This is a genomic window from Micromonospora gifhornensis, from assembly GCF_016863515.1.
Taxonomy (GTDB): domain Bacteria; phylum Actinomycetota; class Actinomycetes; order Mycobacteriales; family Micromonosporaceae; genus Micromonospora; species Micromonospora gifhornensis.
On sequence record NZ_BOPA01000046.1, the window covers coordinates 1 to 49,874 of the forward strand.

Here is a 49,874-nt window from a genome sequence, read left to right on the forward strand (position 1 = left end):
AACAGGGGTGGCCCTCAAACGTATATCCACCCGGGCATTCTCTGGCTTCGAGCTGGGAGGGACGAAGGCAGCCAGGATTCGCGGGATCGCCACGCCGGTGTCGTCGCGTGCCAGAAGGCCGCTGGCCGCAGTCGTTACCTGGGAGGCGCCAGTCCAGTCCAGTCCTGCCCGCGGCCCGCCCAGGCCGCTGCGGTTTGCCGTGTGGTGTTCAGGGCGTCGTGTGGTGTGGTCAGGGTTCTAATGACCCCGGGCCGGGTCATGACGCCACGCCCCTTTGCTCTGCTTCAACCTACGCAACAGCCAGCGGCGGAAACCAGTGCGTGGGTTGAAGCAGAGCAAAGGGGAGTCCGAGCACAAGGGCGAGGGACCCGACCCGACCTGACCTGACCCGACCGTGGGTGTCAGGTGAGCCGGGGAATCTCCACGGACAAGGTTGGAGCGACGGTTCGCCGTTGAGGTTGAGACCAGGTGCGTCTCGGGGTTGTCGCCGCGAGGTCGTCGTCCGGTATCCGCCGAGGGTCAGGCAGGTTCCTTGGCGCAGATGAAGCGGGGCTCCGCGTCGTAGGTCCAGGTGAACTTCTCCCGCTTGACGACTTTGCCGTCCTTCTTGATGACGCGGAAGGCGTCCTGGGTGAAGCCCTGGCTGCCGTTGGCCGGGATGCAGGTGGGGCCCGGCTCCAGGTAGACGGTCCTCGGGGAGGTGATGTTGCGGCGGGGGCCGTACTCGGTTTTGACGCTGTCCCAGATCTTCGTGCTCCAGATCGAGACGGTGATCGAGTTGGCGGTGTACGAGGTGTCGATCAGTACGCCGTACTCGGTGTTGTTGCGGAATTTGAAGTCGAGGTTCGGCCAGAAGATCGTGGACTCGATGACGGCCGGGTAGCGACTGAAGTAGTACGAGTGCGGCTTGTGCTCGACGTCCTCAAGGCCGGCGTAGTACGTCGCGTTGAACAGGGTGGTGGTGAACTGCGAGGTGCCGCCGCCGACGCCGGGCACCAGCTTGCCGTCGAGGATCACCGGCGCGTCGCGGTAGCCCTGCGCGTATCCGCGCTCCCCGGTGTGGCCGTTGAGCGAGAACGTGTCGCCGGGCAGGACCACGGTGCCGTCGACGTGCTTGGCGATCGTCACGATGTTCTGGCTACGCGGCGACGACAGGCCGCCGGTGAAGTACGTGGTGAAGGAGGAGACCTTCTCCTTGATCCCCAGGCCGGAGATCTTCTCGGCGGTGACCTTCGGGGCGACCGGCTTGAGCTCGGCGGAGATCGTACGGTCGTCGGTGCGGGGTAGGACGGCCAGCAGATCGCCGCGGAGCTTGCCGATGTCCACCTGCTTGCCGGCGCGCCCGTCGACCACCTTCGGTTTGCCGCCGGAGATGGTCATCGTGGCGTTCTTCGGCGCCACCTCGACCTTGTCGAGACGGTCGCCGAGGGCCGACCTGAGCTTCTTGGCGTCCACGCTCGGGGTGAGCTTGCCGGCCTTGTCGGCCTTGAACTGGAGGCTCTTGGCGATGGCCTGCGGCGGAATGGTCACCGTGCCCCGTTCGGTGGTCAGCTTGACCGGTGCCGCGACCGCCGGCTTGGCCAACTCCTCCACGAGGCGGTCCACCTCGTCGGCGGACGTGACCGGGTGGTTCTCCACCAACGGCACGGTCACCGGCTGCCCGCTGAGCCAGCCCTCCTTGACCACCTGCGCCGAGTGCTCGGTGTCGATGGCCAGGCTCGGCTTGGGGTGACGTGCCTTCGGTGTGGTGCCGGAAAAGGTGATCGCCGGCATGGTCATCTTCCGGCCCTGCTTGCCGACCAGCTTCTGCAGCTCGGCCTCCAGCTTCGGCACGTCGACGGAGACCACCGGCTCGATCTCGCGGGAGCCGACCAGCCGGTCCACGGCGTGCGCCTGCGCTGCCGCTGCGGCGGCCACGGTGGCGTCCACGTCGACGGTGAGCCCGACCTCGGCCGGGTTGATCCGTGCCGTGCGTTCGCCCACCCGTACCTCGATCGGGGCGGCCAGTTCGGCCGCGCGCCGGTCCAGCTGCGTCTGCAGCTCCCGTGCCGCGTCGGCCCGGCTGCGCCCGCCGAGTTCGGTGCCGAGCACGGTGGTGCCGCGCGGGACGTCACCCGCGTACGTCCAGGCGGCGACGACGCCCACCGACGCGAGCACCGCGGTGGCCACCCCGGTGGCGAGCAGGATCCGGACTCGGCGGGATCGTTTGGCGCTGCCCTGCGACGGATCGACAGGTGTGGGGCGCTCCGGTTCCTCGACAGGCCAACTGACCGCTTTCACCTGGACCGTGGGCCGGTCGTCGTCAGCGGGCGGACGGTTCTCGCCGTACAGGGTCACAGCTACCTCTTCGGAAATGGCCGTGGGCGGAGTCGGGAACCTTCACCCCGGGAGCAACTACGGTAGCCAACGCGACGGGGTACGGGGGGTCTGAGTGTGCGGAGAGTCGCCATCGACACCGGTTTGCCCCGTTGCGGCAGCGACCCGATCACGCTGTGTAGTTCGCCGGTGGCTCGGCCGGAAGACCAGCCAGGACATTGTCGCGGCGGTCACGGCGGCGGTGACAAGTGCGCAGGACAGCACCCCGGTGACCGTGCGTGGCGCGACGAGTGCCGCGCAGACCGCCAGGCCGACCGTGGCCACCCACAGCGGTGCGGCCGGCCAGCGCGCGCCGGTCGCCACCCGGTCGTTGACGAGCATGAACACCACCGCATAGAGGGCGCCGGTGGCGGCGAAGATCGGTGCCGTGTCGGCCAGGTGCAGGTAGTCGGCACCTCCGGCGAGTCGGAACGCCAACTCGCCGCCGATGGTGGCGGCAGCAACGAGGGCCGCGCCGCAGGCCGTGATCAACGCCAGCGCCACCAGGCGGGCGCGGCGGTCGCCCCGGGCCAGCCGGGGCAGGACCAGCAGGGTGACGACCTGAGGTGCCCACAGCGCGCCCTTGGTGAGTACCGAACCGACCGCGTACGCGCCGGAGTCGGCGGCGGGCAGCAGTTGGCGGGCGAGGATCAGGTCGGCGTACGAGATGGCGAGCATCGCCAACGTGGCGGCGCACGCGGTGCTCACCTGCCGGGCATCCAGTCGGCGTGGCACCGGGCCGCCCGGTTCGGCGGACCTCGGCTGATCGTCTCGCGCCCCGGCCGGCGCACCGGGCGTGGAGATCGCAGTGGTGCCGGGGGCGGCGAGGCGGGCCAGCAGTGGCAGGGCGAGCAGGCCGGTGGCCGTGGTCAACAGCAGGCAGGTCACCGGTCCCCGGCCGAGCAGGAGGCCGACGACCAGCCCGCCGTAGCGGCCGGCGGCCAGTACGGCCATGGCGACGGCGAGCCGCAGGAAACGCTGGTCGCCCTGCAACTCGCCGAGCCACCGGCCGGCCATCACGGTGGCGAACGTGGTGGTGGCGAGCAGCAGCGTCAGCGGGGCCGGCAGCCGCAGGAGGACCGTCAACAGCGGCGCCAGGGCCAGGGTGACGGCACCGGTGAGCGCGGCGGTGCGTAGCCCGAGTCGGCCGGCTCCGTCGCCACCCCAGCGGGCCCGGTGCGCGGCCACCGCGATCTGCAGCCCGAATCCGGGCACCGCGGCGATCGCACCCAGCGCGAGGACGGTGGCCAGCGCGCCCAGGTCGGCGGCGCTCAGCCGGCGGGCGCCCAGCACCGGTACGACGTACGCAAGCGCATTTGTCACCAGCGTGGCGAGGGTGACGGCGGCGCCGGCCGCGCCGAGCCGAACCCTGCTGGTGTCGCTGCCCGTCGTCTGTGTCATGCCACTCCGCGTCTGCCGGCCGCCCGCAGGTCCGGCCGGCTGATCCCGTCGGGAAGCGGCCCGACCGGCAAGACGGTACCGGTCGGTAGCCTTTCCGGACAGCCCCGCACCGACGGCCCCTGCCGACCGCCGCGGAAAGGGTCTAGTGTGCTGCCCCATGGCGTCGACGAAGCTGGCCCCCGCAGCAACCTCCGGCCTGGCGGCAGTGCTTCCCGAGCGGCTGCTCGGGGCGGCGATCCGCCGCGCCTATCCGCGGGTCGAGCCGGAGTTGGCCCGGCTGGCGGAGTTCGTTCCGTCCGGCGGTACGGCGGTGGACGTGGGCGCCTGGTACGGCCCGTGGACCGCCCGGCTGCTGCGGCGGGCGGAGCGGGTGGTCGCGGTGGAGCCGACGGCGGCGCTGGCCGGACAGCTGCGTTCGGCCTTCCCCACGGTCGAGGTGGTCGAGGCGGCGGTCTCCGACCACGAGGGATCCGCCACGCTGTATCTGCCCGCAGGGGGCGCGATCGTGGGCACCTCGTCGCTGGAGGACCCGACGCAGGGTGAGCCGGTGCCGGTCCGACGGATCACGCTCGACTCGCTCGGCCTGACCGACGTGCGGTTCGTCAAGCTCGACATCGAGGGGCACGAACTGCCCGCGCTGCGCGGTGCGGCGGAGACCGTCAAGCGGGACCGTCCGGTGCTGCTGATCGAGGTGGAGGAGCGGATCCAACCGGTCGAGCCACTGTTGGACCTGCTCACCGGTTGGGGCTACCGCGGATACGTGCTGCCGGACCGCGAATGGGTGCCGCTTGCCGACTTCGACCTCGGTGGACACCAGCGGGAGGCGATCGTACGGGTCGGGCAGAGCTTCGCCCGCCGGGTCGTCTGGCCCCGGCCCCGGTACGTCAACTCGGTGCTGTTCCGCCCCGAGTGACGTCGCGTCGCTACTCGGGTCTGGGTGCCGGGTCGCCGATCGCGATCTCGTTGGTGCAGAGCGACACCTCGCCGCTGGTCACCGTCAACTCCACCGTGTCGCCGCCACCGGTGATGCGGAAGAACCGCTGGTTGAGACCCTTGCGGATCGGGAACTGGGCCACGCCGTCGCCGAGCCGCAGGGTCGCCGTGCCGTCGGCCGAGCTGAGGTAGCCGATGCGTACCACCCAGTGCCACTCGAAGCGTGGCTCGTTCAGCGGCATCCGTACGGTCTGCCCGGTGCCGACCCGGTAGCCGCAGCCCTCCTGTGGGCCGGGCTGGATGGTGCTGCCGACGATCGTGGCCACCTGGATGCGACCCAGATCGTCGAGGACCGAGGCGTTGTCGGTCTCGTCGACGAAGGTGGGGCGGGTGCCGAAGGCCCGGAAGAACCGGGACTGGAGGTTGTACGGCGAGGAGAGGCGGGGCACGACGTTGTCCGGCACCGGGGCGTCGAAGAAGACGGTGTCCGGTGGTGCGCTGGCCATCTCGATCCGCACGGTGTCGATGTACGACCGGCCGGACTTCGCCGCCCACTCGTCGCCGTACCGGGCGGTGGTCCAGACCGTGCCCAGGCCGACCGCGACCAGGATGAGGACGAGGACGACGGTGACCGCCTCCCGGTAACGCTCCGGCACCGGACCGAGCAGCCCCGGCGTGGGCGACTCGGCCGGGTTCGTCGGTGGCACGTCGGCTTGGTTCGTCGGTGGCACGTCGGCCGGGGGTGGTTCAGGAGCGGCCCGGCCGGGGTCGGGTTCCGGGTCGACGGGGGCTTCCGCGTGGATGACACCGTGCCCGGAGACCAGCCGTGCCGGTTGGCCCGTCGCCGCAACAGCCGGCGTGGTCGACGCGATCACCGCCGGTGTCACTGGCTGCGCCGGTGTCACCGGCTGCGTCGGTGTCGTCGGCACGGTCGGGTCGGTCCTGTGGGCCAGCCCGACCACGGCGACGCCCAGGCAGATCGCCGCGACCACGACGACGTCGCTGACGTACCGGGGGACGCCGCCGGCGACCCCGCTGAAGGCCGAGCCGAGCCGGGTCGCGGCGAGCATGCCCGCCACCATCAGCAGGTAGGCCGCGAGCAGCAGCCAGGCCCGGCCGGCCCGGCGGCGCTGGCGTACGGTCGCCGCGACCACGGCGGCGACGATCGTCCAGCCCACCCAGGTGCCCAGTTGTGGCGGCGAGGCGACGGGCGCGCCGTCGCCGGCCCCGAGCCACTGCCACGGGCCGCCCACCAGGCCGGGCATCACCGTCGACCCGAACATCTGGGTCAGGAAGGAGAAGACCTCACCCACCGATTCCGGGCGACGCAGCGAGGATTCCGAACGGCCCAGGTAGGCCGCCGCGAAACCGAGCGACAGTACGGTCAGCAGCAGCCAGGACGGCCACCAGCGGCGGATCGTGGTCCAGATGGCCCGTACCGGGCCGCCGTCGGCGTAACAGGCGGCGGTCAGTAGGAAGACCAGCGGCACGATCAGGATCGACTTCTCGAAGAAGAAGAGGCCGAGCAGCAGGGCCGACGCCAGGGTCACCAGGTGCCGTCGACGCCCGGTCTGCACGTAGCCGACCTGGGCGGAGACCGCCAGCACCATGGCGATCTGCATCGGCAACATGTTGACGCCGACCGCCCACCAGGTGCTCGCCTCCAGGGTCAGCGGGCTGAACAGCAGCAGGCCCAGCGGCAGGAGCAGCAGCGCGGAGGGCCGGAGCATCCGCCGTAGCAGCCGGAAGAAGGTGATCCCGAGGATCGCCTGACCGATCGCCATGAGCAGCACGTACGGCCAGTAGGCCAGACCGACGTATTCGGTGACCAGCCAGATGAGCAGCCGCCCGCCGGGCATGAGGTGGTTGTTGTAGAGCGCGAACAGGTGCTCGACGGTCAGCCGGGACTCCGCCGCCTGGGTGATCAGCACGTAGTCGTCGGCCGCCAGGAAACCGCGGGACGCCACCTGGGCGCGCCACAACACGCTGACCGCGATCATGACCAGCGCCGCCGTGGCGATCCGGTCGCCGCTCAGCCGGCTACCGGGCCGCTCCGGTGCCGCCGACACGCCTGCCCCCGCTGATGCCATGGCGGGAAGACTGCCACACCACTCATTGCGTCCCCTATCAGGTCAACGGATGGTTCGACCGGTTGGCGACCCGGACGGAGCCTGCCGGTTACAGTGGCCGCCACCGACGCGGCGGGTCGCCGCGTACCGGCGAGGTGAGGTCCACGGATGCGGGAACGGCTGCGGCAGGGCGGCCCGGCGGCCGAGCGTGGCCGTGCCGTCGGTCGCCTCGTACCGCACCTGGTGGCTGCCGCCGTGACGGCAGTGGTGCTCGCGCCGTTGGCCCGGCCCGGCTACGTGCTGCGCTACGACATGGTCTTCGTGCCGAGGCAGGCGCTGAGCTGGGAGGTGATCGCCCCGGCCACGGCGCTGCCCCGGGCCGTACCGCAGGACGCGGTGGTGGCGTTGGCCAACCAACTGGTTCCGGGCTGGCTGCTGCAACGCCTGGTGCTTGTGGCGATCCTGTACTTCGCCGCGCTGGGCGCCGCCCGTCTGGTGCCGACCCGGCGGACGGCCGTGCGGGTGGTCGCCGCCCTCGGGTACGCCTGGACGCCGTACCTGGCTGAGCGGCTGCTGATCGGCCAGTGGGGACTGTTGGTCGCGTACGCCGCGATGCCGTGGCTGGTGCGTGCGGCGATCGGGGTACGGGCGGGCGAGCGGGGTGCGCTGCGCCGGCTGCTGCTGGCGGCGGCGGTCTCGGCGATCACCCCGACCGGCGGTCTGCTCGCCCTGGTGGTCGTCGCCGTCCTGCTCGTCGGGCGAGGTGCGGCCCGGTCGGCTTCGGTCGGGGTGGGCGTGACGTTGTTGCTGAACGCGCCGTGGCTGGTGGCCGGCTTCGCCAGCGCCGGTGACGGGCGGTCCGATCCCGCCGGGGTGGCGGTCTTCGCGGCCCGGGCGGAGAACTGGGCCGGTCCCCTGGTGGCGCTCGCCGGTACCGGTGGCATCTGGAACGCGCAGGCCACTCCGGCGTCGCGGGCCGGGTTGCTGGTGCCGGTGGCGACCGGGCTGCTGCTGGTGGTCGCCGCTGCTGGCGTACCGCTGCTGCGGCGTCGCTGGGCGGCCGGGGTGACCAACCGTCTCGGCCTGCTGGCGGTCGGGTCGTGGTTGGCGGCGGCGCTCGGCGTGCTGCCGGGTGCGGTGACGGTGCTGAGCCGGCTGGTCGCCGACGTGCCGGGCGCGGGATTGTTGCGCGACGGGCAGAAGCTGCTCATCCCGTACGCGTTGCTGGTGGCGATCGCCGTGGCGTTGGGCGCGGAGCGGCTCGCCGGGTGGTTGACCGCCCGGTTCGACGCGGCGACCGGGCGGGTGTTGCTTGTCGGTGCGGCGTTGCTGCCGGTGGCCGTCCTGCCCGACCTGGCGTTCGGCGGGGTGGGACGGCTGCGCCCGGTGGCGTGGCCGGCGGACTGGGCGGTGGTGGCCCGGCTGGTGCAGGAACGGCCGGGTGAGGTGATCTCGCTGCCGTTCCAGGAGTACCAGAGCTATTCGTGGAACGGCGGCCAGGTGGTGATCGACCCGGCGCCCCGATATCTGGGCGTGCCGGTCCTGATCGACGACACGCTGCGTGTGGACGGTACGGCGGTGGCGGGCGAGGACCCGCAGGCCGCCCGGGTGCGTGACCTGCTCGACTCGGGTGAGCCGGTCGCGACGGCCGGTCCTCGGTGGGTGCTTGTGCAGCGGGCGGCCGGCCCGCCGGTGGACCCGGCGACGGTGGCCGGACTTCAGCGGGTGTACGCGGGCGAGGACCTGACTCTGTACGAGAACCCGCAATGGCGACAGCCGCCCGCCCCCGCCCGTCCCGGACCGGTGGGCCTGGCACATCTACTTGCCGCAACGGTGGTGCTGGCCATCGGTTTTTCGGACGCTGCGCGACGGAGCTACCGCGTGGTAGCGTCCCGGCACGCGAGTCCCGCGGAAGGAGAAGGTGGATGAGGAACCTGCCCGCGTTCGTCGCCGTCGGGGTACTCGGTGTCGTGCTCGGCATGCTCGGCAGCGTCGGTCTGGCGAACGTGCTCAGCCCGTCCGCCAAGGAGGCCGCGAACTCCAAGGTGAGTGAGCAGACCGAGTCCCCGCTGTACGGCACGCGCTGACCTCGAACGGCACAAGGCGCCCGCGACGCGGGCGCCTTGTCGTCGTGTCCGGTCAGCCGCGGGCGGTGGCCTGCGCCACGAGCTGGGCGAAGCGGGCACCGGTCGCGGTCCAGGTGAACTGGGCCGCGTGGGTCAGCGCAGCCTCACCCATCGCCTTGCGCCGTACGTCGTCGGCGAGCAGTTCGCGGACGACGGCGGTGAACTCCTGTTCGTCGTCGACGAGCAGGCCGGTCTCCGTGTCGACCATCGCCTCGGCCACCCCTCCGGCGTAGCGGAACGCCACAGTCGGGGTGCTGCACGCGGCGGCCTCCACGATGGTCAGTCCCCAGCCTTCCTTGAGCGACGGGGTGAGGGCGAGCCAGGCCGAGCAGAGCAGGGCGTGCTTCTCCTCCTCGCTGACGAAACCGGTGAACCGCACCCGGTCGGTGATGCCGAGCGACTCGGACAACTCGCGTAGTGGCTCCTCCCACCAGCCCTGCCCGGCCACCACCAGCTCCAGTTCCGGCAGCTCGTCGGCGAGCTCGGCGACCGTCCGCAGGGCGATCTCCACCCGCTTGTGCGGCACCAGCCGGCCGAGCACCAGCAGCGACGGATGGGGCGTACGCGGCAGGGACGGGCCGGTCACGGTGGGGGTGCCGTTCGGCACCACGTCGATCCGCTCGGCGTCCACGCCCAGCGTGGTCAACTCCGTCCGGCTGGCCTCGGAGACGGTGACGTAGCGGCAGCGCCGGTAGAGCCGTACCGCCAGCCACGATTCGATCCACCAGCCCAGCCGGGACATCCACGGGCCGAACACCACAGGCCACTGCTCCCGATGCACGTGGTGCACAAGCGCGATGACCGGTCGGCCGACGTAGAGCGGGGCGAAGAACGGCACCCCGTTGCAGACGTCCACGACCAGGTCGGGTCGGCCCAGGCCGCGTCGACCCAGTGGGCCGAAACCGAAGCGACCGGCCAGGCAGGTGAGCGCTGCCCGTAGGTAGACGGTCATCCGGGAGCCGCGGCGCAGCAGCCGTACGCCGGTTTCGGTGGTCTCGGCCGGGCCCGCGTTGTCGTGCGCGGCACAGAGCAGAGTCACCCGGTTGCCTGCTGTGACGAGTTCGGCGGCGATGCGTTCGATGTAGACCTCGGAGCCGCCGCCCTCGGGGTTTGTGGTGTCGCGCCAGTTGAGGAACAGGACGTGGCGGGAGGGGGTGTCGGAGTTGTCCACGCTGCTCCTACCGACGAGTAAGTGAGCACGATCGCGCCACCCTAGGGCGGTCCGACCCGGGTGCGCAATGGGCAGATCCGGCAGCGTGGGTCGGATGTCGGTTCGTCGATCAGGGGTTTGCCGAGCCGCACAAACCTTGGCAGGGTGTGCAGCGCAGCAGCGTGCGATGCTCGCCTGCCCGGCACGGCGAACCCGTCGCGACGCCGGTGACCTGCGGTGACGTGTCGTCCGCAGGGGTGACGAGGAGGTGAGGCGGCGGTGGAGGCCGACCGTCGCGCGCCCACGCGCGCCCTGTCCCACCGGTCGCCGGTGGTGCTGCTCAGTGCCGCCCTGGTGGTGCTGCTGGCCGGCTGGGCGGCGGTGGCCTACGTGCGCGCCGACCGTGGCACGCCGACCTGTGTCGAACAGGTGCGGCTGCGGGTGGCTGCCGCCCCGGTCATCGCGCCGGCGCTGGACCGGGTGGCGCGGGCCAACGCCGGCAACCAGCCGTGCGTCTCGGTCGAGGTGCAGGCCCGACCGTCGGCGGCGGTGGCCCGGGAACTCGCCGAGGGCGCTGACGTGGCCGACGCCTGGCTGCCGGAGTCCACGTTCTGGCTGCGACGGGCCCGGGCCGCAGGTGCCTTCGAGGTTCCGGGCGCGGGCACCTCGGTGGCGAGCACCCCGGTGGTGCTGGCGGTCACCGAACGGGTCGCCCGCCGCTCCGGCTGGCCGGCCAAGCCGCTGACCTGGAAATCCCTGGTGGGCACCAAGGCGCGGCAGGTCCAGGTCGGGCTGCCCGACCCGGCGGCCGACCCGGCCGGAGCCGGCGCCCTGATCGGCGTACGGGTGCTGGCCGACGACAACGGGGACTCGGCGGCGACCGTGGCGGCGACCCTGCGTCGCCTCGCCACCCGCACCTTCAGCCCGGCCGAGCAGGCCAGCACGCTGACGCCCGGCCGTGACCTGCCGGGCCGCGTCGACGTGGTCGCCGCCAGCGAGCAGGCCGTGCTCGAACACAACGCGTTGACCACGTCCGGCAAGCTGGTCGCCGCGTACCCGGAGATCGCCGTGCCCTGGCTCGACCTGCCGTACGTGGTGCTGCCCGCCGCGCAGGAGCGGGTGCGCGACGCCGCCGCGAGGCTTCTCACCGAACTGCTCACCGCCACCAGCCGGGACATCTTCGTCGGCCACGGCTTCCGGACCGCGTCGGGTTTCCCGCCGGCCATGCCGAGCGACGACCGGCTGCGGGCGGACGAACGCCGGCCGGTGCCACTACCCGCCGAGGAGACCGTCACCGACGTGCTGACCGGCTGGAGCGGCGTGCAGCGCAGTGCCCGGATCCTCACCCTGCTGGACGTCTCGGGTTCGATGGCCGCGCAGGTGCCCGGTGGGGGGACCCGGCTCGACGCCACGGTCCGGGCCGCCGAGGAGGGTGCGGCGCTGCTGCTGGACAACAGCGAACTCGGCGTCTGGGCGTTCGCCACCAACCTCGACGGCGAACGGGACCACCAGGAGATCCTGCCGGTGGCTCCGCTGGGCGCTCAACGTGACAGGTTGGCCGAGGCGTTGGCGGCCGTCCGGGTCGAGCCGCAGGGCGGCACCGGGCTGTACGACAGCACGCTTGCCGCGTACCGCGACGCCCGGCGGAACTGGACTCCCGGGCGGATCAACCTGGTGCTGGTGATGACCGACGGCCGCAACGAGGACGCCGACAGCATCGGCCGGGCCGCCCTGCTCGCCGAACTCAAACGCATGCAGGAACCGCGCCGACCACTGCCGATCATCTTCATCGGGCTGGGCGGTGCCATCGACCCGGAGGAGTTGGAGGCGATCGCGAAGGTCACCGGCGGCCGGGTCTTCGTCACCGCACAGCCCAGCGGCATGCGCCGCATCTTCTTCTCCGCCCTGGCGGATCTGAGCTGCCTGCCACCGGAGTGCCGCCGATGAGCCGCCCGCTGGCATCGCCCCTGAGCCGGGCGTCGGCACGCGTGCGCCGCTCGCCCGGTACGGTGCTGTCGCTGCTGCTGCTCACCGCCATCGCCTTCGCGCAGCGGCCCGGTCAGGTCACCTTCGACACCAAGCTCGACCTGGCCGCCAACCCGATCCACTTCATGGCCCGCGCGTTGCACCTGTGGAACCCGGAGGCCACCGCCGGGGAGCTGCAGAACCAGGCGTACGGCTACCTGTTCCCGATGGGACCGTTCTTCGCCGCCGGCCAACTGCTCGACATTCCACAGTGGATCACCCAGCGGCTGTGGACGGCGCTGCTGCTGGCCGCCGCGTTCTACGGGCTGCTGCGGCTGGCCCGGGCGATGGACATCGGCACCGAACCGACCCGGTATGCGGCGGCGCTCGGCTACGCGCTGGCCCCGCGCATCCTCACCGAGGTCGGCGCGCTGTCGTCGGAGACGCTCTCCGCCGCGATGCTGCCCTGGGTGCTGCTGCCGCTGGTGACCGTACGCCGGATCGGCTCGCCACGCCGGGCCGCCGCGCTCTCCGCGCTGGCTGTGCTCGGCATGGGCGGGATCAACGCGGCGGTGGTGCTGATGGCGCTGGTGCTGCCCGGCGTCTGGCTGCTGACCCGGCGCTGGGACGCCGAGCACCGGCGGCTGGTCGCCTGGTGGTGCGTCTGCGTGGTCGGGGTGTGCCTGTGGTGGATCGTGCCGCTGCTGCTGCTCGGCCAGTACAGCCTGCCCTTCCTCGACTACATCGAGTCGTCCACCACCACCACTGCGGTGGCATCGCTGTTCCAGGCGGTACGCGGCACGAACCAGTGGGTCGCGTACATCGTGCAGGGCGAGCCGTGGTGGCCGGCCGGCTGGCTGCTGATCGACCACCCGGTGTTGATGGCCCTCACCGCGGTGGTCGCGTTGATCGGGTTGGCCGGGTTGGCCGGCAACCTGCTGCCCCAGCGGCGGTTCCTGGTGGCCGGCTTCCTCGCCGGGCTGACCCTGCTCACCATCGGCTACGTCGGCGCGGTGGACAGCCCGGTCTCCGAACTGGTCCGAGGGCTGCTCGACGGTCCGCTCGCCCCGCTGCGCAACGTGCACAAGCTCGACCCGGTGCTGCGGCTGCCGCTGATGCTCGGTTTCGCGCACGGCGTCGACGCGGTGGCCACCCGGATGCACCACGCGCTGGCCCGACGTCGACCCGGTGTGCGGCTGCGCCCGCTGGTCTTCGTACCGGTGCTGATGCTGGTGCTGGGTGCGGCCGCACCGGCCTGGCTGGGGCTGCTGCGTCCCGGCCCGGGCTGGGCGGACCTGCCGCCGCACTGGCGGTCGGCGGCGACCTGGCTGGCCGACCGGGACGCGCTGGCCCGCACGCTGATGGTGCCCGGTTCCGGTTTCGGGCAGTACGAGTGGGGGCGTACGGTCGACGAGCCGTTGCAGGCCCTGGCCGGCGCGCCGTGGGCGGTCCGCCACCAGATCCCGCTCGGCTCGGCCGGTAACACCCGGATGATGGACACCGTCGAGGAGGTGCTGGCCAGCGGTCGTGGCTCCACCGGGCTGGCCGACCTGCTCGCCCGTTCCGGGTTCCGGCACCTGCTGCTGCGCAACGACATCGACCGCATCCAGGTGGACGCCCCACCGGTGGCGGTGCTGCGCCGGGCGTTGGCCGAGTCGCCTGGCATCACCCGGGTCGCCACCTTCGGCAGCACCGACGCCCTGACCCGGACGATCGGCAGCCCGGTCGACGAGGGGTTCGACACCCTGCCGGCGATCGAGGTGTACCAGGTCGACGCGCCGGTCCCGGCCGCCTCAGCGGTGCTCACCGCCGACGTACCCACGGTCAGTGGCGGCCCGGAATCCCTGCTGGCCCTGCTGGAACAGGGCGTGGTGGAACGGGACCGACCGGTGGTGCTCGCCGGCGACCGGGACGAAACACCGGAGGCGACAGGCGACTCGTGGATCGTCACCGACGGGCTGCGCCGCCGGGAACGCGACATCGGCCGGGTGCGGGACAACCTCTCCCAGACGTTGACCGCGAACGAGTCGGGACGGCAGGGCCGGGTCGCCCTCGACCTGCTGCCCTTCTCCGGCGAGCAGCATCAGACCACCGCGACCTACCAGGGCGTACGCGAGGTGTCGGCGTCCTCGGCGGTGAGTTTCGTGGACACGCTCGGCCCGGCCGACCCGTCCCGCCTGCCGTTCGCGGCCGTCGACGGCGACCCGCACACCGCCTGGCACTCGGCACCGTTGAGCGGGCCGGTCGGGCAGTGGCTCGAAGTCGACCTGGACACCCCTCGCCAGGTGGAGAACGTGCGCCTGTCGTTCGTCACCGACCTGGCCGTGGGCTGGCCGGTGACCCGGTTCCGGCTGACCACCGACCGTGGTTCGGTGGATCACGAGGTGGCCCCCACGCTGGGCGGGCACACGTACTACACGCTGCCCGGACCGACCAGCCGGGTACGGGTGACCGTGCTGGCGGTGGCCGACGGACGGCTCGACGGTGCCGTCGGCATCCGCGAGTTGACCATCGCCGACACCGAGCCGCGTCGCGCACTGCGCGCCCCCACCGACCTGCCGCAGGATCCGGCCGGGCCGGTGAGCTGGGTGTTCAGCCGTGGCCCGGCCGACCGTCCGGCGTGCCACCTCGCCCAGGCGTCGGAAGCCGACCGGATCGTCCCGGTCGGGTCGCCGGTGCGGGCGGCCGACACGGTGATCCGTTGCGACCGGTTCCTGGCCCGGGTCGGTGAAGAGCCGCTGGGGTTGGACCGGATCTTCCGTAACCCGGCCGCCGGTACGTACCGGATGGCGTTGCGGGCGGTGGCCCGCCCGGGCGGCGATCTCAAACTCTCCGGCCTGAAGGTGACGGCGAGCGCCTCGTCGCGGCTGGCCGGAGACCCGGCCGTGACGGCGTACGCGGCGATCGACGGTGATCCCGGCACGGCCTGGCTCGCCGACACCGGCGACCTGCGGCCCACCCTGCGACTGAGCTGGTCGGGCTCGCGCCGGATCGACCAGCTGCGGTTGCGGGCCGCGCAACTGCCGGTCGGCTCGCTGCCCGACGAGGTCGAGATCCGCACACCCGGACGCGAGGTGGTCGTGCCGGTGGGCGCCGACGGGACGGTGCGCTTCCCGGCGGTACGCACCAACCGGATCGAGATCGTGGTGCGCTCGACCGAACTTCGGATCGCCGACCAGCGGGGCAACGGCTGGCCCGCGACCGCGGGGATCGCCGAGGTGGAGATCCCGGCCCTGGCGAAGCTGCTGAAGCCGGTCGACGCCGACACCCGGGTCATCGAGCGGTGCGGCGACGGGCCGACCGTCGAGCTGGACGGCCACCGCTACGACACGTCGGTCGACGCTCGACTCGGCGACGTGCTGGCCGGTCGGCCGGTGCCGTTGCGGGTCTGCGGGCCGGGCGGTGCCGTGCTGGACCTGCCGGCCGGCGGGCACCGGCTGGGCACCTCGCCCTCGAAGGGCTTCCTCGTGCAGGACGCGAGCCTGCGACCGGTGGCGGACGCGGCTTCCGGTGCGGCGGACGGTGCGACCGCACCCGGGGTGGACGACGCGACCTCGCCTGGGACGGACGGTGCTGTCGATGGTGTCGACAAGCCCCGGCATCGGGCCGTGACAGTGCTGGACTGGGCACCGACGGATCGGACGGTCCGGGTCGCCGGTGGGGAGTCGGCGCTGCTGGTGGTGCCGGAGAACGCCAACCCGGGCTGGACGGCCACGCTTGGCGGTACGCCGTTGACCCCGACCCGGGTGGACGGTTGGCAGCAGGCGTGGGTGCTACCGGCCGGTGCCGGTGGCGAGGTCAGGTTGATCTTCGCGCCGGACCGCGCCTATCGGGGTGCCCTGCTGGCCGGCGCGTTGACGGTCGTCGGAGTGCTGCTGCTGGCCGCGTGGCCGGCGCGCCGCCGGTCGGCCCTGGGCCCCGAGCCTGGCGCGTCGGGTGCCGCGTCGCTGGGCCTCGAGCGTGGCTCGTCGGTGGGTGCCGAGCATGCTGCGGCTGTGGACGGCGGTAGGGCGGCAGCGATTCCGGCGGAGGCACCGGCCTGGCTGATCGGTGGGCTGCTGGTGGTGTTGCTCGCCGCCCTGGGCGGGGTGCTGCCGGTGGCGATCGTGCTGGCCGCGATGGTGCTGCGGCAACTGGCCGTGCGGGCCCTGCCGGTGGTGGTGCTCGGCGGCCTCACGGTGGCCACGGTGATCGCGGTGACCGGACGGGTGCAGGGCCACGGACAGAGCTGGGCCTACGGCTCCTGGGTGCAGGCGGCAATGCTTGTCGCGGTCGGCGCGGTGGTCGCGGCGGTCATGCCCACACCCGGCGTACGGAACGAGCCGCCCGTCGCGCATGATGTGACGCCGGGCACATCCGGACAGCCGCCGCAGGCGGCCGACGACGGGACCGAGGACGGGACGGTGACGCGGTGACGACAGCGGACGACCGGGCGCGGCGGGCGGCACGGCGTCGCTTCGCCACCCTGCGCCGGTCGGTGACCCTGTTCCGGGCATTCCTGGTCGAGCAGACCGACCCGGACCACTTCTACGGGCTGCTGGCCGCCGACTCGGTACGTCAGCTGCACGGCTACACGGAGTTGACCGGCCGGACCGTGCTGGACGTGGGCGGTGGGCCGGGGTACTTCGCCGCCGCTTTCCGTGCCGCCGGGTCCTACTACGTCGGGCTCGACCCGGACGTGGGTGACTTCTCCGCAGCCGGGGAGTCCGTGGCGGGCATGCTGCGGGGCAGCGGCACGGCGCTGCCGGTACGCACCGGCAGCGTGGACATCGCGTTCTCGTCCAACGTGGTGGAACACGTCGCCGAGCCACCCCGGATGCTCGACGAGATGGTACGGGTCACCCGACCCGGCGGGCTGATCTTCGTGTCGTACACCCCGTGGTTCTCGCCCTGGGGTGGGCACGAGACCGCGCCCTGGCACTACCTCGGCGGCGACCGGGCCCGCCGCCGGTACGAACGCCGCACCGGACGGCCGCCGAAGAACCGGTTCCGGGAGACGCTCTTCCCGGTGTCGATCGCCGACACGCTGCGCTGGGCGCGGAGCAATGACCGGATCGACATGGTCGACGCGCTGCCCCGGTACCACCCGTGGTGGGCCCGCTGGGTGATCCGGGTTCCCGGGCTGCGGGAAGTGGTGGCCTGGAACTTCGTCCTGGTGTTGCGCCGTCGCGCCGAGCATCAGCCCGACACGGTGCAGAAATCAGAGCTGACCGGGGGTCGCGTCGCTATGTGACTAGGTAGTAACCTCGCGGCCATCCCACTGATTGACACCGACGAAATTCGCTCCTCTAGGGAGGAAACATGAAGCACCGCGCCGTGGGTGCCGTGCTGTTCGGCGGGGGCGTCCTGCTCCTGGCGTTGGCCGCCGGACTGGTGTTCGTCGTCAAACCGGCGATGACCAAACTGCCCTACGACCTGGATCCCTCGACCTCGGTCGCCGAGGCCAAGGGCGCGACTTTTCTCCAGATCACCAACGGCGCGGTCGACATCGACCAGGCTGACCTGAAGTCCACCATCCTTGTCACTCCGGAACGCGACAAGACCGCGGCGCTCAGCGGTGACCTCGCCGGCGACACCGTGGTGTGGCGGGTCGGTCAGACCGTCGACCGGACCGACACCAAGGAACTGGTCAGCGCGTACGGCGCGGAACTGGCCCTGGACCGGGTCTCCGGTGCGGCCGTGGAGTGGAACGACCAGTTCCTCGACGACAGCGGCACCCCGGAGAAGGTCTCGTTCGCCGGGCAGGTCTACAAGTTCCCGTTCAACGCTGCGCAGGGCAACTACGAGGTCTTCGACCGGGACCTGCGGCAGACCCGGATGGCCGAGTTCAAGGGCACCGAGGAGATCGAGGGCCTGGAGACGTACCGGTACGAGCAGGTCATCAGCGACGAGAAGCTGCCGCTGCCCGCCGAGCGGATCGCTCTGCTGCTCGGCGCGCTCGCCCCGGGCGCGACCGCCGGCGACATCGTCTACAGCAACACCCGTACCGTCTGGGTCGACCCGGTGACCGGCTCCTACATCAAGGTACGGGAGCAGCAGAAGAAGGTGCTGACGCCCAACACGGGCGCACCGGTGACGCTGCTGGACGCGGACTTCGTGTACAACGACGAGACCGTGACGGCCTCCGCCGACCGGGCCAAGACGAGCCGGGGCCAGCTGACGATCCTGGGCGTGTGGGCGCCGCTCGCCCTGGTCGTGCTCGGTCTGGCGCTGATCGTCGCCGCGCTGCTGCTCTCCCGCCGGCCCGCTCCGGCGGCCGTGGGCACCCACCGGGCCGGGGCGGACCCGACGCCGACCCGGGTGGACCAGCAGGCGGTACGCGACGACGACCGTGCGGCCGGTCCGCTGACCGACGAGATCCCGCCGGCTTCGACCAACTGGCGCTCCGAGGAACCCACCGTGCCGATCCAGCGCGGCACGCAGGGCGAGGCGGAGAAGCGCTGACCCGCTGAGCACGTCAACGCCGAAGGGGTGGACCCACGGGGGGCCCACCCCTTCGGCATGTGCGGACTCAGAGGCGGGCCAGCGCCCGACGCAGCGGGTCGAGCCCGAGCGCACCCAGGTCGAGCGCCTGCCTGTGGAACTCACGCAGGTCGAAGTCGGCGCCCTTGCGGGTCTTCGCGTCGTCGCGGGCCTGCAACCAGATCCGCTCACCCACCTTGTACGACGGTGCCTGCCCCGGCCAGCCCAGGTAGCGGTTCAACTCGAACCGCAGCATCTCGTCCGGCACCCGGCAGTGCTCCCGCAGGAACTCCCAACCCAGCTCGGGCGTCCAGCGTTCGCCCGGGTGGAAGTCGAACGGATTGTCCTTCGGGATCTCCAACTCCAGGTGCATGCCGATGTCGACGATCACCCGCGCCGCCCGGAACGCCTGGCCGTCCAGCATGCCGAGCTTGTCACCCGGATCCTCCAGGTAACCCAGCTCGTCCATCAGCCGCTCGGCGTACAGCGCCCAGCCCTCGCCGTGCCCGGAGACCCAGCAGAGCAGCCGCTGCCAGCGGTTGAGCATCCCGGCCCGGACGGCGGTCTGCCCGATCTGGAGGTGGTGACCGGGAACGCCCTCGTGGTAGACGGTGGTCACCTCACGCCAGGTGGAGAAGTCCGTGATCCCCTGCGGTACCGCCCACCACATCCGGCCCGGCCGGGCGAAGTCCTCGCTGGGGCCGGTGTAGTAGACGGAACCGTCGCTGGTCGGCGCGATCATGCACTCGATCCGGCGTACCTGCTCGGGGATGTCGAAGTGGGTGCCGTGCAGCTCGCTGATCGCCTGGTCGGCGAGCTGCTGCATCCAGTCCCGGAAGGCTTCCTTGCCCTGGATGGTGCGGGTCGGATCGGCGTCCAGCGCGGCCACCGCCTCGTCGATTGTGGCACCGGGGGTGAGGATCTGCCCGGCCACCGTACGCATGTCGGCCTCCAGGCGGGCCAGCTCGGTGAACCCCCAGGCGTACGTCTCGTCGAGGTCGATCCGGGCACCGAGGAAGTACTGTGAGGCAAGCTCGTACCGCTCCCGCCCGGCGGCCTGCTTCTGCCGCCCGTGCGGAGCCAGCTCAGTGCGCAGGAACTGCCCGAACTCGGCGATCGCCGCGGTGGCTGCTGCCGCCCCTCGACGCAGGTCGGCGTCGAGGGCGCCCTCGGCACCCAACCGCTCGACCAGCCCGTGGAAGACGTTGTCGCCCTGCGGGTCGACCCAGGCGTCGCACTGCTCGGCCACCTTGAGCAGCTGAGCCTGCGAGCTGACGTGGCCCTTCGCGGCCGCCTCGCGCAGCGTGGTCTTGTAACCCTCCATCGCACCGGCGAAGAGGCTCAACCGGGCGGCGATGTTGGCCTGCGCCTCGGCACCCTCGGTCGGCATCAGATCGAAGACCATTCGACTGTGGTGCAACCCGCTGGTGATGACGCTGACCTCGCTGGTCGCCTCCCCGGTGTCGTAGCGGGCGAGGTCGAGACCGAGCCGCTCCTGCATCGCCTCCCGGGCGATGCGCTCGGCCTCCGTGTCCGGCTCGGTGGCGTCGAGGTCGGCCAGGGTGCGGCGGGTCAGGTCGGCCTGGGCGGCGTACCCGTCCGGCGACAGGTCGTCCAGCTTGTCGTCGTAGCCGGAAATGCCGACGTAGGTGGCGCCGGTCGGGCTCAGCGCGGCCCACTCGGCGACGTAGCGGTTGGCGATGTCGTCGATTCGTCCCACGCACGCGACCCTACGCGAGACGGCCGGACAGAGGCTGCTGTCTTTCCGGCCCTTCCGCACCGGCGTGGCGACCCGCCGACAGCAGTGGGGTGCCTGGCACGGCACCGCTTTCTGTGGTGCCCGACACGGCGGCGGAAATCCGCAGGACAATGTCGTGCCCCAGGGGCAGAGTGTCAGGGGTGACCATGGACTTCACCCCTGACAAGCCGGCCTTGCGGAGCTGGCTGCCCGGATTCGTCGCCCTCGCCGCCATCTGGGGTTCCAGCTTCCTGTTCATCAAGGTCGGCGTGGCGGAGATGCACCCCCTGCACCTCACCCTCTACCGGGTCGGCGCCGGTGCGCTGACCCTGCTGGTGGTGCTCGCGCTGCTGCGGGACCGACTGCCCCGGGACCCACGCGTGTGGGGCCACCTCTCCGTGATCGCCGCCTTCGGGGTGGCGGTGCCGTTCACCCTGTTCGGCTACGGCGAGCAGCGGATCGAGTCGTTGCTCGCGGGCATCTGGAACGCCACCACTCCGCTGGTGGTGCTGCCGATGGCGGTACTTGTGTTCCGTACCGAGCGGTTGACCGTACGCAATGCCGTCGGGTTGGCGCTCGGCTTCGCCGGTGTGCTGGTGGTGCTCGGCGTCTGGCAGGGCGTCGGCGGTGCCCACCTGGTCGGTCAGTTGATGTGCTTCGGGGCGGCGGCCTGCTACGGCCTCGCCATTCCGTACCAGAAGAAGTTCGTCGCGGGCAGCAAGCTGTCCGGACTGTCGCTGTCGACTGCGCAGCTGGTGCTGGCCACGGCCCAACTCGCCATCGTGGCGCCGCTGGTGGCCGGCGCGCCGCCGGCACCGACCAGCCTGTCGCTGAACGTGGTCGCCGCCGTGCTCGTGCTGGGCGCGATCGGTACCGGACTGGCCTTCGTCATCAACCTGCGCAACATCCGGATCGTGGGCGCCACCACGGCCGCCATGGTGACCTACCTGATCCCGGTCTTCGCCATCGTGATCGGTGCGCTCGTGCTCGACGAGCGGCTCACCTGGCACCAGCCGGTCGGCGCGCTGATCGTGTTGCTCGGCGTGGCCGTGTCGCAAGGGCTGATCGGCCGCCGCCGGGCCCGCACCGCGCGACCTTCCGACCCAGTGGGCGCCGGGGCGACGCCGGCCGCGGAACTCGCGACCCGCTGACCGCTGGCGCTCGTCGGCCGTGTGCGTTCGCCGTTTCGGCGTTGTGGCGGTGACGCGGCATCACGGATACCGCTACTACGGCGATACGGAGTGGATCAAGCGCTGAGGCCCAGGGCAGGGGTGGTCAGGGGGTTGTCCAGGCGAGCAGGTCGGTGGCGGTCCAGGTGTTGATGACGCGGTCGGCGGGGACGCCGCAGCGGGCCGCCCGCTCGCAGCCGAAGCGCTGCCAGTCGAGCTGGCCGGGGGCGTGCGCATCGGTGTCGATGGCGAAGAGACAGCCGGCCTCCAGTGCGCGGCGGATCAACCGCTTGGGCGGGTCCTGACGCTCCGGTCGTGAGTTGATCTCCACGGCGGTGCGGTGTTCCACGCATGCGGCGAAGACCGCGTCGGCGTCGAAGTCGCTCTCGGGGCGGGTCCGCGCGCGGTGTCCGCGGTCGCCCGGACCGGTCACGCCGGCCGGGCGGGACGACACCATCCGGCCGGTGCAGTGCCCGAGGATGTCCAGGTGCGGGTTGGCGACGGCGGTCAGCATCCGCCGGGTCATCCTGGCCCGGTCGTCGTTGAGGCCACTGTGTACGGAGCCGACCACCACGTCCAGGCGGGCGAGCAACTCCTCCTCCTGGTCGAGGGAGCCGTCGGCGAGGATGTCCACCTCGATGCCGGTGAGGATCCGGAATCCCTCCGGCAGCGCCTCGTTGACTTGTGCCACGTAATCGAGTTGCCGGCGCAGTCGGTCCGCGGTCAGGCCGCGCGCCACCTTGAGCCGCGGCGAGTGGTCGGTAAGCACCAGGTACTCGTGGCCCAGCTCGACCGCGGCCAGCGCCATCTCCTCGATCGGCGAGCCGCCGTCGGACCAGTCGGAGTGGGTGTGGCAGTCGCCGCGCAGCGCGGCACGTAGTCGGCTCGCCTCGGCGTCCAGGTCGGTGCCCTCGGTGGCGAGCAGCCGCCGCAGGTAGACCGGTTCCTCGCCGGCCAGCGACTCGGCCACGCAGCGGGCCGTCACGTCACCGACGCCGGCCAGCTCGGTGAGCTTGCCGGCCCGGGCACGCTGCGCCACCTCTGCCGCCGGCAGCGCGGCCAGGGCGCTCGCGGCGGACCGGAAGGCCCGGACCCGGTAGGTGGCCTCGTTCGCCCGCTCCAGCAGGAAGGCGATCCGACGCAGGTCGGCGATGGGATCACGGGTCATGTTCTGCAACCTACGCGCCCGCGCCGCCGGTCGGGAGACGACCGGCGGCGCGGGGTGGGGGGACCGGAGCAGTGGACGAGGGCCCCGAGCCGGGGCGTGGACGCCCCGACCCGGGTGGCCGGTGGTCAGCTGTACGGCAGCCTGATCACCGACTGGTTGCCGACCCCGAGCGTGCTGGGGTTGTTGCCGATGGCGGACCAGACCTCCACCCGTACGGTGCCGTTGCGCAGGTTGCCCAGCGATCCGGTGCTGGAGTGCAGCCCGGCCGCCTGGGTGTAGCGCTCCCAACCGGGGACCGGGTCGGTGGCGAAGTACCGGTAGGTCTCGACCCGCTCCCAGGAACCGTTGCCTGTCAGGTCGTACGAGATGCGGAGCTGTACCCCGTTGCCGACCGCCTGGCCGGCGTCGAGCAGCAGGTCGAACGCGGTCTGCCCGCCGTTGTGGTTGAGGTTGAGCCCGGTCGCGGTGAACACCACCGGGTTACGTGGGGTGCCGTCGTAGTTGCCGCCGCCGGCGCTGGTCACTGTGGTGCTGCCGGCGGTTCCCGCCGCGCCCAGGCCGCCGCCCGACAGCAGGTACCGCACCGGCGAACTGACCGGCCCGGTCGGGGTCGGGGTGGGCGTCGGGGTGGGCGTGGGCGTCGGGGTGGGCGTGGGAGTGGGCGTCGGCGTGGTGGTCGGTGGGGGCGTGCCGCCACCGCCGCTGCCGCCGCTCCAGGTGTGCGCGCCGCTGGTGACGGTCCGTCCCGGTGCCACCGACAGTTGCGTCCCGTCGGAGAACCGTACGGTCAGCTGGGTGTTGGAGATGTTGCTGGCCACGTACGTCCGGGCACCGTTGCGGTTGAAGACGGCGGCCAGCGGGTGGTTGGCGGTGATCCCGGTGTCCACCCGGCCCAGCGCGGCCAGGTTGCGCACCCAGTGGAAGGTGTGCGCCCGACTCTCGCCCTCCTCCGGGGTGTAGCCGGGGTTGGCGCGCAGCTTGGCCAGGGCGGCATCGGCGTCGCCGAGGGCCAGGAACTGCCAGTGCATGTCCTGCCAGATGGTCGGCTCGCCGCCGTTGTTGCGGACCAGTTCGGCGTACTTCTGGGCGTTGTAGTCGGGGTGGTAGCCCAGGTAGAGGTGCCCGCCGGTGATCGGCAGCAGGTTGATGCCCTGGATCATCTCCGGCTCGGCGCTGAACCAGGTGGCGTACGCCCCGCCGTCACCCCAGACCATGCCGACGTTGTTGTGGCCGAACGCGGCGGGGAAGTTCTCACCGGTGACGTCGAACCAGTACTCGTGGATGGCGGCGGCCTGCGTGGTGTAGATGAAGATGCCGGCGTCGCGTACGGCGGTGTTGCCGGTGGCCTGTCCCCACTGGATCAGGGCGTTGGCGAAGTTCATCCCCTCCGACGAGGACTCCTGGTTGTTGCCGCTGGCGAACGCGCCGTGCCCGGCCGCCCAGTCGTGCCCGGCGTAGATGTCGAAGTCACGCAGGTACGGGAAGCGGCTGTCGGTGCGGTCGTAGTTGTTGGCGTCCCGGATCAGCAGGTCGATCATGCCGCCGTACTGGTCCTGGCGGGCCCAGGCGGGGTCGAACTTGGCAAGCGTCGCGGCGGCGGCGATGTAGTAGCCGTAGTGGAAGTGGTGGTCGTTGAGCTCCTGGTCGGAGCCGTACGAGGCGGGGTAGCCGATCAGCGTGCCCCAGCGCTGGTCGTAGTAGAACAGCCGCTCGGTCTCGCCGGCCGAGGCGGTGAGCCAGTCGGTGAGCGTGGCGCGGATGGCGTTCAACGCGGCCGTCCGGGTCTCGGTGTCCCCGACCTGGTCGGCGATCTCGGCGATCCGGGCCGCCCGGCCCAGCCCCTTACCCGTCCAGTAGGTGTCCCCGCCGCGCTGGTCCATCGGGTTGGCGCGGGTCGCCGCCAGGTGCTGGCGCAGCGTGGTCAGGTCGGCGCCGGCTCCCGTGGCGACGGCGGGCACCTCGGGCAGTACGCCGTGGAAGCGCATCGAGGTGCGGAACTCGGCGACCCCGGTGAGCACCTTCATCCGACCCCGGGCCGACGGGTAGGTCTGGGTGATCGGGGTGGCCCCGGTCAGCGCCTTCCACTGGTGCGGGTAGAGGCTGACCACCGTACGCGTCTCGGTGCCCTCGCGGGGCGTGGTGGTGAAGGTGTAACGGGTCTCCACCTGGCTGCTCGACTGCTGGTAGCTGTAGGCGACCCGGGTGCCGGTGACGTGCGCGTGCGCGTACCGGCCGTAGGTGGTGGCGAGTTGAGCGCGGGTGGTGCCGTCGGCGGCGGCCGGCAGCAGGGCGACCGAGAAGTAGCCCCGCCCGGCGAGGTTGGAGCTGATCCGTCCGCCGCTGACGGTCCAGGTCGCGCCGGTCGGCGCGTACGCGACGTAGTCGTGGCCGCGCACGGTGAAGCCGATTGTGGCACCGCTGTTGGACCAGACCGTCGGGCTGCCGCCGGTCGCGTTGATCACCGCGTCGCCGCCGGTGCTGCGGAAGTAGGTGAACGGCAGGCCGTGCCCGATGGTGGCCCGCAGGGTACGTGACCCGTCACTCCAGTACGGGGTGACAGTCCAGTCCGTCCAGTCGTCCACCAGGACGTTCGGGGCGCCCAGCCCGGCCACGCCGACCCGGATGTCCTCGACGTAGGGGTACTTGAACTCGCCGACCCCGGTGGCGGTGCCGGTGATGGTGGCCGTGGAGGTGGCGGAGAAGCCGAGGCCGTCGGTGACCGGCTGGTAGGCGACCGGGTGGGCGTGCAGTGGCTCGCTGAAGGCGCAGTTGAAGCGCTTCCACAGCAGCGAGGACCACCAGTCGTTCGTCGGTACCGGCCCGGCGGGTGCGGCGGCGGTGACGTACTGCCGGGGGTTGGTGGTGAGGTTTCCGCAGCCGCTGGGGAGCGGGCCGACCGGGGTGGTGGTGTAGCTGCCGGCGCCGACCGGCGCGGCCTGTGCGGCGGAGGTGGCGATGACGGCCAGCCCGCCGAGGACGAGGGCCGCGGCGGCGCCGGCGGCCAGGAGTCGGTGGTGGGTGCGGTGTGGGACGGGAGGTCGCATCTTTCCTCCATCGCGCCGGTCCCGGCCGCAGCCGGTGGGCGCGTTTCGTCGTCATTGTGAGTTTAGGTAGGCCAGAGAGCGCTCTCTGAGGTGTTAGGCGGACGGTAGTTCACGAATGAGACCTCCGTCAATGTTGCGGAGTGATGACGTGCGAATGACGCGGGACGCGATGCCCCGGTTCAGCGCCCCGGTGGTTTCGCCGGACAGCCGTGCCGGCGGTGCCAGGCGGCCACCTCGGCCGCCGGTGCGCGGTTGCCGCCCTTGCGCCACGAGTCGAGGTACGGCGCCGGCCAGACCACGCCCCGACGGATCCACCAGCCGTCCTCACCCAGGCACGGCGGCGAGATGCCGAAGTGCAGGTGGCAGACGTTGTTGGCGTTGCCCGTCCGACCCACGGTGCCGAGTTGCTGACCGGCCCGTACCCGCCCGCCGGGCTCGATGCCGACGGCGATCTCGGTCAGGTGCGAGCCGTAGTAGCGCACGCCGTCGTCGCCGAGCACCGACACCGACAGGCCACCGTTGTACGGGCCCTGTGGACCCCGCTTGTCGTACCGGTCCCGGCGGCTGACCTCGCCGACCGTACCGTCGGTCACCGCCACGAACGGTTCGCCGCAGTCGGCGAAGATGTCCGTGCCCGGGTACCCGGAGTGGGTCGGGTGGTAGTCGACGTTGCGGGCGCGTACCGGAAAGACGTGCGGCAGCCGGTCGGCACCCGGTGTGGCGGTCGGTGCCGGTTGATCGGCGCTCTCCGGCCCCGGGCTGCCGGTCGGGCTGCCGGCGGCGGTCGGGGTGGCGCTGGCCGGTGCCGTCGGGCTGGTCCCGGTCGTCGCGCTTGTCGGGCTGCTGGTCGGTGCGGACCAGGTGGGTCCGGGATCTGTCGCGCAACCGGCGGCGAGCACCGGCACGAGCAGCAGCGCCGCGTACGGCAGGTGTCGTCGTCCGGTCAGCGCAACCACCCGGCCATCCTGACAGAACCCGCGCCGTCCGGCCCGGCCGCGTCCGCTCGCCCGCCCGACCGGCGACGGTCCTCCCCGGTACGGTGAGCAGTACCGGCCAGGCGTGGGAGGAGTGGCCAGCGATGATGCCGTACAGCCCGTCGGGTCTCTTCCCCAGCGGGCGCCCGCCGCGTCCCACCTACCGCGAGCCGCACCCGGTCAGCGGCTCGGCCATCGCCGCCGGCGCCACCGGCACGGCCGCCTGGTTGGTCATCTTCGGGCTGCTCGGCGGCAGCCTCACCGGGTACGCCTGGTGGACCCTGATCGCCGGAGCGCTGGCCTGGCTGGTGGCCCTCGTGCTGGTCCGGTACGGCGACCGTGGGGTGGCCACCGGTATCGCCATCGTGACCGCCGGAGGGTGGAGCATCGCGGCTGCCGCGGTCGCCGTCCGGTGGTGGACCAGTGGGGACTGGCCGCTCTGGTGATTCCTACCGGCATTGAGTGCGTTGCGTCGTCGTGCAGGCACTGAAACCCATCTTGACTGTGCCGCCAGGACTCGGCACTCTCCCGGTATGGCCTGGACCACTCCGCGGCTCGACCCGGATCGCAGCCGTCGCCGCCTTCAGCTGCTCGCGCAGTTGGCGGACGCCCGCTCGATACGCGAACGAGAACGGCCACAGCGGGTGCGCACCGAGCGACTGCGCGAGCTGATCGCCACCCGTCGCCGGCTCGCCGGCTGAGCGGAACCAGATACTTCCCCAGGAATGACCGGCCGGCGCTTCGGGGCGTTGACCGGTCGCCTACCGATCCGACCGGCTAACGTGCACGCGTAACGGCTGGCGTGAGCTGTGCCAAGGGCTACTTGGGGGGACCGTGTCGTACTTCGCTGCGGCCGTGGTGCGCGAGAAGGGCGGCTGGACAGCCGCCGAGCTGAGTCTGCGGGGTGTCGCCGACGTCGACGATGTCGCCGAGCGGCTGCGCGACGTCGGACCCGATGCCGACCTGTCGCTGTTGTTCGTCGAGGCGGACGACACCTACCTGGTCATCCTGCGCCTCGACGAGGGTGAGGACCTGCGGGTCTTCGGCTCGGACTCGGCCTTCGCGGAGGAGTCCCGGCTGGGTGCCCTGCTGGTCGGTGACCTCAAGACGTCGATCGCCGGGCTCGACGACGCCGAGGAGACGCCTCCCGCCACGACAAGTGGCGACGACAACGAGCAACCGGCCGTCGACCCGGAGGCCGACCCGGTCGGTGAGGCGGACATCCTGGCCGACCTGGGCATCTCCGCGCAGCAGTTGCTCGCCCTCTGCGCACACGAAGGGCTGATGCCGGCCGACGTCACCGCCGAGGTCTGCCAGGTGCTGGGCTGCGTCGACGACGTCGAGGAACTGCGTGAGGTCTGACCCAGCCGGCGGAGCAACGCCGGGTGGTGCGGGACCTGTCGGCGTCGGATCTGCTGGCGCGCCGGTGGGCGGTGGGGAGCCGGCGGACGCGACCGATCCGGCGTTGGAGACGGTCCGGGCCGGGCAGCCCACTCCCGGTGCGGTCGCACGGGTGGGGCCGGGCGCGCACGAGGGCCTGGCCGATCCGGGCGGCATCGGCCGCCGACAGCGACACGAACTCTGGATGCGCCGCGCCCTGGAGGTCGCGGTAACCGGTCCGGCGGTTGCCGACTCGTCCGGGCCGGCCGACGACGTGCCGGTGGGTGCGGTGCTCTACGGCCCGGACGGTGACGAACTGGCGATCGGCCGCAACGAGCGGGAGCTGACAGGCGATCCGACCGCGCACGCCGAGGTGCTGGCGCTGCGGCGGGGAGCCGAACGGCTGGGCCGCTGGCGGTTGGACGGCTGCACCCTGGTGGTCACCCTGGAACCGTGCACCATGTGCGCGGGCGCGCTGGTGCTGTCCCGGGTGTCCACCGTGGTCTTCGGCGCATGGGAACCGAAGACCGGTGCCGCCGGCTCGCTCTGGGACGTGCTGCGCGACCGCCGCCTCAACCACCGCCCCGAGGTGTACGGCGGAATCCTGGCCACCGAGACCGGCACCGTCATGCGCGCCTTCTTCCGCTGACGTCGCGCCCCGCCGGCCGACGCTGCTGCTGCCGTCGCTGCCTGCTGCTGCCGTCGCTGCCTGCTGCTGCCGTCGGTGCTGGTGCCGGTGCTGGTGCTGGTGCTTGCGTCAGGCGGGGCGTAGCAGGGCGCCGGCGATGCCTCGGGCGAGGTCCGTCCAGGGCGCCGGGCGCAGGGTCGCCGGGTCGAGCCGGACGACGGCTCGCCGCCCCTCGGCGTACACCGTCGTGCCGTCGAGCGAGTGGAAGCGGAAGCCGTAGACGGCGCTGCTGGTGCCGAGGTGCTCCAGCCAGAAGTGCACGCCGACCGGGCCGGTGCCGGTGATCGGCGCACGGAAGCTGATCGCGAACTCGCGGACCGCGTGGAACACGTCGGGGGTGGTGGCCCGCCCGTTCTGCAAGGCGACCCCGTTGGCGGACCAGTACGCGGTGAGCGCCCGCTCCAGCAGCAGCGCGTACCGCGCGTTGTGCAGGATGCCCATGGCGTCGAGGTCGTCGAAGTGCACCATGGCGTGCTCGACGTGGCCGTACTCGACGGCGGTGGGGTCGGCGACGGCGTTGCTCATGGGGTGCCTTCCGGTAGCAGGGTGGGATCGGGGCTCAGGCCCCGGAGCCGGTCCAGCACGCTCCGGCGGGCGTGCCGGTAGGTGCTCTCCGGGTCGAAGAGTCGGGAGCGCATCGCGGCGGCGATCCCGAACGAATCGATCTCGTACGCCAGCAGCGCCACGTCCACCTCGGCGGGCAGCTCACCGAGCTCGACCGCCTCGCGGACGAGCCGTTCCAGGAACGCGGTCCAGTCGGCGAGGACAGTGGCGAGGCGATCGTGCACGGCACCGGGCCGGGCGTTGAACTCGAACTCGGCGGTGCCGAAGAAACACCCCCCAGGCAGCACCCGGGTGGCGTAGAAGTCGATCCGCGCCTCGTGCAACGCCCAGATCCGGCGTACGCCCCGAGGTGCGCGCAGGGCCGGGGCGATGATCAGCTCCTGCCACTGGGCCACGGCCCGGTCGATGGTGGCGAGCTGAAGCGCCTCCTTGGAGCGCCAGTGCGCGAAGATGCCGGACTTGCTCACCCCGAGGGAGTCGGCGAGATGCCCGAGCGACAGCCCGTCGAGGCCGTTCTCGCTGGCCAGGCTGACGGCGGCGTCCAGCACTGCGGTGCGGGTGCGCTCACCCCGGGCCAGCCGGCCGTCGACGGTCATGCCTGCCACCGTACTAAATAAAACCGACCGATCGTATTTATTTCTCCGGTGACGGCCGTCACCCCTCGACGCGAAGCGTCCCGCCATCCCCCGCACACGAAGCGTCCCGTCGCCGACGAGCGGTGACGGGACGCTTGTGGGTGCCGCGAGTCAGGCGACGATGGTGTCCAGGGCGATCTCGACCATCTGGCTGAAGGTCTGCTCCCGCTCCTGGGAGGTGGTCTTCTCGCCGGTCTTGATGTGGTCGCTGACGGTCAGCAGGGTCAACGAGCGTGCCTTGAACCGGGCCGCGATCGTGTAGAGCGCCGCCGACTCCATCTCCACCGCCAGCACCCCGTAGTCGGCCAGCCGGTCGTAGAGATCCGGCCGGTCGGTGTAGAAGGCGTCCGCCGCCAGGATCGGCCCGACCCGCATCGCGATGCCGCGCCGCTCGGCCACCTCCACCGAGGTACGCAGCAGCCCGAAGTCGGCCACCGGGGCGTAGTCGATCAACCCGTCGAAACGCACCCGGTTCATGTTCGAGTCGGTCGACGACCCGATCGCCGCGATCACGTCCCGCAGTTGCAGGTCCTCGGACAACGCGCCACACGAGCCGACCCGGATCAGGGACTTCACGCCGTACTCGTTTACCAGCTCGTGTGCGTAGATCGAGGCGGACGGCATGCCCATCCCCGACCCCTGCACGGAGACCTCGACACCGTTCCAGCGGCCGGTGAAACCCAGCATCCCCCGGACCGTCGAGTAGCAGCTCGCCCCTTCGAGGTAGGTCTCCGCGATCCACTTGGCCCGCAGGGGGTCACCCGGCATCAGGACCCGCTCGGCGATCTCGCCCGGCTTCGCGCCGATGTGCGTACTCATGCCAGTGATCCTGCCAGGCCGGGCGGCCGGGGACCGGTTCGGCGTCCGAACCGGGAGTCCTGTAGCCTCTTCGGCGGTGGCGTGTCCGAGTGGCCTAAGGAGCACGCCTCGAAAGCGTGTGAGGGTTTACGCCCTCCGCGGGTTCAAATCCCGCCGCCACCGCTCGTGAACAGCGAGAACGCCCGGTCGATCCGTGAGGATCGCACCGGGCGTTCTGCTTGTGGTCCCAGTTGAGCGCGGTTCGTGGCCGGGCGGAGCTGAGCACTCGACTCCGGCCCGCGCTAGGTATCCGGGCCCGTGTATGTCTGGCGCCTGCGGGTTAGTGTCAGCCTCCACTCGAGGGAGGATCGCTGTGGTTTTCACGCCTGCACAACCGTTGGCACCCGCCGGACCGGTCACGTCCCGTTCCGGTGGCTCCTTTCGGCCGCATCTGATCTGGGAGGCGGTGCTGCTGGCGCTGACCGTCGTCGCCGCGGTGGTGTGGTCCTCCCAGGACGGGTCGCGGCTGTCGCCGCTGGTGTTCAACATCGCCTCCGCCGGCCTGCTGGCGACCGCTTTCGCGCTGTCGCTGCGCACCGCCACGCCCAACCTCGCGGTCGTCGCCGTCGCGGCCCTCGCCGGCCTGACGTACGCGGCGGTGCTCGACGCCGGCGCCCCGGTCCTCATCGCGGCGGTCGCCGCGATCGCCGCGGCGGCGTTCTTCGGTCTCGGGATGGGCCTGATCGCCGGGCTGCTGCAGGCGCCCGGGTGGGCGGTGTCGCTGGGCGGGCTGGCCCTGACGCAGGGCATTCTGTTCGCCACCATCGGCAGCGGCGGTCCGCGGCGGCTCGCGAGCGAAGGTTGGATCCGGTCCGACGGTGCCGGGGCCGGGTGGCTGGTGCTGTTTCTCCTGGTGTCGATCGGCGGCGCGGTGGTGTGGTCGATTCCGGCGGTGCGGCGGGCGCTGAGCGGCAACCGGGTCGTCGCCGGGGAGCCGCCGTCGCCGTTCGGTGCACGGCTGCTGGGCGCGGTCATCGGCCTGGGCGGTTCCAGCCTGATCGCGGGTGCGGCCGGAGTCCTGCTGGCCGGCCGGATCGGCGCCGCAACCCCATCGGCCGACATCGGCCAGCTGACGTTGGTGGCCGGCGCCGTCCTGCTCGGCGGCGTGAGCGTGGCCGGCGGGCGGGGCGGCTTCGCGGGCACCGTGCTGGGGGTCACCCTGCTGAGCCTGGTGCAGATGACCATCCTCGTCGCGGACGGCCCCCGGTGGCTGTCGGCGGTCGTCTTCGCGTTGGCGATCCTCGCCGGCCTGGGCGTCAGCCGGGCGCTGGAGGCCCTGCAACCGGCACTGCCCGCGAGCGTGTCGGGCACCGGGCCGGTCGAGCCGTTGCGGAGGTACTGACCGCTGTCCGCCTGTCTGCACGGCCGGTTTACGGCCGTGCAGGCCGCGACGTCTGGCCGGACAGACATGGTTTTTGATCTACGTGTCCCTATGCTGTGAGTGCGACAAGGGGATGCGGGGGTTTCTATGCGGCGCAGGCTTGCTGGTCTGACGGTTCTGACGATGGTGGCCGCTGGGTTGACGGTGAGTGCTCCCGCCCGGGCCGCCGACGAGTTCCGGACCATCACCCGGGAGGACGTGATCCTTCAGTACCACCGGGTGCCGAAGCAGGTCACCCCGGTGCAGGGGACCGGGCCCACCCGGTCCGACTTCGACGGTGACGGGGTCGACGACATCGCGGCGGCCAGTGGCTCAACGCACGAACGACTGGCACACCATTCGACCGGGATCGTGGTGGTGCGCTACTCGTCCGCACCGTACGTCGACTACTTCGCGGGTGTGCTCTCGTCGGACGGCGGCTGTGGCTGCTTCGGCATGGCGTTGGCCGCCGGCGATTTCAACGGCGACGGCTACGACGACCTGGCCATCGGTGACTCCGACGAAGTCGATCCGGGCAACAAGACCCATGCCGGTGGGGTGTGGGTGATTCCGGGCAGCCGCAACGGTCTGGTGGTCGACTCGGCGCAGCACTTCAACCAGAGCAGCCCCGGGGTGCCCGGTGCGGCGGAGGACTACGACTGGTTCGGTTCGGCGCTGGCGGCCGGTGACATCAACGGCGACGGCCGCGACGACCTGGCGATCGGGGCGTACGGCGAGTCGATCGGCAAGGTCAAGGAGGCCGGTGCGGTCACCGTCCTGTACGGCGGGGTGGGCGGCCTGCGGACAGCCGGCGCGCAGCAACTGCACCAGAACCAGGCTGCCGTGCCGGGTGCCGCCGAGCGCGGTGACCACTTCGGCTTCACGCTGGCCATCGGCAAGGTGAACGAGAACAAGTACGCGGACCTGGTCATCGGCGCACCGCACGAGAACGACGGTCAGACCTGGAACGGCAGCGGCATGGTGACCCTGATGTGGGGCTCGGCGAACGGGGTGAAGCTCAGCGGGGCCACCTCGGTCACCGGCGCGGGGGTCTACAAGGCGACCGGCCGCCAGGACACCATCGCCTGGTATCTCGGTGAGGCGTTGGCGATCGGTGACGTGAACGGCGACGGCCTGGGCGAGGTGATCGCCGGAGCACCCGGTGCCCAGACCCCGCACCTCTACGGTGGTCTGATCGCGGCCTTCACCGGTCGTACCGGTGGCGCGGGCCTGTCCGGCAAGGCTGTGAAGATCATCACCCAGCGTACGGCCGGTGTTCCGGGCAGCCCGGAGCAGGAGGACCGGTTCGGTGCGGCGCTCGCGGTGGGTGACGTGACCGGCGACGGTCGGGCCGACGTGCTTGTGGGTGCGCCCGGCGAGGCGATCGGCAAGAAGACCAAGGCAGGCACGATCGCCCTGCTCAAGGGCTCTGCCTCCGGGTTGACCGGTACCGGGGCTCAGGGGTTCGACCAGGACCATGCGGTGGTGCCGGGCGGTGCGGAACGTGGCGACCATTTCGGCGCTTCGGTCGCCATCCTCAACCTCGACGGAAAGGGCCCACTGGACGCTGTCGTGGCATCGACCGGCGAAGAAGTCGCTGGCGACCAGGCCGGGTATCCTTCCGGCACGTTGTCGCGGTTCCTCGGCGCCTCGGGCGGTCTAGTGCCGCAGGCGGGCTCCTGGAGTGGTGCGTCGTTGCGCACCGACCGGATCTGGCCGCAGTGGTACGGCGTGCGGATCGCCGGCCCGGTCAGCGGCGGCCCACGATATTTCTGATCTTCCGAAACGGGGTTCTTGATGCGGCGAAGTGTCGCAGGACTGTCCACCTTGGCCATCGGAGCTGGTCTGGCGGTGAGTGTGCCCGCCCCGGCGGCAGCGAACGACTACCGGACGGTCACCCGGGACGGGATCGTTCTTCAGCACTACCGGGTCGCGAAGGCGACCACGCCGGTCAAGGGGACCGGGCCGACCCGGTCCGACTTCGACGGTGACGGGATCGACGACATCGCCGCCTCCGCCGACCCCACTGAGTACCGCTTCCCACAGGCGCCGATGGGTCTGGCGGTGGTGCGGTACTCCTCGGCACCGTATGTCGACTACTTCGCGACCGCGGTCACGCCGGCCGGCGGTGAGCCCGCCTTCGGTGAGGTACTCGCCGCCGGGGACTTCAACGGTGACGGCTACGACGACCTGGCCGTCGGCGACTACGGCGAGTACGACCTGAGCGCGAAAGCGAATGCGGGAGGGGTCTGGGTGATCCCCGGCAGCAGCAACGGTCTGCGGCTCGATGCGGCGAAGCATTTCACCCAGAGCACCTCGGGGGTGCCGGGTGCCTCGGAGCAGGGAGACTGGTTCGGTTCGGCGCTGGCGGCCGGTGACATCAACGGCGACGGCCGCGACGACCTGGCGATCGGGGCGTACGGCGAGGCGATCGGCAAGCTCACCTACGCTGGCGCGGTCACCGTCCTGTACGGCGGAGCCAACGGGCTGACCGGCACCGGGGCGCAGCAGTTGCACCAGAACCAGGCTGCGGTGCCGGGTTCTGCCGAACGCAACGACCACTTCGGCTGGACCCTGGCCATCGGCAAGGTCAACGACAACAAGTACGCCGACCTGGTCATCGGCGCGCCCGGCGAGAACGAGGACAGCTCGCCGACCGGCAGCGGGATGCTCACGCTGATGTGGGGCTCGGCGAACGGGGTGAAGCTCAGCGGTGCCACCTCGGTCACCGGGGCGGCGCTGCGCAAGGCGACCGGTCGTGACGACAGTTACGTGCGGAGCCTCGGTATGGCGCTGGCCATCGGTGACGTCAACGGCGACAAGCTGGGCGAGGTGATCGCCGGGGCACCGTACACGCAGTCCCCGAAGGGCAACGAGGGTATGGTCGCGGTCTTCACCGGTCGTACCGGTGGTGCCGGCCTGTCCAGCAGCGCGGTGAAGCTGTTCAGCCAGCGTACGCCCGGGGTGCCCGGTTCGGCGGAAGTCGGTGACCTGTTCGGTGCGACCCTGGCGGTCGGTGACGTGACCGGCGACGGTCGGGCCGACGTGCTTGTGGGCGCGCCCGGTGAGGCGATCGGTACGAAGAAGCGGGCGGGCACGGTAGCCCTGCTCAAGGGATCCGCCTCCGGATTGACCGGCACCGGTGCGCAGGGCTTCGACCAGGACCACCCGGTCGTGCCGGGTGGGGCCGAGAGCAACGACCTGTTCGGTGGCGAGGTGGCCATCCTCAACCTCGACGGCAAGGGCCCGCTGGACGCGATCGTGACCTCGCCCGGGGAACTGGTAAGCGCGGACCCGGAGCGGCCCGCATCCGGGTCGGTCGCCCTGTTCCACGGTGGTTCCGGTGGGTTGGTTCCGCAGTCCGCCTCGTGGAGTGGTGCGAGTATGCGTACCGACTTCGTCTGGCCCAAGTGGTACGGCCGTCGCCTGGCCACCGCCCAGTCCGGCGGCCTGATGTACCACTGATCTGCGGCCCGATCGCCCCCGCCACCGCCTGCGCAGCAGGGATGGCGGGGGCGACGGCGTTCAGGCCATGTGCGGGTAGCGGTGGTCCGTGGCCGGCACGAAGGTTTCCTTGATGGTGCGGGCGCTGGTCCAGCGCAGCAGGTTCTGGGCGGAACCGGCCTTGTCGTTGGTGCCGCTGGCCCGCCCGCCGCCGAACGGCTGCTGGCCGACCACTGCCCCGGTCGGCTTGTCGTTAACGTAGAAGTTCCCGGCCGCGAAGCGCAGCACCTGGGCGGCGTGCGCGATGGCGGCGCGGTCCTGCGCGATGATCGAGCCGGTCAGCGCGTACGCGGAGACGGACTCCAACTGGGCGAGCGTCGCCTCGTACGCCTCGTCCTCGTAGACGTGCACCGCGAGGATCGGCCCGAAGTACTCGGTCGTGAAGACCTCGTCGGTCGGGTCGGTGCACTCGATGATCGTGGGCCGGACGAACCAGCCTTCGCTGTCGTCGTACCCGCCACCGGCGAGGATCTCGCAGCTGGCGGTGGCGCGGGCCCGCTCGATCGCGACGGCGTGCCGGGCGAAGGCCCGCCCGTCGATGACCGCCCCCATGAAGTGGGACAGGTCGGTGACGTCGCCCATGGTCAGCGACTCCACCTCGGCGATCAGGTCCTCGCGCAGCTGGGGCCAGAGCGACCGGGGCACGTACGCCCGGGAGGCGGCCGAGCACTTCTGCCCCTGGAACTCGAACGCCCCCCGGATCATGGCGGTACGCAGCACGTCGACGTCCGCCGACGGGTGGGCGACGATGAAGTCCTTGCCGCCGGTCTCGCCGACGATCCGTGGGTAGCTGCGGTAGCTGCCGATCCGCTCGCCGACGGTGCGCCACAGGTGCTGGAAGGTCGAGGTGGAACCGGTGAAGTGGATGCCGGCCAGGTCCGGGTCGGCAAGCGCGACATCGGAGACGGCGAGACCGTCACCGGTCACCATGTTGATCACCCCGGGCGGCAGGCCGGCCGCCTCCAACAGGCGCATCGTCCACCACGCGGCCAACTGCTGCGTCGGCGACGGCTTCCACACCACCGTGTTGCCCATCAGGGCGGGCGCGGTGGGCAGGTTTCCGGCGATGGCGGTGAAGTTGAACGGCGTGATCGCGTAGACGAAGCCCTCCAACGGCCGGTGGTCGACGCGGTTCCACACGCCGGGCGAGGACTGCGGCTGCTCGGCGCGGATCTGCCGGGCGAAGTGCACGTTGAAGCGCCAGAAGTCGATCAGCTCGCAGGCCGAGTCGATCTCCGCCTGGAACGCCGTCTTCGACTGGCCCAGCATGGTGGCCGCGTTGAGCGTCTGCCGCCACGGCCCGGCGAGCAGGTCGGCGGCCTTGAGGAAGACCGCCGCCCGCTCGTCGAAGGAGAGCGCCCGCCAGTCAGCGGCGGCCCGCTTCGCCGCGTCGACCGCCGCCCGGGCGTCGTCGTGTGTGGCGTTGCCGAGGGTGCCGAGGACGTGGCGGTGCCGGTGCGGCTGGACGATGTCGATCCGGTCGCCGCCGCCGATGCGGCGTCGACCATCGATGGTCATGTCCAGTTCGAACCGCTCGCCGGCGAGTTCGCCAAGCTTCGCGGTCAGCCCGGTGCGTTCCGGGCTGCCCGGCGCGTACGAGAGGTTCGGCTCGTTGACCGGTGCAGGGGTGGTGGTGACGGCGTCCATCAGACTGCGTTGCTCCTGGTCAGTTGCGGCTGGTGAGAGCCCGGAAGAAGAACATGAGGTTGGCCGGGCGCTCGGCGAGACGCCGCATCAGGTAGCCGTACCACTCCTCGCCGAACGGCACGTACACCCGGACCTGGTGGCCTGCTTCGGCGAGCCGCCGCTGCTCGGTGGGGCGGATGCCGTACAGCATCTGGAACTCGTAGCCGGTGACGCCTTCGGGACGGCCGGCGGCCAGCCGGGTGCCGGCCACGATGAGTTCGGGGTCGTGCGTGGCGAGCATCGGGTAGCCGGGACCGGCCATCAGGATCTCGGCGCACCGCAGGTACGCCTGGGTCACCTCAGTGCGAGCCTGGTAGGCCACGCTCGCCGGCTCCCGGTAGGCGCCCTTGCACAGCCGGACCCGCGAACCGGCGGTCGCCAGGTCGCGGCAGTCGCCCTCGCTGCGCCGCAGGTACGCCTGGATGACCGCGCCGGTCTCCGGGAAGTCCCGACGCAACTGGGCGACGATGCCCAGCGTCGAGTCGGTGGTGGTGTGGTCCTCCATGTCCACGGTGACCGTGGTGCCCGCCCGGGCGGCGGCCGCGCAGATGCGGGCCGCGTTGTCCAGCGCCACGGCCTCGCCCTCGCGGGGCAGGGCCTGACCGAGCGCGGACAACTTGATCGAGACCTCCGCCATGCCGGTCAGCCCGGCGTCGGCGAGCCCGTCGAGCAGTGCGACGTACTGCCCGGTGACGTGCTCGGCGTGGGCCCGGTCGGTGGTGTCCTCGCCGAGATAGTCGAGGGTGGCGAGACAACCGGCGTCGTGCAGCCCTTCCGACGCGCGTACGGCGGAGGGCACGTTCTCGCCGGCGACGAACCGGTCCACCACGGCACGGGTGAGCGGGGTGGCTTCGATCGCCCGGCGGGCGCGGCGGCTGGCCGCGGTCTTCAGGATGACCTGACGCAGCATGTCAGCCGGCCTTCTGGTCGAGCGGACCACGCGGGGTGGGCGCGGGACGGTCGGTCGGCGCGTACGGGGCGGTGTCGACGATCGGGCCGTACAGGTCGGGTCGCCGGTCCTGGATCAGGTTCAGCCCGAAGAAGCCCTCGGTGCGGCTGGCCAGCGTGGTGGCGTCCAGGTCAGCGGTGTGCGTGACCAGGCCCTCCTCGTCGGTAAGCATCGCGACGACCTTGCCGTACGGGTCGACGATCTGGCTGTGACCCCAGTAGTCGAGCCCCGCGGTGTAGACGCCCTTCTCGCAGTGGTTGGAGACGACCAGCCACATCTGGTTGAAGAAGGCGTTGGCCTGGGCGGAGAGGTCCATGGCGAAGCCGTGGTAGTCGTCGGCCGGGTCGTGGCCCTTCATCGGCCACGCCGTGGACATCAGGCCCAGCGTCGCACCCTGCAGCGCGAAGACCCGCATCAGCTCGGGAAAGGCCAGGTCGTAGCAGATCAGGCTGGCGGCGCGAGCGAACGGCAGGTCGAACACCGGCGTGGACTGGCCGGCGTTGAAGTACGGGAACTCGAAGGTGTTGTGGGTCTTGCGGTACACGCCCACCACACCGTCGGGGCCGATCAACGCGGTCGCGTTGAGGATCACGTTGCCGTGTCCGGCCCGCTCGGCCAGCCCGAGCTGGACGTACATGCCGTACTCGGCGGCCTTGGCCCGGATCGCCTCGGTGGACGGGCCGGGCACCGGCTCGGACTCGCGGAAGTAGTACTGCTTCTGCGCGGCGGTGCCCTTGTCACCGAGACCGAACGCGAAGTCGGCGTAGCCCTGCAGGCCGACCTCCGGCAGCACCAGCACGTCGACGCCCTTGGCGGCGGCCTCGTCGATCATTTCCAGGAACTTCGCCAGGTTGCGCGCCTTGTCGTGCTCGATACGCACGTTCGCGGCGGCGAGGGTCACGGGGGCCATGGTTTTCCTCCTCGTCAGGGGTGTCAGATCAGGAGAGCTCGTACTTGACCAGGTCGCCGCCCTTGATGACCACGGGCACGGCGGTGGGGCTGGCGAAGACCTCGATGTCCTCCCAGGGGCGTCCGTCAACGACGATCAGGTCGGCGAGCTTGCCCGCCTCGACCGTGCCGAGCCGGTCGGCCAGGCCGAACAGCTCCGCATTGACGCGGGTCGTGGCGATCAGCACCGCGGCGGCCGGCATGATCTCCGCCTTGAGGGACAGCTCGCGGTGCTTGTGCACGAACATCGGGCCGAGCAGGTCGGAGCCGCTGGCGATGCGGACGCCGGCACGGTAGGCGTACTCCAGCGAACGCAGGCCCTGCTCGTGGGCCATCCGGATCTTCTCCAGCGGCTCCGGGGCCACCCCGTGCTCGGCACCCTGGCGGTGCAGCAGCTCGTAGGTGGAGAGGGTGGGCACCAGGTAGGTGCCGGCCTCGGCGAGCAGCGCGGCGGTCGCCTCGTCCATCAGGTTGCCGTGCTCGATCGAGCGGACGCCGGCTTCGACACAGTTGCGGATCGCGGCGGAGGAGTAGGCGTGCGCGAGCACGTACTTGCCGGCCGCCTCGGCGGTCTGCACCGCCATCCGCAGCTCCTCCAGGCTGTACTGGATGGTGTCCAGCTCGTCGGCGGGGGACATCGCGCCGCCGCTGGCCATGACCTTGATCTGGTCGGCGCCGGTACGGATGTTCTCCCGTACGCCCTTGCGGATCTCCTCCGGGCCGTCCGCGACGATCGCGTTCATGCCCACCTGGGAGCAGCACTCGACGGTGTTGCCGCGCTCGGTGGGACGCCGCCAGTCGGCGTGACCCCCCGTCATGGACAGCGGCGCGTTCGACACCAGCAGTCGGGGGCCGAGGATGTCACCCTGCTCGACGGCCTGCCGGAAACCCGCGTCGCAGCCACCGGCGTCCCGCACGGTGGTGTAGCCCTGCATCAGGGTGCGGTTCAGGATCCGCCCCATCTTCAGCGCCGCGTGGCTGGTCTGGTAGTTCCGGTGCTGTTCCAGGATGTTGACGTCGATCGCGCCGATGTGCACGTGCGCGTCCATGAGGCCGGGCATCACGGTCCGGCCGGCGCAGTCGATCACCCGGTCGGCGCTGGCCGGCACCGCACCGCCGGCCGCCACGTCGACGATCAGCTCGCCGTCCACCACGACGGTGGCACCCTCCACGGGCTCCGCGCCGGTGGCGTCGAAGACAGTGGCGTTCGTCAGTGCGATGGTGCTCACGGAAGTCCTTTCGATTGTCAGTGATGGACGCCGAACGCGTCGGCGACGAGTTGGTCGACCTGGGCGGAGTCGGCGGTGTCGATGACCCGGTCGACGGTGCCGACGCGGAGCAGGACGAGTTCGTCGGCGACGCTCGCGGCCCGCGCGACGCTCTGCTCGACGAGCAGCACGCCCATGCCGCGCGAGCACAACTCGGCGATGTAGCGGTAGATCTCGTCGATGACGACAGGTGCCAGGCCCAGACCCGGCTCGTCCAGCAGCAGGTACTTCGGGTCGCGCAGCAGCGCCCGACCCAGCGCCACCATCTGCTGCTGCCCGCCGGAGAGCAGCGACACCTTCTGGTGGGTACGTCCCTGAAGCGCCGGGAACAGGTCCAGCACCTCGTCGATGCGGGCCCGCTGCGCGCGGTTCGCCCCGACCGTCAGGTTCTCCAGGACGGACAGCTGGGACAGCAGGCCGCGACCCTCGTGGACGACAGCGATGTGGTGGTCGTTGACCCGTCGGTGCGTCGGCTTCGCCGAGATGTCGACGTCGTCGACGCGTACCGACCCTTCGGTGCGGACCGCGCCGAGGATGGCCCGCAGCGTGGTGGTCTTGCCGGCACCGTTGGTGCCGACCAGGGCGACGGTCTTGCCCGGTGGTACGCGCAGGTTCACCCCGAACAGGGCCTGGGTCGAGCCGTACCAGCCCTTGACCGACTCAAGCGTCAGCACTTGCGGCCCTCCCGAAGTACGCGAGCTGCACCTGCCGGTCACCGAACACCTCGGCCGGGGTGCCGTCGCGCAGGAAGGCACCGGAGTCGAGGGCGATGACGTACGAGCAGAGGCTCTTGACCAGGTCCACGTCGTGCTCGACGACGACCATGGTCGACGGATGGTTCTCATGGACCCGGGTGAGTACGGCTGCCAACTCCTGCCGCCCCTCCTGGTCGAGACCGGCGGCCGGCTCGTCCAGCAGGATCACCGACGGCGAGGAGACCAGGACCCGGGCCACCTCCACCAGGCGGCGGCTGGCGAACGGCAGTTCGTCCACCCGGCGGTGCGCCTGCCGGGCCAGGCCCAGCAGGTCGAGCACCTCGGTCGCCGCCGCCATGTCCCGGTTGCGGGCGCGCCACTGCGACGGCAACGCGAGGAACTGGGCGAGCGCGTTCGGCTGCGGCAGTCGTTCGGTCCCGACCAGCACGTTCGTCAGCACCGACTCGCGTTCCATCAGCCGTACCGTCTGGAAGCCGCGCACGACACCGGCGAGGGCGCGGCGGCGGGTGCCCAGCGCGGTGATGTTGCGGTGGCCGATGTGCACGGAGCCCTCGGCGATCGGTGTGAACCCGCTTATCGCGTTGAGCAGTGTCGTCTTGCCCGCGCCGTTGGGGCCGATCAGGCCGCTGATTGCGCCCGCCGGCAGGCTGACGGTGACGTCACGCAGTGCCTGGAAGGCGCCGTACCGGACGGTCAGTCCTTCGGTCCGTACGTGCGGCGCGCCGCTGGCCGTGCTCATTTGGATTCCTCCTCGTCCCCACGTACGCCTCTGATCCGACGCCACACGTTGCGGCCGAGCCCGACGATGCCGTCGGGCACCACCAGCGCCACGATCGCCAGCAGGGCGCCACCCACGATCGGGTAGAGGTTCGGCTGGCCGGCCAGGGTGAACACCTCGGGCATCAGCACCACGTACGAGGCGCCCAGCCAGGCCCCCAGCACGGTGCCCGCGCCGCCGATCACCACGGCGACGAAGAGGTACACCGAGGCGAACAGGTCGAAGTCGGGCGGTGCGATGAATCCGGTGATGCCGGCGTAGAGCCAGCCGGCGACGCCCGCGTACACGGCGCTGATCAGGAACGCGGTGACCTTCGTACGGGCCACCGCCACGCCGACCGACTCGGCGGCGAGTTCGCTGTCGCGTACCGCCAGCATCCGGCGGCCGAGCTGGGTCCGGCCGAGGTGTACGGCGAACGCGGTGGCGATGGCCGCGGGGACCAGCGCGATCAGGTAGGCGTGCAGCGGTTCGCTGGAGTCCAGCCGCCCGAACAGGAACGGGTCGACCGAGGCTCCCTGGGTGCCGCCGGTGAGGTCGGTGGTGTTCCGGATGGCCCAGGCCAGCAGCTCACCGAAGGCGAGCGTCACAAGCGCCAGCCGCATGCCGGACAACCGCAGCGTGGGTACGGAGACGACGAGCGCGGCGATGAGCGCCACGCCGATCACCGCGGCGAGCTGCATCGCGGGTCCGTAGCCGTTCGTCGCCATCACGTAGGTGGTGTAGGCGCCCACGCCCATGAAGGAGGCGTGCGCCAACGACATCTGGCCGGTCCGCCCGTACAGGATGTCCAGGCCCAGGGTGGCCACCGCGAAGGCGAGCACCTGCGCCGACATGAACACCCAGTAGTCGTCGAAGAGCAGCGGCGGAACCGCGGCGATCACGGCGAAGACGGCCACCCGGGTCAGCAGGCGGGGTACGCCCCGGCCTTTGCCCACCGTCGGGTTCTTCCCGCCCCGGCGGGGCCGCGTCATGGTGGTGCCGGTCATGCTCGCACCTCGTTCCGCTCGTTGACGAACCGCTTCGGCACCAGCGCCAGGACGACGATGATCAGGAGGAAGACGGCCGGCGTGCCGGCGCTCGCGCCGAGCAGGTAGACCGCCAGCGACTCGTAGACCCCGAGCGCCACGGCGACCACCAACGGCAGCCAGAACCGGTCGAGGCCGCCGATCATCCCGGCGATGAACGCCTTGATCAGGAACGGCGTCATGTAGAACGCGTCGACCGACAGCCGGCTGGCGACCAGGATGGCGACGACCGCCGCGATCAGACCGGCCACCGCCCAGGTGGCGGTCCGCAGCGCCCGGACGTTCACGCCGGCCGCCTGCGCGATGCCGGCGTCCTCGGCGCTGGCCCGCAACGACGTGCCCAGGCTGGTCCGGTTGAGCAGCAGGTACGCCGCCAGGACGGTCACCACGGTCAGGCCGATGACGATGCCGTCACTCATGCTGACCACCACCCCGGCGACCTCGGTGCGGGTGTCCGCGCCGAGCGAGACGAAGGTGTGCGCGTTGGCGTCGATCAGCTGCTGCATGACTGCCGTGATGAGCAGGAAGATGCCGAGGGTGACGACCAGGTCCAGGCCCGGCCGACCCGCCGGGATCCGGCGAATGGCGGCGAAGTCGATCGCGCTGTTCACGATCACGGCGAGCAGCACACCGATCATCAGCGCCACCGGCACGGGCAGGCCCTGCTCGGAGTAGAAGAACCATGCGCTGAAGGCGGCGATCATGCCGACCTGCCCGTACGCGAAGTTCATGCTCTTGCTGACCTGGAAGACGATCAGCACGCCCAGCAGGAAGAGTGCGTAGAGGCTGCCGGTGGTGACACCACCGAGAAGGATCTGACCGAGGTCACCCACGTGGACTCCTGGTCTCGTACTGGTCCGGGGGTGGGTCGGGTTTCGCCGGACCCACCCCCGGAGGGGTCACTTCTGCAGGGACTTGGTCTCTTCGAGGACGACGAGCTTGTCGCCCTTGATCTGGCCGATGCCGACCGCGTCAACGCCGGCGCGGTCGCCCTTGCCCCAGGTCACCGGGGGCAGAATGCCGGTCTCGAAGTTCTCGAAGGTCTCGAGCGCCTCGACCACGCAGCCGCGGTTGAGACCCTCGGCCCGCTTCAGGGCCTCGGCGGTCAGCTGCGCCTGCACCCAGCCGAGCTGGTTGAACTTGCTCGGCGCCTTGCCGGTCTGCGCGGTGAAGTCCGCGACGAACTGCTTGACCAGCGGGTTGTCGCTCTCCAGCGACGAGGTCTCCAGCGCGACAAGCATGTCCTGCGAGAGCGCACCGAACTCCTTGATGTAGGAGTCGTCGCTCATGCCGGCCCAGGCACCGGTCTTCGGGGTGTACCCGATGCGGGACATCGCCTGGAGCAGGCCGCCGGTGTCGGCGTTGGTCAGGATGAGGAACACGTACTCGGCGTCGAACTGCTTGAGCTGAGTCGCGATCGGGGTGAAGTCGGTGGTGCCCGGCGTCTCGGGGACGTAGAGCAGCTCGATGCCCTTGCCCTCGAGCGCCTTCTCCATGCCGAGCTTCGCGTTGTCGCCGACGTTGCCGGCCACACCGACGAGCGCCATCTTCTTCGGCGTCTCCTGGTCGAGCACGTAGTCGGTCAGGATCTCGAATTCCTGGATGTAGTCGACCGTCGCCATGAAGACGTGCTGGTTCTTGTCGCCGCCGAGCTCGTCGCTTGGCGCGTACGGGGCGATGGCCGGTACCTTCTTGCGGTCGAGGTACGGCACGGCGCCGAGGAAGTTGGGGGTGCCCTCACCGCCGGAGACGACGAGGATCTCCTCCTTCTCGACCAGCTGACGCATCTGCTTCTGGGCGGTCGACGGGTCGTACGCGTCGTCGAGGATGATCGGCTTGATCTTCCGACCCTGTACGCCACCCTCGGCGTTCAGCTTGGCGTAGTACGCCTCCTGCCCTTCCTTGGTGCCGAGACCACCCGCGGCGCCCGAGCCGGACAGCGGCATGGTGGTGCCCACCCGGATCTCACTGTCCGTGACACCCGGACCGATCTCCTTGACGTCGCAACCGTTGGCCGACGAGCCCGACGAACCCGCCGACGACTTCGAGCCGCCGGTCGCGTTACCGCACCCGGCGGCGAACAGCATGCAGGTGCTCGCCAACGTGGCGACGACCAGCCTTCCCTTCAACCGCATGTCTTCTCCCTAGTAGTGCAATCTGTTGGTGCGAACACCTCGGCCGGGTGAGCGTCTTCGGTGATCTTGGATAGGACCCGGGTGGCGACGGCCAGGGCCACGTCCACGGCGGATCGGATACTGTGCGTCGCGACGCCTGTGGAGTCGGCGGTGAGCAGTTGGTACTCTCCGGCGACTGCGGCGAACCGCAGGGTTCCTCCGGGCACCGCGATCGGTGCCCACGGGCGGACCTCGTGGTCGAGTGCGCGGGTCCAGTGCAGGCCTACGGAGAAGCCCGACTCGACGGGAAGGATGCCCACGTGCAGATCCCAGAAGGATCGGCTGGCGAAGCCCAGGGCACTCCATTCCCAACTCGCCTCGGCGGCACGGAGCGCCGCGGCGGCGGGGGAAGCGTCCTCAGCCAGTTCCGGGCCCCAGGCGACGTGGATCTCGGGGCGTCCGGCGAGGGCCGTCCGCAGGCCGTCATGGACCGCGAGCAGGCCATCAGCTGCTGCACTATCCGGCATGTGTCACCTCCCCAGCGACCCCTACCGACCAGTCGGTACGTTGAGGAGGACGGTACCGGACCGACCGGTCGGTCCGGAAGCATGAAATCGAAACGTAACCCGCTCGCATTCGGCCGGGGTTATTGAAAGGGACGATCTGATGCGAACGAGGAGCGAAGACACGCGGGCCCGCATCCTCACCGCCAGCGCAGACCTGTTTGCGCGGCAGGGGTACCACGGGACGGGTCTGGCTGAGCTACTCGACGCGGTCGGCCTGCAGAAGGGCGGCTTCTACCACCACATCGCCAGCAAGGAAGAGTTGCTGCTGGAGATCATGCTCGACCCGATCGACCGCATCCTCGTCAGCAGCGACCAGATCCTGGCCACCGACGGCGACGCCACCACCAAGCTGCGGCAACTCGGTACCGACCTCGGCAACGCGATGGCCGCCGACCTCGCCGCCTGGACGGTGTTCCTCCGCGAGTACAGCGTCCTCGGCGCGGACGGCAAGGCGCAGATCCTCCAGCGCCGCCAGCAGTACCTCGACCGGTGGCGGCGCGTCCTCCAGGAGGGGGCGACCGCCGGCGAGTTCCGGACGCTTGACCACGCATTCGTGGAGGGCATCCTGGGCCTGTTCATCTACACGTTCGTCTGGGCCCGTGCGACCCCGCCCGAGGAACTGACGCGTTCGATCATGCAGGTGCTGATGCACGGGATCTGCCTGCACCCGGTCCCACACCCCCGCTGAGCAGGCCGACGCTCGGGCGCTGGTCTCGCCGGGTCAGCAGGGGCCGTGGCCCTCGACGAAGAGGCGATGCGCCCAACTGGCGTAGCCAGCGATGATCTTCTGGACCGCCTGCCCGTCGTGCAGGAAGAGGTAGGCGCGGTCGCCGTCGCGAGCGAGTAGACCGTCGAAACGGTACGTCCCCTGTGGAGCGTTCAGCTCGCGTACCGTCGGATATGCGGCCCGGACCTCGGTGATCGGTGTGCCGGCCGCGATCCCCTCCGGGGTGCGGACCGGGTCGCCGGCCCAGAGCAGCACCAGCCGATCGTCGATGAAGATCGGACTGATCATGGCGTGGCCGGCAAGCGTCGGACCGCAGGCGTCGACGTCGGTCCGAAGTATCCCGCGCCGGGTCAGCTCGGCCTCGGTGTCCCCGAAGTCCACATCGGCCAGTCCGTCGAGATCGACAACGGTGACCGACGCGACGGGTTCGGGCATGGCGATGCCCTCCGGTGGCATGGGTCCGCTGCCCGACACCGAGGCAGCCAGAAGCAGTGCGGCGATGAAGCCGAATTGTCGCAATTTCATCAGAATCCCCCAGTCACCAACGTGACGGGAGCGCCGAGGTTATTGCCGGGCTTCCCATTCCTCGGCCAACTCGTCCCAGTAGTCGGCGCTCAGCCCGCGTCGTCCGTGCGCGAGCCACCCTTCGATGCTCCGCTCGACGTGCAACCCCAGCTCGGCGAAGGGATCGATCCAGTTGCCGGGCTCCGCGCCCAACTCGATCAGGGCAGCGTTGATCGGCCACTGCGGGCGCGGCCCGTCGAACGCCGAGTCGAACCGCGGCCGGAAGGTCAGTGCGCCGTCCAACCAGACCGCCGCCGCCTGGCGTCCGGCACCACCGGCGAACTCCGCCTCGACGTACGCCACCGGCCCCCGCCGCGACCAGCGGCTCAGTGTTTCGGTAAGCGCGGGGGAGAGAGTCAGGGCGAAGGGCTGCTCCGGCCCGGGCTCGCCGGTCGCGTAGTCCGGGGCGGCGCCTGTCAACTCCTGCACCAACTGTGGGGTCACCGGCAGCAGCGCGAAGTCCTGCCGCAACTCGCCGAGCACAGCATGATCCAGGTCGCGGGTCTCCTCGCGCAGCAGTTCGGCGTCCGCGACAATCGCGCTGAGCTGGTAACTCACCCGGCATCCACAGCCTGTGGATAGAACATGTGTACGACGCCGGTCCGGAGCGGTTTCGTCCGCGCACGTACTCCCACCCGGCCAGTATCGCCGCTCGGTCGCCGCTCGGTCGCCGCTCGATCGCCGCGACGTGAGTGCGCGCCGTTTCGGCGATGTGGCGGTGACACCACCGACCGGATACCGCCACTTCAGCGATACGGAGTTGATCAGCCCGTACCGACGACTCAGGGCCGGTCCCTGTGAGGGCCGGCCCTGTCGTTCGAGCAGCTCGTGCGAGCGGAGGATACGAGATTCGAACTCGTGAGGGTGTTAACCCAACACGCTTTCCAAGTCTGCTCGGCCGAGTCCGTGCGTTGACGGGCATGGTCGCTGTCCTGGTCGTCTGCCTCTGGGAGGACGGTCGTGGCCCGTGGTGGACCGTCATGAACGAGACGACGTTTGAGACGAGCAATCCGGTGGACTTGCATCCGGTCCGGCTCGCCACCTCTGAAGCCTACCGACGAGCCACGCCCAGAGAGCGGGGCGTGGTCAAAGCACTGACCCTCCGGAACAGTTGTTGTCGGCCGCAGCCACCGGCGTCCCGGCGCTTGGCTGTGCTAAGTGCGGCGTCTACAACCCCCGTGAGACCAAGACCACTGTCCCGCTGCCCCGGGATAGAGCAGCACCTCAGCGGGTCGGGCTCGATGATGAGGGTCATGCACGTTGCGAAGCAACTGACAAGTGTCGATAACCCGACCCGCCTGTGGCTTGCTTGCTCGATTCGGTGATCATACCGTCGCACTATGTGGTCGCGGATCGCTCAGTCTAGGGGTGGCAAGAGTGAATCGAACGAAGAAAAATGGACCAAGTTGACTGACGGCAAGTCTGAAAGTTGGGACATCGACCATGTGCGCAGCGCAATTATCGATGCAGAAGATAAGCTCCATCTTCAAGAAGTGTGGCGAAGAATCGGAAAGGTCTGGACTTTCGTCGGAAACGTCGCCCTTGTGGCTCTCGCAGGATCTGCCGCCCTATCGGGCATTGATCAGATTGCCCGGTTCTCATTGCTGATATACGCCGTGTGTGCCACCTCGCTGCTCGCCTCACCTGTGCTGATCTACCGGCAGTACAAGCGCACGAGGGCGACACGCATCATGATCAAAAAGCTTCATGTCCTACGTCGACGCATCTTGTCGGACATGGACGACAGTTCAGATGGTCAGACCGACTCAGCGCTGCCAGCGCAGAAGCGCTATAGGGACGATATTCCGGACCTGATTTCTCAATTTCGAGAAGACGCTAGCAGTACGCGGAGGATACACAATCGTCTGCAGAGCGTCATCATCGTTGGCTCTGTCGTCACCTCCGCGATTGCTACAGCATCAGTCTCCTACGGTGCCGCGCGATGGGTGACGGTCGGAGCCAGTACTCTCGTGGGATTGGCCGCAGGATTCATGGGTTACTACAAATATCACGAGCGGAGCTTCAACTCGCAGCAAACAGCAGACGCAATCGAGCGAGAGTATGAGGCTGTCGAGCTTCGCGTAGGAAGCTATACAGATTTGGACGAAAAGAAAGCGTATGCCCTTTTTGCGGCTAACGTCGAACGACTTCGTGATGAACAGAACAAGCGGCAGCAACAACTCGACCAGCCCGTTGAGGTGAAGCGGGAGGAGTGATTGAGACGTTCGCCGGGCAGCCAGTGGGCCGGACCGAACGCACGTTCTCACGCCTGTACCCTGTTCCTGTGTCGAACGGAAAGCGCACCTAAGACCTTACTCCTAATAAATGCGCTCGCGGCGCACGTCAAGGGCGGCTGCTGCCAATGAGTGATGACGGTATTTCCTTCCGCGTAATCACCTGTCCCGGGCCGATGAAGCGTCTCGCTACCAAGAGGCCAGCGGTATGCGCCTCTGGGCCGGCGTGGCTAGCCGAAGCGTCGGCGATTAGCCATGGTGTGAAGCCGCGCTCGAAGGCGTCTACTGCACCTTTCAAGACACAGCTTTCTGTGGCTATGCCGCAGAAGTAGAACTCCGTCCAGCCCTTCCGCCGAAATAGCTCCTCTCCGTCCGATGTGAAAGGGCTATATATTCTCTTGTCGAGGACTGCGCTGGCCCGCAAGTAGGACTGGAGCTCTGAGATGATGTCGGTTTCGGGTGCAGTTTGTAGCTTCCGCCAACCGAAGAAGCGTTCAAAGGGACTACCTGGATAGTTGAGGTAACGTGTGAAAAGGACGTCGCCTTCTTGCGCCTGCCAGCGGCGTACCAGGTCGGCGATGACAGGAACGATGTGGGCTGACTGCTCGCGTACGAAGCCGTTTTGCATGTCGGTTACGACAAGTACCGGGCGACCGGATGTCATTGGCTCAACCTCGATCCGTATCACGGAGGGTTTCGATGGCTTGGTCTAGGGCTGGCATTAGGTCACAGGTTCGCAGGATTGCTCGGCGCATT

Annotated in this window: 41 protein-coding genes and 1 tRNA gene; 18 read left to right on the forward strand and 24 right to left on the reverse strand. The window is 70.5% G+C overall.

Going from position 1 to position 49,874, the window contains the following annotated elements; translation table 11 throughout:
- Positions 1-519 precede the first annotated feature (519 nt).
- Together Vgi01_RS26485 and Vgi01_RS26490 are read right to left on the reverse strand one after the other, a co-directional pair.
- Positions 520-2,337, reverse strand: coding sequence for a VanW family protein (locus Vgi01_RS26485; RefSeq protein WP_204292890.1), 1,818 nt, complete (start codon positions 2,335-2,337; stop codon positions 520-522).
- Positions 2,338-2,394: 57 nt separating this feature from the next.
- Positions 2,395-3,756, reverse strand: a complete 1,362-nt coding sequence (locus Vgi01_RS26490) for a polysaccharide biosynthesis protein (RefSeq protein WP_204292891.1) — start codon at positions 3,754-3,756, stop codon at positions 2,395-2,397.
- Between the two features lie 157 nt (positions 3,757-3,913).
- On the opposite strand from Vgi01_RS26490, the gene Vgi01_RS26495 reads away from it, so the two are divergent.
- Positions 3,914-4,669 (forward strand): FkbM family methyltransferase, encoded by a 756-nt coding sequence (locus Vgi01_RS26495; protein ID WP_204292892.1) that lies wholly within the window; start codon positions 3,914-3,916, stop codon positions 4,667-4,669.
- Positions 4,670-4,679: 10 nt separating this feature from the next.
- Here the strand turns inward: Vgi01_RS26495 and Vgi01_RS26500 are convergent, their stop codons facing one another.
- Positions 4,680-6,779, reverse strand: a complete 2,100-nt coding sequence (locus tag Vgi01_RS26500; RefSeq protein WP_204292893.1) for a hypothetical protein — start codon at positions 6,777-6,779, stop codon at positions 4,680-4,682.
- A 147-nt stretch (positions 6,780-6,926) separates the two neighbouring features.
- On the opposite strand from Vgi01_RS26500, the gene Vgi01_RS26505 reads away from it, so the two are divergent.
- Both Vgi01_RS26505 and Vgi01_RS26510 read left to right on the forward strand, forming a co-directional pair.
- On the forward strand, positions 6,927-8,687 hold the full coding sequence (locus Vgi01_RS26505) for an MmpA family trehalose lipid delivery protein (protein WP_204292894.1): 1,761 nt from the start codon (positions 6,927-6,929) through the stop codon (positions 8,685-8,687).
- Positions 8,684-8,845 (forward strand): hypothetical protein, encoded by a 162-nt coding sequence (locus tag Vgi01_RS26510; protein ID WP_158244934.1) that lies wholly within the window; start codon positions 8,684-8,686, stop codon positions 8,843-8,845. Before Vgi01_RS26505 ends, Vgi01_RS26510 begins: the two co-directional genes overlap by 4 nt.
- 52 nt (positions 8,846-8,897) lie before the next feature.
- Here the strand turns inward: Vgi01_RS26510 and Vgi01_RS26515 are convergent, their stop codons facing one another.
- Positions 8,898-10,055, reverse strand: coding sequence for a glycosyltransferase family 4 protein (locus Vgi01_RS26515; RefSeq protein WP_204292895.1), 1,158 nt, complete (start codon positions 10,053-10,055; stop codon positions 8,898-8,900).
- A 258-nt stretch (positions 10,056-10,313) separates the two neighbouring features.
- Here Vgi01_RS26515 and Vgi01_RS26520 point away from each other — a divergent pair, with 258 nt between their 5' ends.
- The 4 genes from Vgi01_RS26520 (at position 10,314) to pgfA (ending at position 18,443) form a co-directional block, all read left to right on the forward strand.
- Entirely contained in the window at positions 10,314-11,981 is a 1,668-nt protein-coding gene (locus Vgi01_RS26520; protein WP_204292896.1) for a substrate-binding domain-containing protein, read from the forward strand.
- Positions 11,978-16,414 (forward strand): alpha-(1->3)-arabinofuranosyltransferase, encoded by a 4,437-nt coding sequence (locus Vgi01_RS26525; protein WP_239089172.1) that lies wholly within the window; start codon positions 11,978-11,980, stop codon positions 16,412-16,414. Before Vgi01_RS26520 ends, Vgi01_RS26525 begins: the two co-directional genes overlap by 4 nt.
- The gene (locus Vgi01_RS26530; RefSeq protein ID WP_204292898.1) at positions 16,411-17,232 is read left to right on the forward strand and encodes a class I SAM-dependent methyltransferase; all 822 of its coding nucleotides are present in this window, start codon (positions 16,411-16,413) and stop codon (positions 17,230-17,232) included. The genes Vgi01_RS26525 and Vgi01_RS26530 overlap by 4 nt, the downstream gene beginning before the upstream one ends.
- 68 nt (positions 17,233-17,300) lie before the next feature.
- The gene (gene pgfA, locus Vgi01_RS26535; protein WP_102659802.1) at positions 17,301-18,443 is read left to right on the forward strand and encodes a cell envelope lipid trafficking protein PgfA; all 1,143 of its coding nucleotides are present in this window, start codon (positions 17,301-17,303) and stop codon (positions 18,441-18,443) included.
- A 67-nt stretch (positions 18,444-18,510) separates the two neighbouring features.
- On the opposite strand, the gene Vgi01_RS26540 is transcribed toward pgfA, so the two are convergent.
- The gene (locus tag Vgi01_RS26540) at positions 18,511-20,181 is read right to left on the reverse strand and encodes a DUF885 domain-containing protein (protein ID WP_102659803.1); all 1,671 of its coding nucleotides are present in this window, start codon (positions 20,179-20,181) and stop codon (positions 18,511-18,513) included.
- A 179-nt stretch (positions 20,182-20,360) separates the two neighbouring features.
- On the opposite strand from Vgi01_RS26540, the gene Vgi01_RS26545 reads away from it, so the two are divergent.
- Positions 20,361-21,350: a DMT family transporter gene (locus Vgi01_RS26545; RefSeq protein ID WP_204292899.1), complete on the forward strand. Its 990-nt coding sequence runs from the start codon at positions 20,361-20,363 to the stop codon at positions 21,348-21,350.
- A gap of 124 nt (positions 21,351-21,474) precedes the next feature.
- On the opposite strand, the gene Vgi01_RS26550 is transcribed toward Vgi01_RS26545, so the two are convergent.
- The 3 genes from Vgi01_RS26550 to Vgi01_RS26560 all read right to left on the reverse strand — a co-directional run bounded on the left by Vgi01_RS26550 (position 21,475) and on the right by Vgi01_RS26560 (position 26,536).
- The gene (locus Vgi01_RS26550) at positions 21,475-22,536 is read right to left on the reverse strand and encodes a PHP domain-containing protein (protein ID WP_102659805.1); all 1,062 of its coding nucleotides are present in this window, start codon (positions 22,534-22,536) and stop codon (positions 21,475-21,477) included.
- A gap of 125 nt (positions 22,537-22,661) precedes the next feature.
- Positions 22,662-25,580 carry a glycosyl hydrolase gene (locus tag Vgi01_RS26555; protein ID WP_204292900.1) on the reverse strand — a complete coding sequence of 973 codons (2,919 nt, stop codon included), beginning with the start codon at positions 25,578-25,580 and terminating at the stop codon, positions 22,662-22,664.
- A 179-nt stretch (positions 25,581-25,759) separates the two neighbouring features.
- Complete coding sequence (locus Vgi01_RS26560; protein WP_204292901.1) at positions 25,760-26,536, reverse strand: M23 family metallopeptidase; 777 nt, start codon at positions 26,534-26,536, stop codon at positions 25,760-25,762.
- 122 nt (positions 26,537-26,658) lie between these two features.
- Here Vgi01_RS26560 and Vgi01_RS26565 point away from each other — a divergent pair, with 122 nt between their 5' ends.
- From Vgi01_RS26565 to Vgi01_RS26580, 4 genes are all read left to right on the forward strand, one after another.
- Positions 26,659-27,000: a hypothetical protein gene (locus Vgi01_RS26565; RefSeq protein ID WP_102659808.1), complete on the forward strand. Its 342-nt coding sequence runs from the start codon at positions 26,659-26,661 to the stop codon at positions 26,998-27,000.
- 87 nt (positions 27,001-27,087) lie between these two features.
- Entirely contained in the window at positions 27,088-27,255 is a 168-nt protein-coding gene (locus Vgi01_RS26570; RefSeq protein ID WP_199180293.1) for a hypothetical protein, read from the forward strand.
- Positions 27,256-27,388: 133 nt separating this feature from the next.
- Positions 27,389-27,916 (forward strand): tRNA adenosine deaminase-associated protein, encoded by a 528-nt coding sequence (locus Vgi01_RS26575; protein ID WP_102659809.1) that lies wholly within the window; start codon positions 27,389-27,391, stop codon positions 27,914-27,916.
- Between the two features lie 223 nt (positions 27,917-28,139).
- Positions 28,140-28,583, forward strand: coding sequence for a nucleoside deaminase (locus Vgi01_RS26580; protein ID WP_199180295.1), 444 nt, complete (start codon positions 28,140-28,142; stop codon positions 28,581-28,583).
- Between the two features lie 108 nt (positions 28,584-28,691).
- Here the strand turns inward: Vgi01_RS26580 and Vgi01_RS26585 are convergent, their stop codons facing one another.
- The 3 genes from Vgi01_RS26585 to deoD form a co-directional block, all read right to left on the reverse strand.
- Positions 28,692-29,147 carry an acyl-CoA thioesterase gene (locus Vgi01_RS26585; protein ID WP_102659811.1) on the reverse strand — a complete coding sequence of 152 codons (456 nt, stop codon included), beginning with the start codon at positions 29,145-29,147 and terminating at the stop codon, positions 28,692-28,694.
- On the reverse strand, positions 29,144-29,782 hold the full coding sequence (locus Vgi01_RS26590) for a TetR/AcrR family transcriptional regulator (RefSeq protein ID WP_204292902.1): 639 nt from the start codon (positions 29,780-29,782) through the stop codon (positions 29,144-29,146). Before Vgi01_RS26590 ends, Vgi01_RS26585 begins: the two co-directional genes overlap by 4 nt.
- A gap of 150 nt (positions 29,783-29,932) precedes the next feature.
- Positions 29,933-30,640 carry a purine-nucleoside phosphorylase gene (gene deoD / locus Vgi01_RS26595; protein WP_102659813.1) on the reverse strand — a complete coding sequence of 236 codons (708 nt, stop codon included), beginning with the start codon at positions 30,638-30,640 and terminating at the stop codon, positions 29,933-29,935.
- A gap of 75 nt (positions 30,641-30,715) precedes the next feature.
- Between deoD and Vgi01_RS26600 the strand changes: the two genes are divergently transcribed.
- From Vgi01_RS26600 to Vgi01_RS26615, 4 genes are all read left to right on the forward strand, one after another.
- A tRNA-Ser gene (locus tag Vgi01_RS26600) sits at positions 30,716-30,802 on the forward strand.
- 190 nt (positions 30,803-30,992) lie between these two features.
- Complete coding sequence (locus tag Vgi01_RS26605; RefSeq protein ID WP_204292903.1) at positions 30,993-32,021, forward strand: ABC transporter permease; 1,029 nt, start codon at positions 30,993-30,995, stop codon at positions 32,019-32,021.
- Between the two features lie 162 nt (positions 32,022-32,183).
- Positions 32,184-33,815, forward strand: a complete 1,632-nt coding sequence (locus Vgi01_RS26610) for an FG-GAP-like repeat-containing protein (protein ID WP_239089173.1) — start codon at positions 32,184-32,186, stop codon at positions 33,813-33,815.
- Positions 33,816-33,866: 51 nt separating this feature from the next.
- Complete coding sequence (locus Vgi01_RS26615) at positions 33,867-35,504, forward strand: FG-GAP-like repeat-containing protein (protein WP_239089174.1); 1,638 nt, start codon at positions 33,867-33,869, stop codon at positions 35,502-35,504.
- A 60-nt stretch (positions 35,505-35,564) separates the two neighbouring features.
- Here Vgi01_RS26615 and pruA read toward each other — a convergent pair whose 3' ends face one another.
- From pruA to Vgi01_RS26665, 10 genes are all read right to left on the reverse strand, one after another.
- Positions 35,565-37,190: an L-glutamate gamma-semialdehyde dehydrogenase gene (gene pruA, locus Vgi01_RS26620; RefSeq protein WP_204292906.1), complete on the reverse strand. Its 1,626-nt coding sequence runs from the start codon at positions 37,188-37,190 to the stop codon at positions 35,565-35,567.
- A 19-nt stretch (positions 37,191-37,209) separates the two neighbouring features.
- A complete protein-coding gene (locus Vgi01_RS26625; RefSeq protein WP_204292907.1) occupies positions 37,210-38,139 on the reverse strand; it encodes a proline dehydrogenase family protein in 930 nt (309 codons plus the stop codon).
- Position 38,140: 1 nt separating this feature from the next.
- Positions 38,141-39,088: a carbon-nitrogen hydrolase family protein gene (locus Vgi01_RS26630; protein ID WP_204292908.1), complete on the reverse strand. Its 948-nt coding sequence runs from the start codon at positions 39,086-39,088 to the stop codon at positions 38,141-38,143.
- A 28-nt stretch (positions 39,089-39,116) separates the two neighbouring features.
- Positions 39,117-40,355 carry a metal-dependent hydrolase family protein gene (locus Vgi01_RS26635; protein ID WP_102660079.1) on the reverse strand — a complete coding sequence of 413 codons (1,239 nt, stop codon included), beginning with the start codon at positions 40,353-40,355 and terminating at the stop codon, positions 39,117-39,119.
- A 17-nt stretch (positions 40,356-40,372) separates the two neighbouring features.
- Positions 40,373-41,068: an ABC transporter ATP-binding protein gene (locus tag Vgi01_RS26640; protein ID WP_102660080.1), complete on the reverse strand. Its 696-nt coding sequence runs from the start codon at positions 41,066-41,068 to the stop codon at positions 40,373-40,375.
- On the reverse strand, positions 41,055-41,849 hold the full coding sequence (locus tag Vgi01_RS26645) for an ABC transporter ATP-binding protein (protein WP_204292909.1): 795 nt from the start codon (positions 41,847-41,849) through the stop codon (positions 41,055-41,057). Before Vgi01_RS26645 ends, Vgi01_RS26640 begins: the two co-directional genes overlap by 14 nt.
- On the reverse strand, positions 41,846-42,874 hold the full coding sequence (locus Vgi01_RS26650) for a branched-chain amino acid ABC transporter permease (RefSeq protein WP_204292910.1): 1,029 nt from the start codon (positions 42,872-42,874) through the stop codon (positions 41,846-41,848). The genes Vgi01_RS26645 and Vgi01_RS26650 overlap by 4 nt, the downstream gene beginning before the upstream one ends.
- Positions 42,871-43,746 carry a branched-chain amino acid ABC transporter permease gene (locus Vgi01_RS26655; protein WP_204292911.1) on the reverse strand — a complete coding sequence of 292 codons (876 nt, stop codon included), beginning with the start codon at positions 43,744-43,746 and terminating at the stop codon, positions 42,871-42,873. The genes Vgi01_RS26650 and Vgi01_RS26655 overlap by 4 nt, the downstream gene beginning before the upstream one ends.
- A 66-nt stretch (positions 43,747-43,812) precedes the next feature.
- A complete protein-coding gene (locus tag Vgi01_RS26660) occupies positions 43,813-45,048 on the reverse strand; it encodes an ABC transporter substrate-binding protein (RefSeq protein ID WP_204292912.1) in 1,236 nt (411 codons plus the stop codon).
- A complete protein-coding gene (locus tag Vgi01_RS26665) occupies positions 45,039-45,554 on the reverse strand; it encodes a hypothetical protein (protein ID WP_102660085.1) in 516 nt (171 codons plus the stop codon). The genes Vgi01_RS26660 and Vgi01_RS26665 overlap by 10 nt, the downstream gene beginning before the upstream one ends.
- A 139-nt stretch (positions 45,555-45,693) precedes the next feature.
- Between Vgi01_RS26665 and Vgi01_RS26670 the strand changes: the two genes are divergently transcribed.
- Positions 45,694-46,281, forward strand: coding sequence for a TetR/AcrR family transcriptional regulator (locus Vgi01_RS26670; RefSeq protein WP_102660086.1), 588 nt, complete (start codon positions 45,694-45,696; stop codon positions 46,279-46,281).
- A gap of 33 nt (positions 46,282-46,314) precedes the next feature.
- Here the strand turns inward: Vgi01_RS26670 and Vgi01_RS26675 are convergent, their stop codons facing one another.
- Together Vgi01_RS26675 and Vgi01_RS26680 are read right to left on the reverse strand one after the other, a co-directional pair.
- A complete protein-coding gene (locus Vgi01_RS26675; RefSeq protein ID WP_204292913.1) occupies positions 46,315-46,845 on the reverse strand; it encodes a thioredoxin domain-containing protein in 531 nt (176 codons plus the stop codon).
- 39 nt (positions 46,846-46,884) lie between these two features.
- On the reverse strand, positions 46,885-47,442 hold the full coding sequence (locus Vgi01_RS26680; RefSeq protein WP_204292914.1) for a hypothetical protein: 558 nt from the start codon (positions 47,440-47,442) through the stop codon (positions 46,885-46,887).
- A gap of 782 nt (positions 47,443-48,224) precedes the next feature.
- Between Vgi01_RS26680 and Vgi01_RS30910 the strand changes: the two genes are divergently transcribed.
- The gene (locus Vgi01_RS30910; RefSeq protein ID WP_239089175.1) at positions 48,225-49,100 is read left to right on the forward strand and encodes a DUF4231 domain-containing protein; all 876 of its coding nucleotides are present in this window, start codon (positions 48,225-48,227) and stop codon (positions 49,098-49,100) included.
- A gap of 127 nt (positions 49,101-49,227) precedes the next feature.
- Here the strand turns inward: Vgi01_RS30910 and Vgi01_RS26690 are convergent, their stop codons facing one another.
- Complete coding sequence (locus Vgi01_RS26690; protein ID WP_204292915.1) at positions 49,228-49,782, reverse strand: cysteine hydrolase family protein; 555 nt, start codon at positions 49,780-49,782, stop codon at positions 49,228-49,230.
- Positions 49,783-49,874: the final 92 nt, after the last annotated feature.

Bases quoted from the DNA above. Each gene is read 5' to 3' on its own strand.
- Vgi01_RS26490 (WP_204292891.1), bottom strand. From the start codon at position 3,756: ATGACACAGACGACGGGCAGCGACACCAGCAGGGTTCGGCTCGGCGCG.
- Vgi01_RS26495 (WP_204292892.1), top strand. From the start codon at position 3,914: ATGGCGTCGACGAAGCTGGCCCCCGCAGCAACCTCCGGCCTGGCGGCA.
- Vgi01_RS26500 (WP_204292893.1), bottom strand. From the start codon at position 6,779: ATGGCATCAGCGGGGGCAGGCGTGTCGGCGGCACCGGAGCGGCCCGGT.
- Vgi01_RS26505 (WP_204292894.1), top strand. From the start codon at position 6,927: ATGCGGGAACGGCTGCGGCAGGGCGGCCCGGCGGCCGAGCGTGGCCGT.
- Vgi01_RS26510 (WP_158244934.1), top strand. From the start codon at position 8,684: ATGAGGAACCTGCCCGCGTTCGTCGCCGTCGGGGTACTCGGTGTCGTG.
- Vgi01_RS26525 (WP_239089172.1), top strand. From the start codon at position 11,978: ATGAGCCGCCCGCTGGCATCGCCCCTGAGCCGGGCGTCGGCACGCGTG.
- pgfA (WP_102659802.1), top strand. From the start codon at position 17,301: ATGAAGCACCGCGCCGTGGGTGCCGTGCTGTTCGGCGGGGGCGTCCTG.
- Vgi01_RS26550 (WP_102659805.1), bottom strand. From the start codon at position 22,536: ATGACCCGTGATCCCATCGCCGACCTGCGTCGGATCGCCTTCCTGCTG.
- Vgi01_RS26555 (WP_204292900.1), bottom strand. From the start codon at position 25,580: ATGCGACCTCCCGTCCCACACCGCACCCACCACCGACTCCTGGCCGCC.
- Vgi01_RS26565 (WP_102659808.1), top strand. From the start codon at position 26,659: ATGATGCCGTACAGCCCGTCGGGTCTCTTCCCCAGCGGGCGCCCGCCG.
- Vgi01_RS26570 (WP_199180293.1), top strand. From the start codon at position 27,088: ATGGCCTGGACCACTCCGCGGCTCGACCCGGATCGCAGCCGTCGCCGC.
- Vgi01_RS26580 (WP_199180295.1), top strand. From the start codon at position 28,140: ATGCGCCGCGCCCTGGAGGTCGCGGTAACCGGTCCGGCGGTTGCCGAC.
- Vgi01_RS26585 (WP_102659811.1), bottom strand. From the start codon at position 29,147: ATGAGCAACGCCGTCGCCGACCCCACCGCCGTCGAGTACGGCCACGTC.
- Vgi01_RS26590 (WP_204292902.1), bottom strand. From the start codon at position 29,782: ATGACCGTCGACGGCCGGCTGGCCCGGGGTGAGCGCACCCGCACCGCA.
- deoD (WP_102659813.1), bottom strand. From the start codon at position 30,640: ATGAGTACGCACATCGGCGCGAAGCCGGGCGAGATCGCCGAGCGGGTC.
- Vgi01_RS26610 (WP_239089173.1), top strand. From the start codon at position 32,184: ATGGTGGCCGCTGGGTTGACGGTGAGTGCTCCCGCCCGGGCCGCCGAC.
- pruA (WP_204292906.1), bottom strand. From the start codon at position 37,190: ATGGACGCCGTCACCACCACCCCTGCACCGGTCAACGAGCCGAACCTC.
- Vgi01_RS26625 (WP_204292907.1), bottom strand. From the start codon at position 38,139: ATGCTGCGTCAGGTCATCCTGAAGACCGCGGCCAGCCGCCGCGCCCGC.
- Vgi01_RS26630 (WP_204292908.1), bottom strand. From the start codon at position 39,088: ATGGCCCCCGTGACCCTCGCCGCCGCGAACGTGCGTATCGAGCACGAC.
- Vgi01_RS26645 (WP_204292909.1), bottom strand. From the start codon at position 41,849: ATGAGCACGGCCAGCGGCGCGCCGCACGTACGGACCGAAGGACTGACC.
- Vgi01_RS26650 (WP_204292910.1), bottom strand. From the start codon at position 42,874: ATGACCGGCACCACCATGACGCGGCCCCGCCGGGGCGGGAAGAACCCG.
- Vgi01_RS26660 (WP_204292912.1), bottom strand. From the start codon at position 45,048: ATGCGGTTGAAGGGAAGGCTGGTCGTCGCCACGTTGGCGAGCACCTGC.
- Vgi01_RS26665 (WP_102660085.1), bottom strand. From the start codon at position 45,554: ATGCCGGATAGTGCAGCAGCTGATGGCCTGCTCGCGGTCCATGACGGC.
- Vgi01_RS26670 (WP_102660086.1), top strand. From the start codon at position 45,694: ATGCGAACGAGGAGCGAAGACACGCGGGCCCGCATCCTCACCGCCAGC.
- Vgi01_RS26675 (WP_204292913.1), bottom strand. From the start codon at position 46,845: ATGAAATTGCGACAATTCGGCTTCATCGCCGCACTGCTTCTGGCTGCC.
- Vgi01_RS30910 (WP_239089175.1), top strand. From the start codon at position 48,225: ATGTGGTCGCGGATCGCTCAGTCTAGGGGTGGCAAGAGTGAATCGAAC.
- Vgi01_RS26690 (WP_204292915.1), bottom strand. From the start codon at position 49,782: ATGACATCCGGTCGCCCGGTACTTGTCGTAACCGACATGCAAAACGGC.